The sequence below is a fragment of the Flavobacterium sp. NKUCC04_CG genome (assembly GCF_019345525.1).
GTDB lineage: Bacteria > Bacteroidota > Bacteroidia > Flavobacteriales > Flavobacteriaceae > Flavobacterium.
Window position 1 is genome coordinate 1 of record NZ_JAHKRA010000009.1, and the last position, 57307, is coordinate 57307.

General features: G+C 38.2%; 61 protein-coding genes and 6 tRNA genes (1 of these 67 cut by a window edge). 44 read left to right on the plus strand and 23 right to left on the minus strand.

The features are described from left to right. Positions 1 to 504: 504 nt before the first annotated feature. Complete coding sequence (locus tag KO524_RS08515) at positions 505 to 1185, minus strand: OmpW family protein (RefSeq protein ID WP_219292952.1); 681 nt, start codon at positions 1183 to 1185, stop codon at positions 505 to 507. Positions 1186 to 1383: 198 nt separating this feature from the next. After that, positions 1384 to 2643 (minus strand): NAD(P)-binding domain-containing protein, encoded by a 1260-nt coding sequence (locus KO524_RS08520; RefSeq protein WP_219292954.1) that lies wholly within the window; start codon positions 2641 to 2643, stop codon positions 1384 to 1386. 93 nt (positions 2644 to 2736) lie between these two features. On the opposite strand from KO524_RS08520, the gene KO524_RS08525 reads away from it, so the two are divergent. From KO524_RS08525 to rpsA, 3 genes are all read left to right on the plus strand, one after another. Beyond that, positions 2737 to 3693, plus strand: a complete 957-nt coding sequence (locus tag KO524_RS08525) for an AraC family transcriptional regulator (RefSeq protein ID WP_219292956.1) — start codon at positions 2737 to 2739, stop codon at positions 3691 to 3693. A gap of 330 nt (positions 3694 to 4023) precedes the next feature. Further along, the gene (locus KO524_RS08530; protein ID WP_219292958.1) at positions 4024 to 4599 is read left to right on the plus strand and encodes a hypothetical protein; all 576 of its coding nucleotides are present in this window, start codon (positions 4024 to 4026) and stop codon (positions 4597 to 4599) included. 279 nt (positions 4600 to 4878) lie between these two features. Beyond that, positions 4879 to 6642: a 30S ribosomal protein S1 gene (rpsA, locus tag KO524_RS08535; protein WP_219292960.1), complete on the plus strand. Its 1764-nt coding sequence runs from the start codon at positions 4879 to 4881 to the stop codon at positions 6640 to 6642. Positions 6643 to 7109: 467 nt separating this feature from the next. Here rpsA and KO524_RS08540 read toward each other — a convergent pair whose 3' ends face one another. The 3 genes from KO524_RS08540 to KO524_RS08550 all read right to left on the minus strand — a co-directional run bounded on the left by KO524_RS08540 (position 7110) and on the right by KO524_RS08550 (position 10556). After that, entirely contained in the window at positions 7110 to 8468 is a 1359-nt protein-coding gene (locus tag KO524_RS08540) for a DEAD/DEAH box helicase (RefSeq protein WP_219292962.1), read from the minus strand. Between the two features lie 63 nt (positions 8469 to 8531). After that, the gene (locus tag KO524_RS08545) at positions 8532 to 9293 is read right to left on the minus strand and encodes a C40 family peptidase (protein ID WP_219292964.1); all 762 of its coding nucleotides are present in this window, start codon (positions 9291 to 9293) and stop codon (positions 8532 to 8534) included. Between the two features lie 84 nt (positions 9294 to 9377). Next, complete coding sequence (locus KO524_RS08550) at positions 9378 to 10556, minus strand: acetyl-CoA C-acyltransferase (protein WP_219292966.1); 1179 nt, start codon at positions 10554 to 10556, stop codon at positions 9378 to 9380. Between the two features lie 289 nt (positions 10557 to 10845). Here KO524_RS08550 and KO524_RS08555 point away from each other — a divergent pair. The 6 genes from KO524_RS08555 to KO524_RS08580 all read left to right on the plus strand — a co-directional run bounded on the left by KO524_RS08555 (position 10846) and on the right by KO524_RS08580 (position 12130). Beyond that, positions 10846 to 10929: transfer RNA gene (locus KO524_RS08555), tRNA-Ser, on the plus strand. 6 nt (positions 10930 to 10935) lie between these two features. Next, positions 10936 to 11013 (plus strand) — tRNA-Pro (locus KO524_RS08560). Between the two features lie 20 nt (positions 11014 to 11033). Then, positions 11034 to 11107: transfer RNA gene (locus KO524_RS08565), tRNA-Arg, on the plus strand. Between the two features lie 164 nt (positions 11108 to 11271). Beyond that, positions 11272 to 11823, plus strand: coding sequence for a GNAT family N-acetyltransferase (locus KO524_RS08570; protein WP_219292968.1), 552 nt, complete (start codon positions 11272 to 11274; stop codon positions 11821 to 11823). A 142-nt stretch (positions 11824 to 11965) separates the two neighbouring features. Then, positions 11966 to 12049, plus strand: a tRNA-Ser gene (locus tag KO524_RS08575). A gap of 6 nt (positions 12050 to 12055) precedes the next feature. Further along, positions 12056 to 12130: transfer RNA gene (locus KO524_RS08580), tRNA-Pro, on the plus strand. Positions 12131 to 12604: 474 nt separating this feature from the next. Here KO524_RS08580 and KO524_RS08585 read toward each other — a convergent pair. Then, entirely contained in the window at positions 12605 to 13039 is a 435-nt protein-coding gene (locus KO524_RS08585; RefSeq protein WP_219292970.1) for a helix-turn-helix transcriptional regulator, read from the minus strand. A 240-nt stretch (positions 13040 to 13279) separates the two neighbouring features. Here KO524_RS08585 and KO524_RS15570 point away from each other — a divergent pair, with 240 nt between their 5' ends. Continuing rightward, complete coding sequence (locus KO524_RS15570; RefSeq protein WP_370629722.1) at positions 13280 to 13411, plus strand: hypothetical protein; 132 nt, start codon at positions 13280 to 13282, stop codon at positions 13409 to 13411. A gap of 54 nt (positions 13412 to 13465) precedes the next feature. Here KO524_RS15570 and KO524_RS08590 read toward each other — a convergent pair whose 3' ends face one another. From KO524_RS08590 to KO524_RS08600, 3 genes are all read right to left on the minus strand, one after another. Next, positions 13466 to 14347 (minus strand): ORF6N domain-containing protein, encoded by an 882-nt coding sequence (locus KO524_RS08590; protein WP_219292972.1) that lies wholly within the window; start codon positions 14345 to 14347, stop codon positions 13466 to 13468. A gap of 47 nt (positions 14348 to 14394) precedes the next feature. After that, on the minus strand, positions 14395 to 14697 hold the full coding sequence (locus KO524_RS08595) for a topoisomerase C-terminal repeat-containing protein (RefSeq protein WP_255555203.1): 303 nt from the start codon (positions 14695 to 14697) through the stop codon (positions 14395 to 14397). 160 nt (positions 14698 to 14857) lie between these two features. Next, positions 14858 to 15751, minus strand: a complete 894-nt coding sequence (locus KO524_RS08600; RefSeq protein ID WP_219292974.1) for an AraC family transcriptional regulator — start codon at positions 15749 to 15751, stop codon at positions 14858 to 14860. A gap of 217 nt (positions 15752 to 15968) precedes the next feature. On the opposite strand from KO524_RS08600, the gene KO524_RS08605 reads away from it, so the two are divergent. The 4 genes from KO524_RS08605 (at position 15969) to KO524_RS08620 (ending at position 18751) form a co-directional block, all read left to right on the plus strand. Continuing rightward, positions 15969 to 16811, plus strand: coding sequence for an MBL fold metallo-hydrolase (locus tag KO524_RS08605; RefSeq protein ID WP_219292976.1), 843 nt, complete (start codon positions 15969 to 15971; stop codon positions 16809 to 16811). A gap of 354 nt (positions 16812 to 17165) precedes the next feature. After that, positions 17166 to 17699, plus strand: a complete 534-nt coding sequence (locus tag KO524_RS08610) for a Crp/Fnr family transcriptional regulator (protein ID WP_219292978.1) — start codon at positions 17166 to 17168, stop codon at positions 17697 to 17699. 68 nt (positions 17700 to 17767) lie between these two features. Then, on the plus strand, positions 17768 to 18154 hold the full coding sequence (locus KO524_RS08615; RefSeq protein ID WP_219292980.1) for a hypothetical protein: 387 nt from the start codon (positions 17768 to 17770) through the stop codon (positions 18152 to 18154). A gap of 378 nt (positions 18155 to 18532) precedes the next feature. After that, positions 18533 to 18751: a hypothetical protein gene (locus KO524_RS08620; protein ID WP_219292982.1), complete on the plus strand. Its 219-nt coding sequence runs from the start codon at positions 18533 to 18535 to the stop codon at positions 18749 to 18751. A gap of 258 nt (positions 18752 to 19009) precedes the next feature. Here the strand turns inward: KO524_RS08620 and KO524_RS08625 are convergent, their stop codons facing one another. After that, positions 19010 to 19966: an NmrA/HSCARG family protein gene (locus KO524_RS08625; protein WP_219292984.1), complete on the minus strand. Its 957-nt coding sequence runs from the start codon at positions 19964 to 19966 to the stop codon at positions 19010 to 19012. A 111-nt stretch (positions 19967 to 20077) separates the two neighbouring features. Between KO524_RS08625 and KO524_RS08630 the strand changes: the two genes are divergently transcribed. From KO524_RS08630 to KO524_RS08660, 8 genes are all read left to right on the plus strand, one after another. Then, entirely contained in the window at positions 20078 to 20455 is a 378-nt protein-coding gene (locus tag KO524_RS08630; protein ID WP_219292986.1) for a helix-turn-helix domain-containing protein, read from the plus strand. Positions 20456 to 20643: 188 nt separating this feature from the next. Continuing rightward, a complete protein-coding gene (locus tag KO524_RS08635; protein WP_219292988.1) occupies positions 20644 to 20982 on the plus strand; it encodes a nuclear transport factor 2 family protein in 339 nt (112 codons plus the stop codon). A 288-nt stretch (positions 20983 to 21270) separates the two neighbouring features. Then, positions 21271 to 21987, plus strand: coding sequence for a hypothetical protein (locus KO524_RS08640; protein WP_219292990.1), 717 nt, complete (start codon positions 21271 to 21273; stop codon positions 21985 to 21987). Then, positions 21984 to 22862 carry a hypothetical protein gene (locus tag KO524_RS08645; RefSeq protein ID WP_219292992.1) on the plus strand — a complete coding sequence of 293 codons (879 nt, stop codon included), beginning with the start codon at positions 21984 to 21986 and terminating at the stop codon, positions 22860 to 22862. The genes KO524_RS08640 and KO524_RS08645 overlap by 4 nt, the downstream gene beginning before the upstream one ends. A gap of 201 nt (positions 22863 to 23063) precedes the next feature. Continuing rightward, positions 23064 to 23681, plus strand: coding sequence for a hypothetical protein (locus tag KO524_RS08650; protein ID WP_219292994.1), 618 nt, complete (start codon positions 23064 to 23066; stop codon positions 23679 to 23681). Between the two features lie 132 nt (positions 23682 to 23813). Then, complete coding sequence (locus KO524_RS15435) at positions 23814 to 24155, plus strand: alpha/beta hydrolase (protein ID WP_255555204.1); 342 nt, start codon at positions 23814 to 23816, stop codon at positions 24153 to 24155. A gap of 59 nt (positions 24156 to 24214) precedes the next feature. Beyond that, positions 24215 to 24487 carry a hypothetical protein gene (locus KO524_RS15440; protein WP_255555205.1) on the plus strand — a complete coding sequence of 91 codons (273 nt, stop codon included), beginning with the start codon at positions 24215 to 24217 and terminating at the stop codon, positions 24485 to 24487. Between the two features lie 127 nt (positions 24488 to 24614). Next, positions 24615 to 25055 (plus strand): hypothetical protein, encoded by a 441-nt coding sequence (locus tag KO524_RS08660; protein ID WP_219292996.1) that lies wholly within the window; start codon positions 24615 to 24617, stop codon positions 25053 to 25055. A gap of 229 nt (positions 25056 to 25284) precedes the next feature. Here KO524_RS08660 and KO524_RS08665 read toward each other — a convergent pair whose 3' ends face one another. Then, entirely contained in the window at positions 25285 to 25500 is a 216-nt protein-coding gene (locus KO524_RS08665) for a helix-turn-helix domain-containing protein (RefSeq protein ID WP_219292998.1), read from the minus strand. 94 nt (positions 25501 to 25594) lie between these two features. On the opposite strand from KO524_RS08665, the gene KO524_RS08670 reads away from it, so the two are divergent. Beyond that, complete coding sequence (locus KO524_RS08670) at positions 25595 to 25783, plus strand: SymE family type I addiction module toxin (protein ID WP_219293000.1); 189 nt, start codon at positions 25595 to 25597, stop codon at positions 25781 to 25783. A 7-nt stretch (positions 25784 to 25790) separates the two neighbouring features. Here the strand turns inward: KO524_RS08670 and KO524_RS08675 are convergent, their stop codons facing one another. Then, complete coding sequence (locus KO524_RS08675) at positions 25791 to 26180, minus strand: GNAT family N-acetyltransferase (RefSeq protein WP_370629723.1); 390 nt, start codon at positions 26178 to 26180, stop codon at positions 25791 to 25793. Positions 26181 to 26530: 350 nt separating this feature from the next. Here KO524_RS08675 and KO524_RS08680 point away from each other — a divergent pair, with 350 nt between their 5' ends. The 7 genes from KO524_RS08680 (at position 26531) to KO524_RS08710 (ending at position 33135) form a co-directional block, all read left to right on the plus strand. Continuing rightward, positions 26531 to 27115: an ankyrin repeat domain-containing protein gene (locus tag KO524_RS08680; protein WP_255555206.1), complete on the plus strand. Its 585-nt coding sequence runs from the start codon at positions 26531 to 26533 to the stop codon at positions 27113 to 27115. Between the two features lie 133 nt (positions 27116 to 27248). Next, the gene (locus tag KO524_RS08685; protein WP_219293006.1) at positions 27249 to 28133 is read left to right on the plus strand and encodes a hypothetical protein; all 885 of its coding nucleotides are present in this window, start codon (positions 27249 to 27251) and stop codon (positions 28131 to 28133) included. A gap of 344 nt (positions 28134 to 28477) precedes the next feature. Then, positions 28478 to 30061, plus strand: a complete 1584-nt coding sequence (locus tag KO524_RS08690) for a Na+/H+ antiporter (protein WP_219293008.1) — start codon at positions 28478 to 28480, stop codon at positions 30059 to 30061. Positions 30062 to 30249: 188 nt separating this feature from the next. After that, positions 30250 to 30924: a 3,4-dihydroxy-2-butanone-4-phosphate synthase gene (gene ribB, locus KO524_RS08695; RefSeq protein WP_219293010.1), complete on the plus strand. Its 675-nt coding sequence runs from the start codon at positions 30250 to 30252 to the stop codon at positions 30922 to 30924. Positions 30925 to 30936: 12 nt separating this feature from the next. Beyond that, positions 30937 to 31719, plus strand: coding sequence for a siderophore-interacting protein (locus KO524_RS08700; protein WP_219293012.1), 783 nt, complete (start codon positions 30937 to 30939; stop codon positions 31717 to 31719). Between the two features lie 74 nt (positions 31720 to 31793). Further along, a complete protein-coding gene (locus tag KO524_RS08705) occupies positions 31794 to 32363 on the plus strand; it encodes a Crp/Fnr family transcriptional regulator (protein WP_219293014.1) in 570 nt (189 codons plus the stop codon). A gap of 73 nt (positions 32364 to 32436) precedes the next feature. Then, positions 32437 to 33135 (plus strand): FAD-binding oxidoreductase, encoded by a 699-nt coding sequence (locus KO524_RS08710; protein WP_219293016.1) that lies wholly within the window; start codon positions 32437 to 32439, stop codon positions 33133 to 33135. A gap of 183 nt (positions 33136 to 33318) precedes the next feature. Here KO524_RS08710 and KO524_RS08715 read toward each other — a convergent pair whose 3' ends face one another. Beyond that, on the minus strand, positions 33319 to 33525 hold the full coding sequence (locus KO524_RS08715; RefSeq protein WP_219293018.1) for a helix-turn-helix transcriptional regulator: 207 nt from the start codon (positions 33523 to 33525) through the stop codon (positions 33319 to 33321). A gap of 255 nt (positions 33526 to 33780) precedes the next feature. On the opposite strand from KO524_RS08715, the gene KO524_RS08720 reads away from it, so the two are divergent. Both KO524_RS08720 and KO524_RS08725 read left to right on the plus strand, forming a co-directional pair. Next, the gene (locus tag KO524_RS08720) at positions 33781 to 34344 is read left to right on the plus strand and encodes an AraC family transcriptional regulator (RefSeq protein ID WP_219293020.1); all 564 of its coding nucleotides are present in this window, start codon (positions 33781 to 33783) and stop codon (positions 34342 to 34344) included. An 88-nt stretch (positions 34345 to 34432) separates the two neighbouring features. After that, a complete protein-coding gene (locus KO524_RS08725) occupies positions 34433 to 36850 on the plus strand; it encodes a heavy metal translocating P-type ATPase (protein ID WP_219293022.1) in 2418 nt (805 codons plus the stop codon). Between the two features lie 121 nt (positions 36851 to 36971). On the opposite strand, the gene KO524_RS08730 is transcribed toward KO524_RS08725, so the two are convergent. Continuing rightward, positions 36972 to 37544, minus strand: a complete 573-nt coding sequence (locus KO524_RS08730; RefSeq protein WP_219293024.1) for a transcriptional regulator — start codon at positions 37542 to 37544, stop codon at positions 36972 to 36974. After that, complete coding sequence (locus KO524_RS08735; protein ID WP_219293026.1) at positions 37541 to 37876, minus strand: type II toxin-antitoxin system HigB family toxin; 336 nt, start codon at positions 37874 to 37876, stop codon at positions 37541 to 37543. Before KO524_RS08735 ends, KO524_RS08730 begins: the two co-directional genes overlap by 4 nt. 401 nt (positions 37877 to 38277) lie before the next feature. Between KO524_RS08735 and KO524_RS08740 the strand changes: the two genes are divergently transcribed. The 9 genes from KO524_RS08740 (at position 38278) to KO524_RS08785 (ending at position 49374) form a co-directional block, all read left to right on the plus strand. After that, positions 38278 to 38529, plus strand: coding sequence for a heavy-metal-associated domain-containing protein (locus KO524_RS08740; protein WP_219293028.1), 252 nt, complete (start codon positions 38278 to 38280; stop codon positions 38527 to 38529). Further along, complete coding sequence (locus KO524_RS08745; RefSeq protein ID WP_219293030.1) at positions 38511 to 39599, plus strand: flavin reductase family protein; 1089 nt, start codon at positions 38511 to 38513, stop codon at positions 39597 to 39599. Before KO524_RS08740 ends, KO524_RS08745 begins: the two co-directional genes overlap by 19 nt. 288 nt (positions 39600 to 39887) lie before the next feature. After that, positions 39888 to 40448, plus strand: a complete 561-nt coding sequence (locus tag KO524_RS08750; protein WP_219293031.1) for an AraC family transcriptional regulator — start codon at positions 39888 to 39890, stop codon at positions 40446 to 40448. A gap of 396 nt (positions 40449 to 40844) precedes the next feature. After that, on the plus strand, positions 40845 to 41909 hold the full coding sequence (locus KO524_RS08755; protein WP_219293033.1) for an efflux RND transporter periplasmic adaptor subunit: 1065 nt from the start codon (positions 40845 to 40847) through the stop codon (positions 41907 to 41909). Between the two features lie 21 nt (positions 41910 to 41930). Further along, positions 41931 to 45023, plus strand: coding sequence for an efflux RND transporter permease subunit (locus KO524_RS08760; protein ID WP_219293035.1), 3093 nt, complete (start codon positions 41931 to 41933; stop codon positions 45021 to 45023). 102 nt (positions 45024 to 45125) lie between these two features. Further along, a complete protein-coding gene (locus tag KO524_RS08765) occupies positions 45126 to 46475 on the plus strand; it encodes a TolC family protein (RefSeq protein ID WP_219293037.1) in 1350 nt (449 codons plus the stop codon). Between the two features lie 24 nt (positions 46476 to 46499). Then, complete coding sequence (locus KO524_RS08770; RefSeq protein WP_255555207.1) at positions 46500 to 47927, plus strand: MFS transporter; 1428 nt, start codon at positions 46500 to 46502, stop codon at positions 47925 to 47927. Between the two features lie 185 nt (positions 47928 to 48112). Then, on the plus strand, positions 48113 to 48334 hold the full coding sequence (locus KO524_RS08775; protein WP_219293039.1) for a heavy-metal-associated domain-containing protein: 222 nt from the start codon (positions 48113 to 48115) through the stop codon (positions 48332 to 48334). Positions 48335 to 48423: 89 nt separating this feature from the next. After that, positions 48424 to 49374 (plus strand): heavy metal-binding domain-containing protein, encoded by a 951-nt coding sequence (locus tag KO524_RS08785; protein WP_255555208.1) that lies wholly within the window; start codon positions 48424 to 48426, stop codon positions 49372 to 49374. A 360-nt stretch (positions 49375 to 49734) separates the two neighbouring features. Here the strand turns inward: KO524_RS08785 and KO524_RS08790 are convergent, their stop codons facing one another. The 4 genes from KO524_RS08790 to KO524_RS08805 form a co-directional block, all read right to left on the minus strand. Further along, on the minus strand, positions 49735 to 51021 hold the full coding sequence (locus tag KO524_RS08790; RefSeq protein WP_219293041.1) for a type II toxin-antitoxin system HipA family toxin: 1287 nt from the start codon (positions 51019 to 51021) through the stop codon (positions 49735 to 49737). Beyond that, positions 51015 to 51359, minus strand: a complete 345-nt coding sequence (locus KO524_RS08795) for a helix-turn-helix domain-containing protein (protein WP_219293043.1) — start codon at positions 51357 to 51359, stop codon at positions 51015 to 51017. Before KO524_RS08795 ends, KO524_RS08790 begins: the two co-directional genes overlap by 7 nt. 291 nt (positions 51360 to 51650) lie before the next feature. Then, a complete protein-coding gene (locus KO524_RS08800; protein ID WP_219293045.1) occupies positions 51651 to 53078 on the minus strand; it encodes a sodium:alanine symporter family protein in 1428 nt (475 codons plus the stop codon). Positions 53079 to 53360: 282 nt separating this feature from the next. Beyond that, on the minus strand, positions 53361 to 53525 hold the full coding sequence (locus tag KO524_RS08805) for a hypothetical protein (RefSeq protein ID WP_219293047.1): 165 nt from the start codon (positions 53523 to 53525) through the stop codon (positions 53361 to 53363). An 18-nt stretch (positions 53526 to 53543) separates the two neighbouring features. On the opposite strand from KO524_RS08805, the gene KO524_RS08810 reads away from it, so the two are divergent. Further along, positions 53544 to 53939: a helix-turn-helix domain-containing protein gene (locus KO524_RS08810; protein WP_255555210.1), complete on the plus strand. Its 396-nt coding sequence runs from the start codon at positions 53544 to 53546 to the stop codon at positions 53937 to 53939. Positions 53940 to 54248: 309 nt separating this feature from the next. Further along, positions 54249 to 54322, plus strand: a tRNA-Arg gene (locus tag KO524_RS08815). 39 nt (positions 54323 to 54361) lie between these two features. On the opposite strand, the gene KO524_RS08820 is transcribed toward KO524_RS08815, so the two are convergent. From KO524_RS08820 to KO524_RS08830, 3 genes are all read right to left on the minus strand, one after another. Beyond that, complete coding sequence (locus KO524_RS08820; protein WP_219293049.1) at positions 54362 to 54994, minus strand: nitroreductase family protein; 633 nt, start codon at positions 54992 to 54994, stop codon at positions 54362 to 54364. A gap of 155 nt (positions 54995 to 55149) precedes the next feature. Continuing rightward, positions 55150 to 55572 carry an organic hydroperoxide resistance protein gene (locus KO524_RS08825; protein ID WP_219293051.1) on the minus strand — a complete coding sequence of 141 codons (423 nt, stop codon included), beginning with the start codon at positions 55570 to 55572 and terminating at the stop codon, positions 55150 to 55152. Next, positions 55569 to 55994, minus strand: a complete 426-nt coding sequence (locus tag KO524_RS08830; RefSeq protein WP_219293053.1) for a MarR family winged helix-turn-helix transcriptional regulator — start codon at positions 55992 to 55994, stop codon at positions 55569 to 55571. The genes KO524_RS08825 and KO524_RS08830 overlap by 4 nt, the downstream gene beginning before the upstream one ends. A 484-nt stretch (positions 55995 to 56478) precedes the next feature. Here KO524_RS08830 and KO524_RS08835 point away from each other — a divergent pair, with 484 nt between their 5' ends. Then, complete coding sequence (locus KO524_RS08835; RefSeq protein ID WP_219293233.1) at positions 56479 to 57048, plus strand: aminodeoxychorismate/anthranilate synthase component II; 570 nt, start codon at positions 56479 to 56481, stop codon at positions 57046 to 57048. Between the two features lie 180 nt (positions 57049 to 57228). Here KO524_RS08835 and lpdA read toward each other — a convergent pair whose 3' ends face one another. Then, on the minus strand, positions 57229 to 57307 hold the 3' end of the coding sequence (gene lpdA / locus KO524_RS08840; protein ID WP_219293055.1) for a dihydrolipoyl dehydrogenase. 1313 nt of this gene lie beyond the right edge of the window; only the last 79 of its 1392 coding nucleotides appear in the window; the start codon falls outside the window, past its right edge — the gene reads right to left on this strand; the stop codon is at positions 57229 to 57231.

Below are 57307 nucleotides of genomic sequence, written 5' to 3' on the forward strand. Positions count from 1 at the left end.
GCACATCGGCGTATCCGCTTTTATAATCATTTCACCCCTACGGGGTTTTCCATAACCAACATTTTATTGTCTAGCATTATTTCACCCCTACGGGGTTCTCTGCCTATAAGCACATAGGCGTATCCGCCCTTAGAATCATGTCACCCCTCCGGGGTTTTATTCTAAGGAATTATACATAAAAGCCTAGCGCAGCGCCACGGCACAAAATCCCTATCGTTCTGTCGCAGACGAAACCAAGGGGATTTTGCTAATACGTAAAACTGGATTTTTGTTACAATATTAATCTATCATTTTCGCAGAACCCCGTAGGGGTGACATGATTGTAGAACCCCGTAGGGGTGACATGATTGTAGACGAAACGAAAGAGATTTAATAAAAAAATAAAGGGATTTCGTTATGAAATCAATATAAGAAATGATTTTTAAATGGAAAACAGGTCATAAAAAAAGACTGTCTCGGGTATGAGACAGTCTCTTAAAAAAAAAATACATCTATTTAAAAAAATTAGAAACGCATGCCTATTCCAACGCCTAGAAGTAATGGGTCTATTTTTACATCAGCAGGAATGTCTAAGGGACCACCGGCTAAATTCGAGGCATCTACGGTTACATCGGTTTTAACAAAGATTTTCTTTGCATCTAAGTTGATAAAAAATCGATCATTCAAAGCAATATCTATCCCTAGCTGAAAGGCATAACCAACTTTGTTTTCATACGAAACATTGTTAATCATATCTCCAGATTTAACGTTGTGGAAAATGGTGTAATTGACACCGGCTCCAATATAGGGTTTAAAGGATTCGCCTGCATAGAAATGGTATTGTGCTAATAACGTTGGCGGTAAAAGCCATACGCTACCTAAATCAACATCGACGTCACTTGGTAATCCAACTGCAGTAAGGTTGGATGAAGTGGTATTGACATTGTGTTTTGTAGTTCCTAAAATAAGCTCAGCAGCTATGTTTTTAGTAAAGAAATAAGTAAAATCTAGTTCTGGTATAAAATAATTATGGATATCTACATCACCGCCAATAATTCCGATAGTGGCTGTTTCTTGCGGAACTACCCCAACACCACGTAGGCGGACCATCCATTTTTTATAGTCTCTAGAACCATCCTGTTCCTGTGCCATAACACTTCCCGTAAAGAGCGTTAAACTCAATAAGGTTAATATGATTTTTTTCATGTCTATTATTTTTATTTTATAATGTAAAATTAGTGGGTTATCTAACACCTAAAAATGATACTTATCATAGAAAAATAAAGAGTTTATGCTACTTTATATTGCTTTGTAATAAATGCTGTGTAAAGAAGCAGTTTGGGGCATAGTTGAAAAGGATGGATTGTTGTTGAAATATATTGTATCTACTGCTGGTAATTGGGCTTATCGATTTTCTATTATCGTATCGCAAATGGCTTGTGCATCCTCTGCAATACCAAATATAATTCCTGATTTACGTTTGCGTAGCCAGGGGAATCCCATAAAGTAGATTCCTTTTAGTGGTGTTATTCCATTTTTGTGAATGGGATTTTGATTTTTGTCGATTACGGGAAGTTGAATCCAGTCAAAATTGGATGTAAATCCTGTTGCCCAAATTATAGTATCAATGTTGGTTAGAGCTAGTCGGGCATAGGATATAGTTGAAGGCTGTTCGGTGTCTGGCAAATCTGCGTGATCGATTTCATCCGTTGGTAGGAAATCAATGCCATGAGTATTTACATAAGTATCAACTTGTTTTTTTAAATGTGCCGAAAATCGATCGGCAAAATCGATATTAGTTGCAGTGCTATCGTCAAAATACAGATATTCGTTATCCATTTTATAAAGTCGACCAACTAAAGTTGTACCGAGTTTTCGTAAACCTTGTAAGCTTATTGTATGTCCGTAGGGACCTGTTCCTGAAACTTGTGGCTGCGTTGGAGGTGTACTTCCTTGTTCTTGGAGGTCTTGTGAGCTATGATCCATGTGTCCCATTTGATTCATCCAATCCATCATGTCTCGTCCTAAATACCTTCTCGGAGAACGGCCAACTTTGGAAGTCGCTAAATAAACAGCGTGATTTTTACATAACTCCTCGGCTAATTGACAACCGGTTTGACCATTACCGACGATTAGAATGTTTTTAGAATTTAGTTGTGTTGGGTTTTTGTAGTCTAGGGAGTGGAGTTGCTGAATACTTTTTGGTAAATTTTGCGCCATTTCCGGGATTTTTGATGTGTTCATCAATCCTGAAGCAACGACAATTTGTTTGGAATACCATCTTTCTTCTTGAGTCGCGATTTTGGCTACTGTAAAATATAGGCCGTTTTGAGTATCTTGATCAAGGCGTACTATTTCGGTGTTTTCAACTACGGGCAACTGGTTAATCCGTACGTATTCGTTTAATTGATTTAAAAATTCAAGATGACTGATAAAGGCGTTTTTATCCAATTCCTTAGCTAGGTCTTCACCCGGGAGTAAATTCATCCAGTTGGGTGTATTCAATTTAAAAGAGTCCCAACGTTGGTGTTTCCACGAAGAACCGATAGTGTTTTTTTCAAAAACGATATGGTTAATCTTGTGCTGTGTTAGGAGGTAACTGATGGCTAAGCCCGCTTGCCCAGCTCCAATTACAATAACGTCGTATATATTTTTGTTTGGCATAATAGTATTTTAAGTAATTTTGAATAAAATTAGGAATTACTCGAACTGTGGATTAACGCATTTAGGGTTATTATAGACGAATTTGAGGAAAGCATGATGCGCGAAATACAGATACACCGGGACAGTTTACAAGAGAGCCATTATGTTGATTTCTCCGAAAAGGCATACGATCTAACCCTGGAGGGTGATGTGGCACAGGGCTTTCAATTTAAAGAGGTCTCGTTTCGATCTTTACAGCTCGTTGATTGTGATTATCGTATAGCTGAAGCGGAGCACATTGCTTTAGACTTGGAAAGTACTGTATTGGAAATGCATTTTCGATTAGGAGGAAATTCAACTGCCGTATGCGATAATGGATTGGAGGTTTATGTAAATGGACTTGAGCACAGTATATTATTTCATACTAAAGGTCAAAAGAAAATAAAAATGCAAAAAACGGAGAAATCAGGTAGTTTTCTCGAAATACGGGCTTCGGTAGCAGCTTTGGAGCCGATGTTTAGTCAAGGGAATGATTTTCAGCAACGTTTTTTCGATCATTTGATTCAGGGGCATCATTATTGGCCGGGTTATACTCTACCGATTACACCTGAGATGTTTACTGTAATTCATCAATTAAAAACCTGTCCTTATAAAGGTATGATGAAGAGTTTTTACTTAGAATCTAAATTTAAGGAGTTGATTATTTTACAAGCCGATGCATATGATGATAAGCCTGTAGCAACGAGTCTTAAGTCGGCAGATATAGAGAAATTATATGCGGTCAAAGCGTTTATAGATGTGAATGTTGGTAGTAACACAACCTTAGCATATTTATCTGAAAATATGCTTATATCTACTAAAAAATTAACTCAGGGTTTTAAGCAACTCTTCAATTGTAGTGTTTTTGAATACAAAACCGAAGTGATGATGCAGAGGGCTAAACACTTGCTTTTGGAAGAAAAACTGTATGTGTTTGAAGTATCGGATCGATTGGGGTATAAAAATCAGCAACATTTTACGGTGGCCTTTAAAAAGAGATTTGGCTATTTACCAAGTTTGTTGAAACAGTGATTTTTATACAGGCAACAGTACTTAGAGCTTAAAAATTGCCCTTCTTTAAAATTTTATAAATCACGCATGCTATAGCGGTGTTTTTTAAGAATCAATTCAAAGTGTTATCATGTAAAGCGGTATCCGCTTCTGGTAGAATATGTCTTTTGTGCCGAGATGCAATCACGATAACTAAAAATCGAAATATGCTCTAATATATATAAAACGAAGATATTGTTGCTTTATGTGATATATAATATATATGTGTCAATAAATATAATTAATTTGTGAATTTTGTATTGATGTGTGCCTTTTTTGGTTATCATTGCAAGCTTTAAAAAAGCATAATATATGAATAAAATTATACTTGCTACTGCGGCCTTACTGGGTGCGATACAGATGAATGGACAAGAGTTTTCTTTTGATTCTGTTTTAGATTATGAGATACCGTCACACGAAATTCGTGTGGGTACTGTCAAATTGGCTTTAGGCGGGATTTTTGAAGGAGGTTATGAATATGTTTATCAGCCCAGACATGGTTTTGGATTTAATGTATTGGTTAATATGGATCCCAAAGAAACGGATGATAGTTATTACGAGGACTTTGCTTTAAGCCCGTATTACCGATTTTACTTTTTAAAGACTAAAAGTTATTGGGGTAAGGGTTTGTTTGCGGAAGGATTTGCAAATTTTTATTCGGGTAGAGAGATGTTAAGAGATAGAGACCTGAATAACCCGATTATTGTACTAAATGAAAAGGAACACAGGTATTTTGAAACAGCATTGGGGTTGGCTGTTGGGCAAAAATGGGTATATCAATCGGGTTTTGTAATGGAACTTAAAATAGGAGTTGGAAATAGTTTATTGGGGAATTCTGATGAGAAGGCCAATTTCAAAGGAGATTTGAGTTTGGGTTACCGCTTTTAAATGCAAACACGGAACTTAAGTAGTTCATATAGTCCTTATTGTTAGCGTTGGCGGGTTTTACTATGATTGAGTTTTTAATACCCGAGCTGTCCATGCTGATAATCAGAAGTTTTACATAAGTTTTTTTTGCAATGTTAAAAATAAGTATTAATTTTGCACAGCTTTTAGGCCAGTTAAGTTTCCTAGGAGTATTTTAAAAAGAAACCAACATCTTCTGAAGTTTTATAGCTGGTATATAGAAACTTATAAAATTCGGGATACAAATTTTTATCAGCACAAATGTCTGAACAAACAAAAACACAAGACGAGTTCTTACAAGATTTTAACTGGGAAAGCTACGAACACGGTATTGATACTGTAGACGATACGCAACTTAAAGAATTCGAAAGCTTAGTAGACAAAACTTTCATCTCTACAGATGATGAAGAAGTTGTTGAAGGGGTAGTAGTAAGAATTACTGACAGAGACGCTATCGTTGACATCAACGCTAAGTCTGAAGGAGTTATTTCTTTAAACGAATTCCGTTACAATCCAAACTTAAAAGTTGGTGACAAAGTTGAAGTATTAATCGACGTAAGAGAAGATAAATACGGACAATTGGTTCTTTCACACAGAAAAGCACGTACTATCAAAGCATGGGATCGCGTTATTTCTGCACATGAAACAGGAGAAATTGTAAACGGTTTTGTGAAATGTAGAACAAAAGGAGGAATGATCGTTGATGTATTCGGTATTGAAGCTTTCTTACCAGGATCACAAATCGACGTGAAACCAATCCGTGACTACGATCAGTACGTAAACAAAACTATGGAATTCAAAGTGGTTAAAATTAACCATGAATTCAAAAACGTAGTTGTTTCTCATAAAGCGCTTATCGAAGCAGATATCGAGGTACAGAAAAAAGAAATCATCGGTCAATTACAAAAAGGTCAAGTATTAGAAGGTGTTGTTAAAAACATTACTTCTTACGGTGTATTCATCGATCTTGGAGGTGTTGACGGTTTAATCCACATTACAGATCTTTCTTGGTCAAGAATCAATCACCCATCTGAGGTATTGGAATTAGATCAAAAATTAAACGTTGTAATCTTGGATTTCGATGACGAAAAAACAAGAATCCAATTAGGTTTAAAACAATTATTCGCTCATCCTTGGGATGCTTTAGATGCTAAACTTGCTGTTGGTGATAAAGTAAAAGGTAAAGTAGTTGTTTTAGCTGACTACGGTGCATTCATCGAAGTTGCTGAAGGTGTTGAAGGTCTAATCCACGTTTCTGAAATGTCTTGGTCTACTCACTTGAGATCAGCACAAGATTTCGTAAAAGTTGGTGACGAAGTAGAAGCAGTTATCTTGACTTTGGATAGAGAAGAGCGTAAGATGTCATTAGGTATCAAACAATTGTCTCAAGATCCTTGGACTGATATTACTTCTAAATACCCAGTTGCATCTAAACATGTAGGTATCGTTCGTAACTTTACAAACTTTGGTGTATTCGTAGAACTAGAAGAAGGAATTGATGGATTAATTTACATCTCTGACCTTTCTTGGACTAAGAAAATCAAACACCCATCTGAATTTGTTAACGTAGGTGATAAATTAGATGTTGTTGTATTGGAATTAGACGTTGAAGGTCGTAAATTATCTTTAGGTCACAAACAAACTACAGCTAACCCATGGGACAAATATGAAGATGCTTTCGCAGTTGGAACTATCCATACAGGTGAAATCTCTGAAATCGTTGACAAAGGGGCTACAGTAGAATTTGGTGACGATATCGTTGCTTTTATTCCAACTCGTCATTTAGAGAAAGAAGATGGTAAAAAATTGAAAAAAGGAGAATCAGCTGACTTCAAAGTTATTGAGTTCAATAAAGAATTCAAAAGAGTTGTTGCTTCTCACACTGCAATTTTCCGTCAGGAAGAAGAGAAAAATGTTAAATCTGTAGAGGCGAATAACAATTCAAATGCTTCAGAAAAAACAACTCTTGGAGATATCGATGCTCTAGCAGAATTGAAAGAAAGAATGGAAAAAGGAGGAAACTAATCCTGGATTCAATCTATTATATTAAAAGCCCTAACGCGAGTTAGGGCTTTTTTTTGTGCTTTATTTTTTTGTGCGTTCCCTGCGGGCGGGCTTTCCGCACTCGCTTTTTTACTGCGCTCCGCTGCGTAAAAAGAGCTCAGACAAAGCTCCAATCCCTAACGCTTAAATATGTGGAGGTTGTACGAATGCTGTATAAATAATATGCAAAGACGATACAAATCAGGTTTGTTATGGTGTGCTAAAACAGTGAAAAATGGGCTGTCGATTACAAATAGAGGACAGATACCTTACAAAAGAGCTGCAAAAGATAATGGTGAAATGAAGGCAACTGTTTTCGCTGAGATTTAAGATATGATGGTTTTGGTTGTTTCAATATAGCAGTAAGGGGTATAAGTAAAAAAGAAGTATAAAAAAACCATCTCACAACTTGAGATGGTTTTTTTATATATTTGAAAAAGTGCTAAAAACTAACTTTTTTTCTTTTTGGCTGCTATAGCTCTTTTCTTCTCTACACCACGGTTGGTCGGTTTGGTTTTACGTGGGTTACGTTTTCCAGGACCACCGAGATTGACCTTTTTATTCTTGTCAGAACGCTCGTGGAAAGCAGCTCCTTTGCTCTCGTCTTTCTTATAGCGTTTTGGGGCACTTTTTTGAATTAAGTGTTTCTTTTCGAATTCCAATAAACGATCAGAAATTTCAACTCCTTCCGGTATATCTAGTGTTTTAATTTCGCGTTCCATCAACATTTCTGCAGCAAACTTAACATCTTCTTCCTTAGGGTCAATGATGCTGATTGCGATACCCGTTTTGTCTGCACGACCGGTACGTCCAATACGGTGCATATATTGCTCAGGGCTCTCTGTAAACTGTAAGTTGATAACGTGGCTGATGTCTGAGATGTCCAAACCTCTGGCCATGATATCTGTAGTTACCAATCCGCGTAATTCGTTGTTTTGGAAATCTCTCATAGCTGTTAAACGGAAGTTCTGAGATTTATTGGAGTGAATAACCGTAAATTCTTCCGGATAAAGCACTTCCAGTTTTTCCAATACATAATCGGCGATTCGTTTGTTGTTGATAAAAATCAAAACGCGATTAAAGGTTTCTTTATCTGCTAATAAATGAGCTAGTAAATTTAATTTGGTAGTAAAATTGGGAACCAAATACAATTGCTGTTCGATTTGCTCTAATGGAGTACCTGATGGAGCCAACGTGATCTCTTCAGGGTAATCAAAATAATCTTCGAGCATCTCATCCACTTCTTCCGTCATCGTGGCGGAAAACAGGATGTTTTGCCTTTTGGATTTCATCATCGAAAGTATAGAGGTAATTTGAAATCTAAAACCGAGGTTAAGAATTTCGTCAAACTCATCGATAACCAGTTTTTGCATGGCATCAAAACGCACTACACCGTCTAATGCTAAGTCCATAGTACGACCCGGTGTACCTACTAATACATCAACACCGGCGTAAACCGCTTTCTTTTGTGTATTGATATTAACACCTCCATAAATACCCAAAGTACGGATAGACATGTATTGGGTTAGTTTTTCGACCTCTGCAGCAACTTGTACTACTAATTCTCTGGTGGGAACAATTATGACCACTCTAGGAGTATCGGTCTTAGCAAATTTCCATTGTTTTAGGATAGGCAATAAATAGGCATAGGTTTTTCCAGTACCCGTTTGTGCAATTCCCATAACATCTCTTCCGGACAATATAGCTGAGAAAGATTTTTCCTGAATTGGGGTGGGGTGATTGATATTTAACTCACTTAAGGCTTTATCTAAAGCTTTAGGGAGATTAAAATGTTCGAAAGTGATCATAAAAATTCAATTTCGACAAAGATACGCTTTTTATTATTTTTAAATCGGCAGTGGGTAAGCCGATTAAATGATTTTTTTTATCACGCGTAGTTTGTGGGTGTGTCTGCCGCTGTCAACGTTGCAGATACCGAGGTGGTCTAGGCGGTCGATACGCACCTTTCCGTGAGCGTGAATGATGTAGTTGTTTTCCATAATAATCCCAACGTGAACTATCATGCCTTCTTCATTGTCAAAAAAGGCTAAGTCGCCGACTTCGCTTTCTTCAATAAAGCTCAAAGCTTCACCAATGGTTGCTTGTTGCGAAGCATCTCTTGGAATTTGGTAGCCGTTTATGGCATATACCATTTGTGTAAAACCCGAGCAATCGATACCAAAAGGAGTTTTACCACCCCATAAATAGGGTGCGTTTAAATACAAAAATGCTGTATTGAGCAAGTTGGTTTTGGCTGATTTTCCAGTTAGTGTGGTGCCTTCAAACGCAAATTGTTGGGTGTTGATTTGGGGATTATTTAAAAAAGTAAGGTTGCTTCCCAATGGAATTGGAATCAAAGCGTGATCAGGAGTAGTGATAAAATCAATTAAATCCCCACTGAGTACGGCATTTGTCTGAGATAAACTTTTAAATTCTGCTTCCGAGATAATTTGATATTGCTTGTTGTCAATCCATCCCTGATAGCGGTCAAAAGCCAATTCGATCAGTGACCATTTTGGCGTTTGCTCCAAAATGCTAAAGTGTTCTCCAAATAAAACCTGCGTCACCATTTCACTGGTATCAGCGGGATCTTTACGTAAAGGAACTATAGCGAGATTACAGATGGCAAACATGAGCTTGGGATTTATGATACAAAAGTAAAAGATGAGTTTTGATTTTACAATCAAAACCCATCTTTTTGTGGGGTTACAGTGTGTTTAGATTCTTTCGATAACCATTGCAGAAGCACCACCACCACCATTACAGATTGCGGCAGCTCCTATTTTTGCATTATTTTGTTCCAATACACTTAATAAAGTTACGATAATTCTAGCGCCTGAACAACCTAGAGGGTGACCTAAAGAAACCGCTCCACCGTTCACGTTAATTTTATCAGCATCTAAATTTAATATTTTAGCATTAGCCAAACCAACTACTGCAAAAGCCTCATTGAATTCGAAGAAGTCAACATCTCCTAATTCTAAATTCGCTTTTTTAAGTGCTTTTGGCAAAGCTTTAGCAGGAGCTGTAGTAAACCATTGTGGCTCTTGAGCAGCATCTGCGTATCCTTTGATATAAGCTAAAGGTTTTAATCCCAATTCCAAAGCTTTTTCTTCACTCATCAATACTACAGCTGCAGCACCATCATTGATAGTAGAAGCATTAGCAGCAGTCACGGTACCGTCTTTAGTAAACACGGCGTTAAGTGTAGGAATACGATCTAATTTAACATTGGTGTACTCCTCATCTTTAGTAACCATGATCGGGTCACCTTTTCTTTGTGGAACGGCAACTGGAACGATTTCACTATTGAATTTTCCAGCTTCCCAAGCTTGAGCAGATTTCGTGTATGAAGCAATGGCAAAAGCATCTTGCTCTTCACGAGAGATATTATATTCTGTAGCACATAAGTCAGCACAAACTCCCATAGCATTATTGTCATAAGCATCGGTAAGTCCATCTTTTTGCATACCATCTACCAAAGTAGTAGGTCCAAATTTCTGACCGTTTCTCATCGGTAAATAGTGAGGAATCATGCTCATGTTTTCCATACCACCAGCAACAACGATTTCAGCATCACCGCTCATAATAGCTTGAGCACCTTGCATAATCGCTTTCATACCAGAAGCACAAACTTTATTTACTGTAGTACAAGCAACTTCATTAGACAATCCTGCAAATATGGCTGCCTGGCGTGCTGGTGCTTGACCAACTCCTGCCTGTACAACGTTACCCATAATTACTTCATCAACAAGTTTTGGATCAAGGTTGATTTTTTCTAAGGCTCCTTTAATTGCAGTAGCACCTAACTTAGGGGCAGGAACTGTAGATAGGGCTCCCAAGAAACTTCCGATTGGAGTCCTTGCTGCTGAAACGATTACGATTTTTTTATTCATGATTGATAGTTTTTATTAGTTTGAATACGCGAATTTAATGAATATTCGGCAATTAAACGGTATTATTATCTTTCTAAAAGACTTTTTAAGCCCGCTTACCAACGACTTTTGAAGAATTCGATAATTAATATTTAAATTTTTAATTTTTTTATAATAACTAGGCGGCTGATAATTAGTGGTTTTGCTTTCGATGACGAAAATATTCGTGATTTTTGTCTCAAAACACTTGTGTGAATTGAAAAGTTGTAGTACGTTTGCAACCGCAAAGAGAGTAATTCTCTTTTGCAACGGAGAGGTGCCGGAGTGGTAACGGAGCAGATTGCTAATCTGTCGACGGGTGACTGTCGCCAGGGTTCGAGTCCCTGTCTCTCCGCAACTTCGGGGTGTAGCGTAGCTCGGTTATCGCGCCTGGTTTGGGACCAGGAGGTCGCAGGTTCGAATCCTGCCACCCCGACCAATAAAACCCAAAAAGATTATGGTCCAATAGCTCAGCTGGATAGAGCAACTGCCTTCTAAGCAGTAGGTCCCAGGTTCGAATCCTGGTTGGATCACAAAAAGCCTCAACGAAAGTTGAGGCTTTTTTGTTTTATAGCAGTAAATTTACCTTCTAATGAATTTCCCGACACTACTGCTAGAACGTCTAAACGTACAACACCCCAGCTTTTGGACAATTTCGTATCGTTAGGTTTAGCCGGAAGTCGATAAAATAAAAAAAATGATTTTAAAAACAGAACGATTGAAATTGCGGCTGTGGCGTGAGACCGATGCGGGAGCTTTATACGAATATGCCAAAGACGAGCGAATTGGTCCCATTGCAGGATGGCCGCCACATCGAAGTGTAGCGGAAAGTGCAGAAATAATCCGTACGGTATTTGCACATGAAGGGATCTTTGCGGTGACACTAGCAGAGGATGATAAGGCGATAGGTCTTGTTGGGTTGCTGCTTGGTTCCGATAGTAATTTTGACATAGCCGCTAACGAGGGAGAAGTTTCCTATTGGATTGGAGTGCCTTTTTGGGGAAGGGGACTGATACCGGAAGCGGTATGTGAAATTTTGCGTTATGGATTTGAGGACTTAAAGCTGCAGTCTATTTGGAGTGGTTGTTTTGATAATAATGCACAATCAAAAAAGGTACAGGAGAAATGCGGATTTAAGTATCAGTATACGCAGGAGAGTCAGTTGTCATTTTTGAATAATGAAAAACGAAGGGAATTGGTCAGTAGGATTACTCGTGAAGAATGGGTGTTGAAAACGGTGGTTAAATAGGCGGAATAAACCAGGAGTTGTTGTAATTGATTGGTTATGAATAGCTATGATTATTACTAAAAATTATCAAGTGTATAAGTTTGTAATTGATAAATTTTTTTCCTAGGTTTGCAATCGCAAAGGGGGTAATTCTCTAGAGCAAGGAGAGGTGCCGGAGTGGTAACGGAGCAGATTGCTAATCTGTCGACGGGTGACTGTCGCCAGGGTTCGAGTCCCTGTCTCTCCGCAACTTCGGGGTGTAGCGTAGCTCGGTTATCGCGCCTGGTTTGGGACCAGGAGGTCGCAGGTTCGAATCCTGCCACCCCGACAAAAAAGCTCTAACGAAAGTTAGGGCTTTTTTTATGCGCTAAAACGGCGTAAGCTTGCTTAAGCGCCGTTTTAGGGATTATAAACGAAAACAGTTAGCGCGCCCAGCGCTAAGTTGCTTTTTTGTCGAATTTTTCCTCTGGGATGCCGTAGCGCAGCGGTAGGAATCTAGACGTACAATTGTAATGCCATTGCTCTTAAACTCTTTGAATTTTCGTTTTTTTCTAACGGTCACAGCTACTGATTTATTTGGTCAGGTTGTTGGGAACACCGATAATTCCTCCCAATACTGTTGTGTTTCTAACCTAAGAGAAAGCGGGTGTTGAGAAACAAAGCGCTAATCTCCCACATATAAAAAAGCTAATTTTGTTTATACCGAGAAGTATATTCATCAATTAAACGCACAACTAAATATTGCATTACCAAATCAAACGATTTTGAATTGTGTTTGTATACAAGCTAAAGTTCTTTACTTCTATTTTATCAACTTTTCCAATCTCGCAAGCATGTCGTCTTTTTCTTTCAACATACGCTCATAGAGTGCGATTTTAGCATCATAAAGACTAACTATTTTATCAATTGGGTTGAATTCACAGTCTGTGTAGTTTGCATTATTATTTAGTGTGCCACTTCCAGAATTTGCTCCTTCGTAATTGTTTTGAATATTTACAATAGCTTGTTCCTCATCAAAGTTTTCAATAGCTTCGACAGGAATCTTAAGCAAGCTAGCTATTTGAGCAAGCATACTTTTTTCAACCGTTTCTTTTTGTTCCAGCAGCGACACTTTTTGTTGGTTCCAATCATCGCCAAGTTCAAAGGCTAAAGCGTCTTGTTTGATACCGAGCATTTCACGAAAACGCTTAATATTTCTGCCATGATGTGTTTTTTTGTGGGTATTGGTCTTATTCATGGTTTCAAAATTACTATATTCTTTGAACTAAAGATAATAAATTGCCTGTTAAAAACGAGTGATTCTATGTGAAATACAAGATTTATGTGTTTTTAACAAGAACCCAAATATGTTTATTTATAGTGTAACTTAAAATAAACGAAAATGAAAAACACAGAAATAAAGCAATTAAAAAACAAGAAAACTAATGATTTGTAAAAAATATGCAAAGCGAAAGGATAGTTACTTTAACGTATCCCCATCGTTGTTCTAAGTGGAAAATGGTTAAAAGAAAGCGGTTTTAAACCTGGTCATCAAATTGATGTGACCTATGTGGATCGTTACAGACTACTTATTAGTCTGGCGAGAGAACAACGCTTCAAAATTCGCTAAGAAGAAGTTTGTTTTCTTTAGGCTTTTGATTAATATTCTATATTTTAAATGGGGCTATAATCCGCACAATATTTTTAGCATCCTAGCCACCTCAAGATCCATTCTTGAAAAGGCAAACCATTTTTTGCCTAGATCTTTTAATGATGCTCCGATATGATAAAGCTCCGTACCGTCAATTATCATAAATCGGTCGTGAGCATCGGAGAAAACCTCAATCTCAATCGGAGGATATTGGCTGTTGTACCTTTGTAAATCCAGACTTAACTGATTGCTGATGCTCTTGGTATATATTGTTGCGGTCACTTTGTTAGTGCGCTTTCCTAATAAGGTAAGTACTGTATCATCTACATAATTATCAATAAGTATGATGGAGGTTTTTGCATTTCGGATGATATTGGATACAAAAGTATAAGCATCAAAAATCTGACCATCATAAAAAATACCTTTATCACTGTGTAGTTTATCTCTTTCCAATGCTTTAAAGATTGCTTCAAACTTTTTGTCTGACTCCAATTGCTTCAATTCCATTTTATCCAATCGTTGAAAAAGCGATGCATTACTAATAAGTATTTTACGCATGTCTACAAAAGCATTCATAATCTCAATGCTCACTTTTATAGCCACATCACTCCGAAGTACAGCAGAAATCATTGCAATACCTTGTTCAGTAAAAACATAGGGTAAATAACGTCTTCCGCCGTAGCTTAAACTTGAGGTTCCAATTTGGAACCTCAAGTTTTCAACTTCCTCTTTGCTCAGTTGAAAGCAGAAAGAAGTAGGAAACCTTTCAATATTTCTTTTTACTGCTTTGTTTAGGTTCTTTGTTTCCACTTGATATAAGGAAGCAAGGTCGCTGTCAAGCATCACTTGCTTGCCACGAATGGTATAGATTAAATTCTCTATTTCTTTTTGAGCTGTGATAGGTTTAGTAGTCATTGTTTTTTCAATATTCTGATTATATGTAGGTTGAACGATAAATATAATTATTTTTTCTTTTTATTTTCAAATTCAAATGAGGTTATACAATCTTCTTTCAATACGATATACGCATCGAATTTCTTTCCAGCCTTGCTTTTCATCCCTTTAATGAATGTAGTTTTTATTTTATTGATAAAGCTCTCAATATCAGCTATTCCGATATGTACGCCACACACATTGCTGAACTGTAACCAACTACAAAGTTCGTTGGGAGACTTCACAATTTGATTAAAAAAAATCAGTTGCTCGTTTTTGCATTTGGGCAAAGTTAGTTGTGGCGCATTTTCTTGAATTATTGCAGATTCCAATAGCTCATTGATAATCGTTGTATCAAATAATTCCTGTTTTTAAGGAAAGCCAAAGCGTCATTTTCGCTGTTTTCATTTTTTTTAATGCAACTGTATCAGTGATGTTACTTTTAAAACTTGTCCGAGTTCAATTATTTACGAGGAATACAAAGAATAGCTTTTAATCTAAATCGGAAGAATTTGGTTTGTATTTTAAGGGGATATTATTGATGCTGTGGATAAACTGAGTTGTTGTCTGATTTGTTTGTGTTTTAAAGAATCTCATCAGATGGTTTGATTCTGAAAAATGAAGTGTGTAGGCTATTTCGCTAATAGTTTTGTTGGAGTGTAGTAGTAAGTTTTGTATTTCAAAAAGAAGTCGTTGTTTTAGTAATTGAGTCGCTGTAGTATTGAACTGGGCTTTGACGGCTTTATTAAGCGAAATTCGGCTGATGCCAAGCATTTCTGTATAATCTGCAATCCGTTGCTTCTCCTTGATATGGATTTCCATTAGACTCTTAAAGAGAAAAGCAGAATTGTTTTCGGATTTATTTAAAGACAAGCTGTGTTGATTGGCGTATTGTCGATTTAAGGTTTGTAACAGATAGTACAACAAAGAGCGAATAATATGAACACTATCAGATTGAGTATCCAGCAGTTCCTTTTTAATCTCTGTCAACAGTCCGCAGTATTTTAATAATTCCTCCGTATTTATAGTCATTTTCAAAGGGTGAACTAACTGATAAAAATAGAGTAATCGGTACGTAAATAGTTTGTCTGCGAAAAAATCATTTAAAAATGCTTCTTGAAAAACCAAAGTAGTTACTTCAAGGTCATTTGATTCAAATTTCCATTTTCGTTTTTGGAAGGGTGAAATAAAGATAATAGAACCCGCGGTTAGTTGAATTTCTTTCTGGTTTAGAAGCAGTATACCGTTTGCTTTTTTAAAAACTAAAATCTCAAAATGATCGGTATCATAAATGCCTAAATGGGTATAATCAATATCTTCTTCTGTCAATACATTTAGCAGAAAATCAACACCGCATTCCGTTTTGTGAAATTTTATCGTTTTCATATTCCACCTTTTAGCCTATAAAAATAGCGAATTTTTTTTAAAAAGAGTTTGTATCGACAAGCTTTGCGTTAGTATATGGTTTATCAAAATGGTAGTATTCAATATCTTTTTGATACCTAAAATATAACGCCTTGTATGGACCTTTGTATAGAACTCATTAATCCCAAAGACTTAATATTTAAGTGTGGGATAGTATTAAAGAATAATATAGAAACTTATGAAAAGAAATCTTTTAGTAGGATTGATGCTGACCGCTAACTTAGCCATGGCACAAATTAATCTGGAAAAATCGGCAACCACAAGCGTTCAGTTGGTTAGAAATGCAACATTGTTGGTAGAGTATGGTGGCAAAAAGATTTTGGTAGACCCCATGTTATCTCCTAAAGGTGTTATGGAGTCTTGGGCTGGAATCGAGAAAAACCCTACAGTGGATTTAGTATTACCCATACATCAAATTGTCGAAGATCTTGACTTGGTTTTGGTGACCCATGTACATCCTGATCATTTTGATGATGCCGCGATTAAAGTTCTAGATAAATCTATAAAAGTGGTAAACCAGCCCGCAGATAAGACATTTTTTGAAAAGCATGGCTTTAGTAATGCAAGCGTTGTAGACGACAACATATTATGGCATGCTATAAGTATCACGCGTATAGATGCGCAGCACGGCTCTGGAGAGGTACTGGAAATGATGGGCAAGACATCGGGCTTTGTGTTAAAGGCAAAAAATCAACCGACGGTGTATATTGTTGGAGATGCAGTCTGGACAGATGAAGTTAAGAGCACTATCAAAAAATTTAATCCGGACTATATCATTGTTAATTCCGGAGGGGCGTTTATTCAAGGTTTCGACGCTACACCGATCATCATGGATGAAGCACAAACTATGGATTTGATAAGGCATAGTGGTAAGGCTAAGGTAATTGCTGTACATATGGAAGCCTTGGATCATTGTCGAACAACTAGAAAATCTTTAAAAGAGAAAGCTGCCGAATTCAATATCGGATCAGACAAATTGATAATTCCTCAGGATGGAGAAAAAATCATACTTTCTCTTTAAGCTATATTAATTCACTTAGTTAGAAAGATGCTGTTTAAATTTCTCAACGTGCAAGGGATCGTTGTAATCATAAATGACAGCTTTGATATATTTATATAGAGCATCTGTTTATCATTAATGTCGACAAATTTATGTACCGTATTGTTTTTAAGCGATAGATTGTTCCCCGATTTAAAACAGGAGTTATGGCGGTTTACAACAAGGTGAAAAATCTTTGCGTTTAGCTAGAAAAATCTTGTTACTACTGACGACAAGCTGAAAATTGATTTTTTTATTGCGGTTTTAATTATTTAGGTGATACTTTGTAACTTTGGAGTTCTAAAAACATTTATTACTTCACTCATTACAAAGCGTATGAAGGCAATTAATCATAGATTGTTTGATTTACTACAAAGTTATTTTAATGCAATATCCGTAAAATCAAAAACGAAGCTGATTGAAGAGGGGCAGCGGTCTAAGCAGTTTTATTTCTTAAAAAAGGGTGTTTTAAGAGGATGGACCTTACATGATGGCAAAGAAATTACATTTCAATTTTTGTATGAAGAACAGTTCTTCTGTAGTATTGAGAGCTTTTGGTATGACAAGCCCAGTCAATACACCTTGGAAACTCTCGAAGATGCGGATTTGCTTATCATTGATAAAGAGCGGTTACTCGAATTGCTAGAACGCGATTTGCCACTGCTACAAGCTTTTAATGAGTATATCATTCAACGGATGTTGGACTATCAGAAATTACTTATCGGCCGCATTAAAGATAATCCTGAAAAACGGTATCAGAAGTTAGTGACGACGGCTCCTGAGATTTTTCAACGAGTGCCACAACATTATATTGCTTCGTATTTGGGAATCACAACTGTTTCATTAAGTAGGATTCGAAATAGACGTTAATTAACAATTGTTATCGCAATTCTTGTTGCGGTGTTTCATCTTTGCTGTATCATTAAAATAGTTAAAAGATGGAAACTACAGTTAAAGAAATGTTGCACGATATTATTGAAAATCCGGTGTTTGACGAAAAAGTAATCGATTGTTATTTTGCGTATAATTATATACAAATCGTAGATCACACTCACTTAAACCTCAAGCAGTTTAAAAGCCATATTCAAAAATTAAAATCTTTAATAGCTAGGGTGGAAGTGGAAGTTTTGAACTGTGCCTCTAATGATAAATCCGTTTTTACCAAGCACTTGGTTCGTTCGATATTAAAAGATGGATCGAAACACACTCATAAGGTTTTTGCTGAATTTGTAATAAAGGATGGAAAGATTGTGAAATGTGAAGAACTGACTTTTTTAATAGAGGGTTCTGAAGCGGGGAAAGATTTGGGGTCTGTTGTTATGTAAAGCATGATGACATTGTAGTTATAGAACGGATTAAAAAAGCCTCTTATTTCTGTCAAAAAAAAACTGTTGAAGAAGAATTAAATTATTTAAAAAAATGACTTGGCTTGATAAAAAACAAGTCATTTTTTTACTCACTAAGTATTATAAAGGTGTTTTAAGGTTAGAATATTTAGCTTTATTTAACGGGATTCTACCTTCGTTGTTAATAATTAGTTTTCTTAAAATACCAGTTAGGAGTTATTTAGATTAGTAAAAGTTTTCAAAGTCAATTCCTTAAAATATTATCAGCGGAAATTAAAATTAAAATGAAGCATACCGCAGGGGGAGTGACTTGTTTTTCTTTTTCAAGTACTAGCTGATATTTAAATAAAAAAACAGATGCAAGATTTTAACAGAACAACGCCTGTTGGTGCTGTGGCTTATTTTAGACATTGTATAAAATATGGGAATGTGAACGGAGCATTGAGTTGTTTTCATTCGGAAGCGGTTTATTTAGATGGAAGGGAATTAAGAGGTTTGGACGAGATTAAAACAGCCATACAAGCGATTTGTGCCTTACAATTTCAAATTAGCGGAGCTACTCCCATATTACATTAATAGGTGATTTGGCGATGTAGATGGATCTCTGACCAATGAGCGGCACTACTCCTGACGGGTTGTCAATTGCGATTGATAGATTTTATATTGTAACTGCTGAAAGGTAGTAAGTGTACAGTTTGGGCACTTACTACCTTTTTGTTTAAAAGTATAATAGGTTTTATCAAGAGTATAGAACATTTTTTTACCCATTATTTATATATTGTTAAGGACATATTCGTACTACAATTCGACTGATATATAAGGGAATACATCCAATTAAAAAGTAATTTTTTGACCTTGCCAACCGCTTTGGTGAAGAAATTGTTCCCATGTAAGACTGTGTGGGTTGACTTTTCGGCTCCACTCTAAATCGCGTTCATTGCGAAAATAACCGTACTCAACGGCAAAAGTGGTCATTCCCAAAATTTCGCGTACTAAAATATCATTTGTTCTATATTCCGGAAAGTGATACAGCATTTCTTCTCGCGTACATGCAGCGCTATAGACTGCTTTTTTACCGGTAACTCGGACAAAAGTGTCTACCATTTCTTGAGGCGATATGAAATCTCCGATTACGGGTAGCGATTTACCGTTGTATTGATCGGGCTTGGATAGGATTTCCAGTACAGCTGGTCCTGTAGCGGTTAGGGGATCAACAAATGGTGCGCGAAAATCTTTTGGCAAATACATTGGAAATACAAGGGTATCGCCTTGAATACGGGGGGTATAGAACTCCAGTAGGTTTGTATAAAAAAAAGCCATATAAATAAATGTACTTTTGATGGGCAGTGTTCGAATGTATTCTTCGATTTTGGCTTTATCTGTAAAATGAGGAGCAAATTTTTTTCCTTGCGAAATTTGATCTACGTTTTCCAAACTGCTGAATATAATGTGTTTCACACCCGCTTCGACGGCCGCATCGGCCAATTGTTTACCCAGTTCTTGTTCGTGATCTTGAGGGGGAGCGATGTTGGGTGTCATCAGAAAAACGCTGTCTGATCCACGAAAGGCTTCAACGAAATCATTTTTGTATCCCAAAGTAAGCGGTATGTCTAACAGCGATACTCCTTGTTTAGATAATTTAAGTGCCTCAGGCGAATCGAGACGTCGGGTAATACCTCGTAGGCGATATCCGCCGTTCTGTAATAAAGTTTGTGCGACACTACGCCCTTGTTTTCCTAAGATTCCGACAATCGTGATAAGCGGTCTGTCGGTGGTTGAAATTGTTTCCATTTTTATTGTTTTAAAAAAAATTAATAACGATTGTTTTTATACTAACAAATGTATTTTTAGTAGCTTGCATTTACAATAACTATCTAAATGGATAGGTTAAAAATAGTTAGGATGAAAACAGAGTGTATAGGTGATGGTGTAAAACTAAAAGACAAAATTTATCCATGTACGGTAAGTCTTGCAATGGATTTGGTTGGAGGTAAGTGGAAGGCCGTAATTTTATATCATTTAAAAAATGGCGAAAAACGCTATACTGAACTTCGAAAAGAAATGCCGACCAGTACTGAAACGACCTTGAGTATACAGTTGAAACAATTAGAAAAAGACGGGCTGATAGCGAGGAAAGTATTTGGAGAAAAACCTCCGATTAAGGTGGTTTACAAGCTAACGGAGTTTGGAAAAAGCTGTATTCCGGTTTTAGAAGCCATTACAAATTGGGGAAATCAGGTCGTTTTGGAAAAGGGCGAATTTATAAGTGCCGATTTGTAAAAGTAAGCGTTAATTTCTAAAATCATCAAATCGAAAAAAGTTTTCGCCGCAACCTTGTGTTATAACAATTAAAATCTCCTATATTACTTATTCTGATTTTGGAACGTTCAAGACGCTACAGTTGCTTTTTATGCCATATTCTTACAATATTTAAATTTTAAGTTTAATTTCGGGCAAAATAAAAAAAGATGCAAGATTTCAACAGAACAACAGCGGTTGGTGCTGTAGCTTACTTTCGCAATTGTATAAAAATTGGTGATGTAAGTTCAGCGCTGAGTTGCTTTCATCCGGAAGCGGTTTATATTGATAGAGATGGACAGGAATTAAGGGGGTTGGACCAGATTAAAAAAGCCATGCAGGCTATTTGTGCCTTAAAGTTTGATATTAGCGGAGCTACGCCACACATCACAATGGTAGGTGATTTGGCGATGTGGATGGATCTTTGGCAGATGAGCGGTACTACTCCAGATGGGCGTCCGATTCAGATGACGGGACACACCGCTTGTATTATGAAAAAGACCAAGTAGGAAATTGGTTGTGGTTGGTGGATAATCCTTTTGGTTCTGCGGTTTTAAAAGATGGTATACTATAATGTTTTTATCGTTTTCACTATTTCAGAAATTACTATTTCAACATTAAATATAAAGCAGTCTTTTATATATTGTAGAATAAGTTTAGGTTTAGCAAAAACAATTCCCACAGACGACTTTTGAGAAAAATAGGTATCCTACTTTTGGAGTGAATAGAGAAAATTGTGTGATGTCTGGGAATGACAACAATAGGACTTCCAATGTAACTAAAATCAAAATTGAACCATGAGTATATTCACGTATCACCTCGTTAAAACTTCCTATTTATCTGCTTTAAAGGCAGTTTTATTTCCGCTTAGATCTGTAAATACTCCGGGGTTAATACATGCTGAAATCATGACCTCTATGGTGTTGGGCTCTGCAATCTTTGTACCCTCACGTTTATTGGGAAAAGAAATAGCGGTGTTCGCTCAGTGGGAGCGTGAGGAAGCACTTGAATACTTTCTGGAAAATCATCCTTTTGGCAGAATATTAGATAAAGGCTGGCATACCAGGCTAGTTTTTATGCGGCAATGGGGTAACATAAGCGGATTTAAAATTGATGAGGAGCCAATGGAAATGCATCTTTTGAATAGTCCAGTTGTTGCGATTACCCTTGCGCGCATGAAATTATGGGCACTCCCTAGATTCTTGTATTGGGGACGACCTGTAGAGAAGTTAGTTCGCGACCATCCTGAAACCTTATTGTCTTCAGCATCGATACGATTACCTCGAACAATCTCGACATTTTCAATTTGGACATCGCAAAAAGCTATGACCGATATGGTTCACGGACACAGTGCTGTTCCTCGACCAAAAAGGCATATCGATGCCATGAAAGAGAGAAATCGTAAAGATTTTCATTTCGAGTTTACTACTTTGCGTTTTAAACCCCTTGGCGAGTTTGGATCTTGGAATGGACAAAACAATATCATCCCTAATTTGACAAGCCCAGTACTATGAATTTAGCACATCCGATGCAGCAATTTCAGGATTGGTTTACACAACAATGGGTCATTTTGTGGGGAACAAAGGTTAACCCCATGGATTATCCGTGGTTAATCGCGCCCTTTGGAAATAAAAACGGTATCGGTGAAGATTTTATCCATCAATTAGCAGCAAAAGAAAACCTAATCGTTCAAAGGAATCTTCGATCGCAAGGTTTAATACAGTCCATAGATGAACTAAACCTTTCTGAAGGGGCATGGAATAAATTGTCTAAACAAGTCATTGATTTCTATGAAAACACTTCTGATTACCAGCTGCGTCTGACTGTAAAATGGAATCCCTTTTTTAAATTTCCAGGCATTTTGGTAAACAGACTTTTTAGTCATCGAATCAGCCAATTAAGCATTCCAATTCAGAACAATATACATGCGGAATCATTAAAAAGTGAAATTATTACACTTGTGAATCCAACGACCCAGAGTGTACAATATACCATTTGGCTTCGAATGGATCCGGTAACTAATCGGGTGATGTATTCGGGTATCTATGGTACTTGTGTTTTGCCTTCTGGTCAAAGTTGTATCAAGGCTGTTTTTCCATTGCCCTATGGTAATGCAACTGTGATTATGGAACCTAGTGTTGGTGATAGAGGCGAATTGATTTTAACTTCTTCAGGCAAAAAAATAGGTGATGCTGGTTTTTATTTTCAACTAAACGATTCCAAAGGAAATCATTGGACTCAGTTTATACGTTCTTTTCGTGATACGCTGGTTGTAATTGCAAGCGAGGAAGTAGTCACTGCAGAACAAACGCTCACCCTATGGAAATGCAAGGTGGTGCAGTTGGGTTATATGATTGAGAAAAAAAAGCAAACCGTATTAAATAAATAATTTTTATTATTGACAAGAATTGTTATACTTTTTCAATAAGAAATAAGATTTGACTAAATTGAAGACGATATAGCTGTTTTTAAAAGTTGAAAAGTAAGAGATTTTATAGATTAGAAAACAATTAAAAAAGTAGAAAGATTCTATTGCAAATGCATTCAAATTTATAAGGTATAGAAAAACGATTAATTATAAAATCATAGAATGAAATCTATAATATTGACATCTAATGTAATTTTAGCATCTATGGTGCTTTTGTCATGTGAAAGTGGTGCTGACAAAGCCCAGAGCCAATGCGAATCTATGTATCAAATAATAATTAATGAAAACGATAAACACATATCCTATTTATCGGAAAATATTAAGATTAAGATTGATGAAAATAGAAATAACCAAAATGTAATTATCTATAATAGTTTGACAAATGATTATTTAGATTACTTGTCTGAGATTGAAGCAGCAATTATTAAGGGAGGAACTGCAATTTTTTTTGATGAGTATGAGTATTCTAGTGTAGGTAAAGAATTTGAAGTTAAAGCTAAATTGTATAAAAGTGAAATAGAAAAGCTTTCGAGTTCGGTTAATTTCAAAAAGAGACTTAATTTGCTATTAAACACCAATAGTATTCAAATTCCAGATGATCCGATGATACTAGCTGAAAACAATGAAAATGGCAGAACTGTCGTTGGCAAAGTTTACGCTTTTTATTTAGATTATTATTTTAGAGGTTTTTCTAAATCTCAATCTTTAGCATTCATAAACAATAAAAAGCGAGCTATTTTAGAGTTGGAAAATGAATTTCTATTAAATTTCTGTAAATAAATGCACTGAGGTATAAGGTTGTAGTAAAAAGCTGCTTATCTGTACCTCATAATCAAGTTATATTAAATATCATTACTCCAAAAACAGGGACAACACGAACCGATTTCCCCGTGTTTTTAAAAATCAAAGCAAGTGAATAAAATTTATATTTTAAGCGGCTTAGGTGTCGATAGAAGAGTCTTTGATAGCATTGATTTTGGAGATCTTGACCCAGAATTTATCGATTGGATAGAACCGATTTATAGCGAATCATTGGCTGATTATGCTAAAAGAATCGTACAATTAATTCCAGATAAGAATCCTATTCTAATTGGTTTGTCCTTTGGCGGAATGGTTGCCATAGAAATTTCTAAAATCATCCAAACGGAGAAACTAATCTTAATCGCTTCTGCAAAAACCAAATACGAACTCCCTTTACTTTATCGAATTGCAGGAATTTTGAAATTGAACAAGTTAATTCCCACTTTTTTTTAAAACAGCAAAACTTTATAACGAATTGGTTTTTTGGAGTTACTACAACGAAAGACAGACAATTGTTAAGGACCATTTTACTAGAGACGAATCCTCGTTTTTTAAAGTGGGCAATTCATGAAATAGCCAATTGGAACAACGAGTTTGTGCCTAATAATTACATTCATATTCATGGAAATGCAGACAAAATAATTCCGATTAAAAATGTAAAACACGATTTTCTAATTGAAGGTGGAGGTCATTTTATGACCGTAAATAAAGCTAAGCAAATTGAAAAAATACTTCTTAATAATTTGCGTGAAATCCGTGAAAAGAAAACTGAGCGAAATTTTTAAAATAGTTGAAAAAAAAAGTCATAGACACTATTACTTCAATGTTGAATAATACGCTATATTGCAAATCTCAGGAGCATACATAACACTAGTGAAAAAGAGTATAATATGGAGATAAAAAGTATAGAATATGACTGTTGATTTTGTAAAACCAACAGTCATATTTTCAATTGTAGGATTTTTCATTCCTGGATTTACAGCTATAGCAATTTTAGCAGTTCAGATGTTTTTAAATGGTTTAGGCGTAGAATGTACTATTGCTTTTGAGCTGATTTGGATATTGTCAAGTATTGGTGCGTTATTGCTGCCTTTTCTGTTTTATAGATATTTAAAATGGTTGCCGCTTGAAAAATTAAAAACATTACCCATATTGCTGACGATTTTTAATGCATTAGAATATGTTCTAATTCAATCGAGTTTGATTCCAGTGTTTACAAATGCACAAAGTCTCTGCTATGGAAATGGAGGCCAAAATGGACTTGAATTGGTTTTTACGGCGTGGATAGGATTACCAATTTTAATTTTATTAAGCTTTTTATACAACCAAATTCTTAAAAACAGAATTTTTTAGTTGGCACGAGATTGTGCCGCGAAAACATCAGTTCGATAAAGAAATAGATATAAGGTTTTAAAGACAAGTTGTATATAAAATGAAAATACCGACAATACACGGATATATTGAAAGAAGAATTTTAATAAACTTCATCGCAGATTCCAAAGTTATTGAGCAAATTGTGCCGCTACCTTTTCGATCTAAAATTTAAAAAGGAAAAGACATGGTAGGAATCTGTTTAATCCGACTAAAAATCAACTAATTTAGATAACGAAATTTCCAAGGCATTGGCAACTTCCAACAAAGTATAAAGTGTTGGGTTGACTTTGCCATTTTCGAGCTTTTCGATTGCCTGACGGTCTTTGTTGCATGCTCGCGCTAAATCAGACTGAGTCCAACCACGCTGTTCTCGTAGTTTTACGATTTGCTTGCCCAATTCCAACTTTAGTTTTTCTCTTGTCATATATCAAATGTCATATTATTAGCTGACATTTTTGTCATATAAAAATACGACATTGTGATTTTTTAATTTATATTTGTCGTATAACTGTATGACAATGAGGGATTTTAGAAAACTTAAAATTTATACGAAATACCAATCAAGATCTAACGGGTTGACCTCGATACCAGAAATTAGACTGGAGGGAAAATGGCTGGAAAAGCTTGGTTTTAAACAAGGATTGATGGTTAATATCGAACAAAGACAAAATAAACTAATCATCACGATTGACAAAGAAAGTAAATAAGTCCTATTTAAAACAAGGTTTTATTCAAATAATGTGTCGCGTGTCCCTTTGGTCTATGCTCTAAAGTGGCGAGTAGTTTATAACCGTTTTTCTCGTAAAAGGGTTTGGCTTGCCAACTGGTGGTTTGTAACAGGGCCTTTTCACAGTGATTTTGTCGTGCAGAGTTTTCGGCTGTTTCTACCACTAGCTTACCGATTCCTTGATTCCGACAGGCTTCAGGCAACCATAATAACTCGATGTGTAACCTAATCCAATAAGAACTGGCTCTAATGCCTCCTTTCATTTCATCCGCATCGACTTTAGCGAATACAAAAAAGCGTACTTCCGCGTCATCCGGCTCAAGTTCTGGTGCTTGTTTTATTAAAATCAGTGATTCCTTGGCTGATAATTTTGGTATCGGCTTGCTGTCGAGTAGTGATTACTTCAATAATCATCCTTTTGTTATTAGTGTGATTTTTTCTTAAAGATACGGAAGCGCATCGCCGACACTTAAATTGAATTTGTATACTTTTAATAAAAATGAATACCATTGATACTAATGAGGCGATTATAAGATCGTTAGTATAACAGGTGTAACTAAAATACAAATGCTTATATTAGTCGTATTGCAAGGGTAACAATAGCGATAAAACATGCAACATAACAATGTAAAAAATTATGAAGAAACTACTTTATTTATTCGTGCTTATTTCGTCAATGACCTTGTGGAATTGCACAGCGACAACATCAACAAAAAAAAGTTCCAATATGACTGATAAAGAAATAGTAAAATCCGTACAAAACAATGAGGTCGAAACCGTAGCAAAAGCTTTACAAGCTGCTGCCAATGTTAATGCAGTCGACAGCAATCAACGCAGTTTATTGTTAATTGCGACCCATATTAGTTCTATTGAAATGGTAAAACTGCTGTTAAATCACGGAGCCGATGTCAATCAGCAAGCACTTAATTTAGACAGTGCATTTCTCTATGCTGGAGCCACTGGACAAACCGAATTGGTACAATTGTATTTGAACCACGGCGCACGTTTCGACGTGTTTAACCGTTATAACGGCACGGCCTTGATCCCCGCTTGTGAGCGCGGACATGTAGAAACCGTACGTTTGTTGGCCAATACTAAAGACTTTCCGATTGACCATATCAATCGCTTGCAATGGACTGGTTTGATGGAAGCAGTTGTTTTGGGAGATGGCAGTGCAAAATTTCAGCAAATCGTTCAAATTCTAAAAGATGCGGGTGCCGATTTAAATATTCCCGATCGAGATGGAATCACTGCTTTACAACATGCTAAAGATAAAGGGTACAAGGAAATAGAGCAAATTTTAAAATTTTAAAAATTGGGTATTATATTATATGTATAATTACGTATCTAGATGGTTATAATAGAAAAATTTAATACTATTTGTTTTAATTGTTTACTAATTGTTAGTGTTGTATTTTTGAAAAAAATACCTAAACGAATATCTTATGTTTAAAAAAATAGCCTTTTTTGTTTTAGCTGGTGGTATGTTGGCTTCTTGCTCTAACGATGATTCTACATGGAAAAATTCTGAAATTGTAAACCCAGAAGTAGGAAATCCGATCATAGAGGGGCAACTAAAATCACTAAAAGTTGTAAGTAATCTTGGTGAACAAAACATTTTAAGTATGGTTGTTTTTAAGTTGCAGGACAGTAGTGCTAGTGGAAACATAAAATTCCTTGCATTGGCTGATAAACTAAAAAGTAATCTAGATTCGCTTACTTGGGAGATTAAGGGAGGAGCCACAAAAATGCAACTATTGCAAAAGCAAGGTGATTCTTATAGTGTTAGACTTGAATGGGGACATCACTTTTATCTACCAGGAACTTATACCACCTATTTAAAAGCGTATAAAGATGGCTTAGTTGTCGCAAAAGATTCAACGAGTACTCGAGTTTATGTGGATGGCGATTTTTTAAATATACAGTGGAATAAGCCTGATGGAAATTTTAATACGAATACAGGATTTATCAATAATGGCAATGAGGATTATAGTTTTTCTCTTTTTACAAATAATCGCGATGGCATCCTTTCGTCTATATTAAATGTTCGATTTGATGATGAGGTATATGAAGGGAATTTGGATGACCTCGCAAATCGAGAATTGGAGGTGCTAACTAATTACATGACAACTTTGTATGGGGAGGCAAAATACCAACAAACGAACGAGTCCACTTTTATCGAGTATAATAAGTTGTTTAAGAGAACAGTACAACAAGACCAAGTTTTAAAAATATGGGTTGGAAAAACCTCTAATATAGTTCTTTTAAAGAAAGCCACTAGGGCAGAATACGGACATGGATATGAGATATATGCCGAACCTAAATCTTAATGTTTTACAATTATAGTTGTGTTTTTAGATATGTATTACCTAAAAAGGACGGCAGTTGTTTTAAATATTTCCAATGTATATATCTAGTCCGATTTTTACAGTGCGTAAAAAAATCGTAATGATTTTACAACACTAAAATACTGTATAAATCTCAATGTATTAAGATACGAAAAAAAGCCTATAACTTCAATGTTTTAGGCTTTTTTGCTTTTCCACTATAAAAAATCTTAGCAGTATTTGATTGGTCAAGATTACCACAATGTTGCTGATTTCTTTTTCTTTTTGATGTAGGTCAATGCTTCGATAATTGAGGGAATATAGTTTTGCAGAATAATTGTAACGTTATGGCAGAACTTGAAAAAATTATTTGGATATCTACTATTCTCATCATCCTGATATCGTTAAAAGACAAAATAAAATTAGCCTTACCGATTTTACTGGTTTTGGCTGGATTACTGTTGAGCTTTACCGCTTTGGTACCGTCGATTGAAATGAGCCCGGAATTGATCTTTTATGTCGTATTACCACCGATATTGTTTGATGCAGCTTGGAATACGTCCATACCCGAATTTAAAAAGGAATTTCCGAAAATTTCGATACTCGCTGTGGTCCTGGTGTTTTTAACCACCACCATAGTAGCGGTAGTGGTTCACAGTCTTATTCCTGGTTTCGGCTGGCCTATGGCATTTGTATTGGGAGCTATTGTTTCCCCTCCCGATGCTGTAGCAGCTACGAGTATTACCAAAAGTATAGCCTTACCCAAAAAAATGATTACCATCTTAGAAGGCGAGAGTTTACTCAACGACGCCTCGGCTTTGATAGCCTATAAATTTGCTGTAGTCGCTGTGCTCAGTGGTGGTTTTTCGTTTTGGAATGCCGGTTTTCAATTTGTTTTTATCAGCTTGGGTGGAATTGTTGCGGGTATTGTCATTGGATTTTTGTTTTTAAGAATCTACCGATTCTTTAACGGTAATAGCAATGTCGAAACCTTCGCTGTGGTTTTATTACCTTTTGCTACTTATAGTTTGGCAGAGCATTTAGGCTGTTCGGGCGTCTTAGCGGTAGTCGTAGTAGGGATGTATTTATCGTGGAATTCCTTTGTGGTTTTTACGACAAACAGTCGTATGCAAATGGGGTATTTTTGGGATGTGATCATCTTTGTAATCAACGGTTTGGTGTTTTTGGTTTTAGGTATGCAATTGCCGAAAATTATTTCAGACACTCCCCAAAACGAACTGCCGCTTTTAATTTTCTATGGTTTTTTAATTTTTATCATCTTGGTTTTGGTGCGTATGTGTGTACTGTTTGCCTTTCCCCTTTTAGGAGGTGCATTAAAAAATAAAAGTCAATCGGGGCTATCTCAGTCAAGTAAGGAGTACTTGATTATCTCTTGGGCCGGTATGCGCGGTGTGGTGTCGTTGGCAACGGGCTTAGCTTTGCCGTTAACGACCAGCGAGATGGTTCCATTGGCGCATCGAAACACGGTATTATTACTGTCTTTTGTTGTGATCGTTTTTACCTTGTTAATACAAGGCTTAACCTTGCCCAAATTGATTCAATGGATCAAACCCACTAAGGATTTTCATCGGGAGGAAGGGGCCTTAAATATTTTATTGTTATACAAATCCATTTCGTTTCTAAAAGAATTTAGCGCGGATGATCTTGAGACGCAGCAAGCCGTGATGACTATGCTAGACAAACTGCAAGCGAAAAATCACAACCTCCTAACGGAATCGGAATCCGTTAAAGGGATCAATTCGAAAAAGGCCTATTTAAATTTGGAATTGCAATTGGTCGAATGGCAGCGTACGGCATTGACTCAAAGTTATAAAAGCGGCACCTTTTCGTTGGAAACCATTAGGAAAAAAGAAATAGAGCTCGATTTCTGGAAGACAACCATTGAACACGAAAGTGGGCAATCGTATTAATTTAAAAAGGACGGTGTTTATTAGTACAAACAGTGCGATTATGGAAGTGGTCTATTTACGATTGGAACGCTATTCATAATATTTAAATAAAAACCTTTTTTGACCTAAGTCAAAGTTTAGTACAGGCATTACTCACAAATTTGTACGCGTTATCACAACGGTGATATTTAATTAAAACAGCTATAGAGATGAAAGATATGTTACAGACATTTGGTATCCATGCCAAGGAAAGAGTAGAACGGGCAATTAGTGAATTGCAAAAGGGAAAAGGAGTTTTATTAATCGACGATGAAGATCGAGAAAATGAAGGCGACTTGATTTTCTCTGCGGAAAAAATGAATTTGGACAACATGGTGCAAATGATTCGGTATTGCAGTGGGGTGGTTTGTTTGTGCATGCCACATCAAAAGGCTGATGCACTTGATTTGCCCTATATGGTTACGGAAAATTCCAGTTTATACCAAACCCCTTTTACCATTTCTATTGATGCACGAGTAGGGGCTACCACGGGACTTTCGGCTGCTGATCGACTCGCGGCTATCAAAGCGGCCAGTGCAGATGATGCCAAACCCACTGATCTGGTTCGACCGGGGCATATATACCCTTTACGAGCTCATAATGAAGGTGTGTTTGGCAGAATAGGTCATACGGAAGGCAGTGTTGATTTGATGCGTCTCGCGGGTTTAAAACCAATGTCTGTCTTATGCGAATTGATGAACGACGACGGTACCATGTCGCGATTACCTGAGATTACGGCCTTTGCACAACAGTGGAGTTTAACCGTTTTGACAATAGCCGATATTGTATCATATCGAAAACAATATCCCGAAAGTATCAAATCCTTAGAAGCAATAATCATTTAATGACAGGGAAACATGATTAAAACACCAATCAAAAAAATACGAACGGTATTCACCGTTAAAAACAAAACAGTATTGACACCACATTTTATACGTGTGGTGTTTGATATTCGAGAAGATCAAATGGAGCTTTTATCTTGCGTGTGTTCGGGATCCAACAACAAAATTTTTATACCCCCGCAGCATTGTAATATCATTTATTTTCCCGATCGAGCTAGGGAAATTGATACCGAATTGCTGGCAACGCTGCGTACTTATACCAACCGTAAAGTCGATTTACAAAAACGCGAATTGACCGTTGACTTTGTAGCACATGGCGACAACGGCCCCGCAGCGCGTTGGGCTATTAATGCGACAGCTGGTGATTGTTTGGGTATCGGGATAAAACAGAGTGACAAACCGCTTGTACCCGATGCTGAAGCCTATCTGTTAGTGGGCGATGCTACCGCTGTACCTGTAATCAGTGCCATATTGGAACAACTGCCTGAAGGTGTTGCGGTAAAAGTGTTTTTGGAAGTGGCCACTAGAGAAGATGAAATGCCATTGATTTCCGCAGCAACGACAGACATCACTTGGCTTCATAACCCACAACCGGAAAGAGGCAGTAGTTTGAGCGCTGTGGTAAAAGAATTGACTGATGTGCATCCGATTCCAAACCATTATGTCTTTATAGCGGCGGAACATACGACGGTAAAAACGTTAAAAGACTACTTTAGAGTACAGCTGGAATGGAATCCACGATTGATCTATACCGCGGCCTATTGGCGATCGGGAGCATCAGAAGGAACTGCTGTATAAGCTTGTAATACCCCTGTAAAACAGTAATAATGTGTTTTTTTAGTGGTAAATTTACGCAGAACTGATTTCTCAATATGGAAGCGCAACTAACGACCTATATAAAAGACAGAATAACGGTATCCGATGCCCAATTGGATACCATACTGTCTTATTTCAAACCGATGCAACTTAAGAAAAATGAGTTATTACTGACGCATGGTCAAGCGAGCCAACGCACGTTTTTTGTGATTCAAGGCTGTCTTCGAATTTTTTTTATCAATGAGGAAGGAATGGACTCTACCCGTTATTTTGCTTTTGAAAATCAGTTTGCCACGGCATTGGTCAGTTTTATTACGTCAGAAGCCTCGGAAGAATTTATTCAGGCCGTTGAAGAATCCGAAGTTTATTATATCACCCATACCGATTTTTACCATTTGCTTGATATCGTTCCCCAATGGGATAAGTTTTATAGAATGTATCTTGAGATGGCCTATGTCAACAATACCAAAAGGTTGATGTCGATGATGATTCAAGATGCCTTACAAAAATACCGTCAACTGTTAGATGAAAATCCGATTGTTGTACGTAGGTTGTCGAATAAAATGGTGGCTTCATACCTCAACATTTCACAAGAGACGCTGAGTCGTTTAAAATCTAAACTCTAACGTATTTTTTTTGACTCAAATCAATGTTTTGAAAGGTGAAAACCAGCAATTTTACCGTATCAAAATACAGATTATGAGCAGTCAAGAAAAAACTTTTGAGATTTATACTGGGGTGATACTTCAAAAGCGTCAAATAGCCCCTCACACTTACCACATCAAAATTCAAAGTGCGTATTTTTCGAGAATCAAATACCAAGCGGGTTTGGCGATGGAAGTGTTTTTGTCGAATCCGTATTACGATCCGGGTAGTGTTTCACGTACGTATTCTTTTTGGAATTTTGAACCCGTATATAACACGGTTGATTTGGCAATCAATACGTTCTCCAACGGCAAAGGATCCGACTGGATAAAATCGGTTCAGCTGGGCGATGTGGTCTTTTTTAAACCGCCATCTGTGCAAGTACCCCTGGACGAAACCGCCGATGAATACCTGTTGATTGGCGATGTCACCGCCCTATCTCATCTGTACGAAATTCATAGAGCCATAGCGGTCAGTAAACGCGTGAGTAGTTTGGTTTATTCCGCCGATTCCGCGGATTTTTTTGCCGATATCGACAACAGTTTCCCATTGACTAGCATAGTCGTAAATACTTTAAAACCCGAGTTAATCGCGCAACACTTACCACAGTGTTTTTCGCAGCAAACACCGCATGCTATCGCCTATGTATTTGGCGATTCTAAAACGACTTTCTTCCTAGAAAGCTATTTAAAGCAACATCCCTCTTTTAATTTACAAAAGATCTGTGTCCAAAGCTTTTGGGGTAAAGAATAAACACAACACAGTTAAGAACGTCTCCTGTTTGTGTTGTTCCATGATTATTAAGATACTGAAAAAATAGCTAAAATACAAGTGCTTAAGGTTTTTTTTGATTACAAGGAAGAGAAAGCTAATACAAAACAAAATGTGTTGTGATACAGCAAACGAATCATTTTTTTACGAGTTGCCTTATTTTTTCTATTTAGTACTTATCAATAACTCTCGTATATCAATATTTAAAAATTTTGCTATTTCATAAAGGGTTTCAACGCTCGGTTGTACTTCATTTGTACACCAACGCGAAACTGTAGATTCCGTTTTCCCCAAATGATAGGCAAGATCTTTACCGCTGCTATTATTTTCAGCAAGAACAGACTTTATTCTATTTAACTTTACTTTCGTCATACCACTATTTATAGACTTCTTATACAAATATCGTAAAAATATAAGTATATGTAAATAACCTTTTACTCGTGATAAATTTATTATTATGTATTTAATGTAAAGATTTCATAACTATGGGGAGAAAAAAATACTGAAGTTAAGAAAATGAGTTGTTGTGTTAACTTGTAAACAATAGACAGCACAACTTAAAAACTTCCCAATTTAATCGTAGTTTTGTCAACGGTATATTGCCTTTCACATTTAACCTCCATCATTATGAGTACCTTATTTATTAAAAACATGGTCTGTAATCGTTGTATCCTCGTTGTACAAAATGAAATGGACAAACTCGGACTATTGGTTAAGAACATGACTTTAGGTGAAGTTACCTTAGAAGATGAGTTAACTTCGGAGCAACGAACGGCTTTAGCATCGGTATTGGTACCTTTGGGTTTTGAAGTAATCGACGATAAAAAAAGCCGTCTGATCGAGCAAATAAAAAACGTGATTATCGATGTGGTACATTACCAAGACAACGATGTCAAAAGCAACCTCTCCGATATTTTAAGCGACAAGCTGCAGCACGATTATAACTACCTCTCCAACTTGTTTTCGGAGGTAGAAGGCGTTACCATCGAAAAGTATTTTATAGCCCAGAAGGTCGAAAAAATCAAAGAGCTTTTGGTCTATGATGAACTGTCTTTAAGTGAAATAGCTCATCGATTAAACTATTCAAGCGTAGCATATTTGAGTAATCAATTCAAAAAAGTAACCGGATTAACGCCTAGTCACTTTAAACAAATACGCGACGAAAAACGCAAACCCTTAGACAAGGTGTAAGTAAATCTTACAAAACCCTACCATAATAGTATAACAATTCCTACCGCTATAGTCGCCAAATTTGTACTGTAAATAAAGCAATACAATTATGGCGACAACAAACAACAAAGAAATAGTATACATTCCACTCGAAGATGTCGATAGCGAACACTGTGCCTTAATCGTCGAAAAGGGATTAGCACAAGTCAAAGGTGTTGACAGTCCAAAGGTAGAAATCAACAACCGCAGAGCAGCGCTTACCGTTGCCAACAACGAAACCATAGGTGCAGCTGTAAAGGCTATTAAAGACCTGGGGTATGGCGTACCTACAGTGAAAAATACTTTTCCGGTATTGGGCATGACTTGTGCCTCGTGTGCTGGAAGTGCGGAGAGTATTGTGACTTATGAAGCCGGAGTGGTCAATGCTTCAGTAAACTTTGCTACGGGCAACCTAACGGTGGAATACCTCCCGAACATTACCGATGCTTCCAAATTGCAAAAAGCCGTTCAGGCAGTGGGTTACGATCTACTTATTGTAGATGAAAACAAACAGCAAGAATCGTTGGAGGCGATACATGAAGAAAAATTTAGAAAGCTAAAGAGCAAAACAATATGGGCTGTGATTCTGTCCTTGCCTGTTGTAGTAATCGGTATGTTTTTTATGGACATGCCGTATGGCAATGAAATCATGTGGTTGTTTTCTACTCCGGTAGTACTGTGGTTGGGTAAAGACTTTTTTATCAATGCTTGGAAACAAACCAAAAACCGCTCGGCCAATATGGATACCTTGGTGGCATTGAGTACGGGAATCGCGTATTTATTTAGTGTGTTTAATATGTTGTTTGCCGATTTCTGGCACCAGCGCGGTTTGCACGCTCACGTTTATTTTGAAGCGGCTGCAGTAATCATTGCCTTTATTCTGTTGGGGAAATTGCTCGAAGAAAAAGCCAAGGGAAATACCTCTACGGCCATTAAAAAACTGATGGGATTACAGCCCAAAACCGTAATCGTGATTTTGGCTGACGGAACTGAAAAACAAATGCCGATTGAGGAAGTCAATGCAGGCGATGTTATTTTGGTGAAACCCGGAGAGAAAATTGCGGTAGACGGTATGGTCACTTCAGGCAATTCGTATGTAGATGAAAGTATGCTAAGTGGAGAACCCGTTCCGGTATTAAAAACACAAGGCGAAAAGGTATTTGCAGGTACGATTAATCAAAAGGGAAGTTTTCAGTTTGAGGCGGTTAAAGTGGGTAAAGAAACCATGTTGGCGCAGATTATCAAAATGGTACAAGATGCCCAAGGAAGTAAGGCACCGGTACAAAAGCTTGTAGATAAAATCGCAGGAATCTTCGTTCCCGTGGTGATAGGTATAGCGATTTTAACCTTTATCATTTGGTTGATTTTCGGAGGCGAAAATGCCGTGGTGCAGGGATTATTAGCGGCTGTAACCGTATTGGTTATCGCTTGTCCGTGTGCGTTGGGATTGGCTACACCAACTGCTATTATGGTGGGAGTAGGTAAAGGTGCCGAAAATGGAATCTTGATCAAAGATGCGGAGAGTTTGGAATTGGCGAAAAAAGTAACGGCTATCATATTGGATAAGACCGGAACCATCACCGAAGGAAGACCGCAGGTTACGGGAGTAAAATGGTTAAGCGATAACGATACCCGTAAAGACGTTTTATTGAGTATTGAAAAACAATCCGAACATCCGTTGGCAGAAGCGGTAGTAAAACATCTAGACGGTGTTGCTGCTACGGAATTAACGCAATTTGATAGTATTACGGGTAAAGGAGCCAAGGCAGATTACCAAAGCGTTACCTATTTTGTAGGAAATAAAAAGTTATTGGCAGAAAATAACATCAGCATAGATACTTCGTTGCAAACACAAGCCGATGATTGGGGAACCCAATCCAAAACCGTAATCTGGTTCTCAAACAGTCAGCAGGCTTTGGCGGTAATCGCTATTTCGGATCAAATCAAAGCCACCTCGGTTGAAGCGATAAAAGAAATGCAGGAGATGGGCATTGACTTGTATATGCTTACTGGAGACAATGAAGCTACGGCTAAAGCCATAGCAGAACAAACGGGCATACTGCATTACAAAGCTGAGGTGATGCCGCAGCACAAAGCCGATTTTGTAAAAGAACTGCAAAAACAAGGTAAAGTAGTGGCTATGGTAGGTGATGGTATTAACGACAGTACCGCATTGGCCACTGCCGATGTCAGTATAGCTATGGGCAAAGGAAGTGATATTGCGATGGATGTGGCTAAAATGACGATTATCTCGTCTGACTTAACCAAAATTCCACAAGCGATCCGCCTATCCAAACAAACGGTAGCGACAATAAAACAAAATCTATTTTGGGCGTTTATATACAACCTAATCGGTATTCCTCTGGCAGCGGGTATTCTATATCCAATAAATGGATTCTTACTAGACCCGATGATTGCTGGAGCAGCGATGGCTTTGAGTAGTGTGAGTGTGGTGAGTAACAGTTTACGCTTAAAGTGGAAAAAATAAATTTGATGCGTTTGTCAAACGGCGGTTTTCAGTTTTTGGAACCGCCGTTTTTTTTGTGGCTGGTACGTTCTTTTACACTAAAAAATTGATGCTTGACTAAGGATTTCCAGTGTAAAAAAGTTCAAACTTTTAAGACGAAATTGAAATCGTCAGTCGTTAATTTTAATTGGGGCTTATCGAGATTTTTTATTGCTTTTCTCACCTTAAGTTGATCGTCCTTAGATAAAAAAACCGGAATTAACACAGCCATGTCAATTTGGAATAGCTGATGAATAATAATCAAATCCTTAAGGGTGAAAGGCTTAATGCCGTTGATTAATTCAGACATATGTGTCTTGCTCTGATGACCTAAAAGACTGGCAAGGTTTTCTTGAGTCAAATCGAATGTTTGAAGTTTTTGTCTAATCAATTGTTTCCGATTTTGAATAAATTGCCGCTCTAGCTCTGCTTGCCGTTCAGCCTGATCACTTTCCAATAATTTTTTTTCATCGATTTGATCAACATCACTCCAAACAGCCTTTTCGTATAGGGCGATCAATGCTCTGAGTTTTGAACGCAAGGTTTTAAAATGGGCATCTTCTTTGGCTAGTAACCTTAGACTTCGATCGGCCATTAAAGCTCTTTCATAATCTAATTCATTCGAAATGGAACCGCTTAGGATTAGTCCTTCGACTTCTAAAGGTACTTTTTTCATAATATATATCCTTTGTTTCTAAGCCATTTTTCAATGGTTTTTTTATTGTTTTTAAAAATCATTTCATAGGCTTGGTGACTAGCTGCCCAAATTAATGTTGCTTCCCCAAAATCGTCAATTTCAATTAGAATTAATATTCGATAAAGCTGAATGTTGAAAAAGTAAAAACCATCCTGATGTACACAATCTGCATCATGTCGTAGTTCACTTATGTTTTGGATTGTAACATTAAAGGCCTCAATATCGGAAATCAATCGATCTATTTCATTACAAAGCTTTTTGTTGCCCCTATTTTTAATTTTAAGAATTATTTTCTTTCCTAATAGTCTCATAAGTATAACTAGTATAAAGACACTGAAAGTTCTGATATAAACCGAACTAAAAATAATTTTTCTCAAGAATACCTTGTTGAATGTATTTGGGTGATATTAGAATATTTAAGATTGTTAATATATTATTTTTAATTTAACTGCTTGTTTTGTAGTTTGTTAATTTTTTGACTTGTAAAATTCACTTATAGTTTTACTATTAATCGTTTACTTAAGACTGATGATATTAGGAGTCTAGAGCAAGTCTAATCTGTGTTCACGATACTTGCTATTCGTTATTTTTAAGATGTTGGTTTGTTAGTCAAATCAAAATCAAATTCAGTAAATATCACAAATCAAATCGGAAATAGCACAACATTTTGCAGCTGCTTGTAGCGGATCTTTGTAGTATAAAATTTAACAAGATGAAAAATATAAGCTTAAACATACCGGACATGCAAAGTGCGCATTGTCAAATGAGAGTTAAGAATGCGATCCAAGATATCGACGGCATCAGCATTGATAAAGTAGAACCGGGAACCGTATCTTTTACCGTTGCGAACGAACAATCGCAAGTACTCGCTATTCATGCGATTGAACAAGCGGGATATACGGTTAATCCGTCCGATAATCAGGATACGGCAAATGATGCACCCGCTTGTTGCACGACGAAGTAGTGATGAAAAAATACCGATGGGGCACCCATAAAATAGTACAAGAAACGCCAGACGCTGTCAGCATTTATTTTGATACCGCCCAGCAGCCCATTTCCTATTTGCCCGGTCAATACCTGAACCTTCGTTGTCTGATCGACGGAGAAATGGTGATCCGATCCTATTCTTTCAGTTCTCATCCGACAGAGGAATTTCCATCGATTACCATAAAGCGTGTTGAAGGAGGGAAAATGAGTACATATCTGCTAAGTCAGGCTTCTCAAATGGAATGGTGGGATGTTGATGCACCGTTTGGAACGTTTTGTATTGACGAGCAGGCATCTTCAAGACCGTTGGTTTTACTCGCTGGAGGTAGCGGCATATCGCCTTTGTTTTCGATGTTGAAAAGCAGCAGAGTCAGTACTGTAGTGCCTTTGTTGATTTATGCGAATAAATCACCCGAGGAAACCATTTTTTGGAATGATTTGGAAGCCCTGCAAACAACTGGACAAGCTCAGGCATATTATTCCTTTAGTAAGCCCGATTTTGCAACCTCAGACAACCGATATAAAATAGGTCGGTTTTCGGAAGCTGTGTTGTATGAATTGTTAGAACAACACCCCCTTCATGTAAACGGTGCTGATTTTTACATCTGCGGTCCAATGGGATTAATCGAATTATATCAGTCTGTATTGATGCGTTTTGGGGTTGATCCGGCAAAAATACACACCGAATTTTTTGATCCGCACCCCGAAGCACAAGCGGTTGTTTCCGATGATGGAATTGTCAAAGACGTGTTGGTACATTATATGGACGATACCTATTTTAACGATGAATTGCACAGCTATCAATGCACCTCACTGATTGAAGTACAAGGTGGACAGTCCCTCTTAGAGGCGATGCAGCACCACAGTATCAAAGTTCCAAGTTCGTGTAAAAATGGAACCTGCGGCGTGTGTTGGGCCGTTAAAACACAGGGTAGCGTACAAATGATCAACAACCACACCCTTACTGAAAGAGATATCGAAGAGGGCATAGTGCTGTTGTGTCAGAGTTATCCTTTGGATCAGGAAGTTACGATCAGCTTGGGCTGATTTATGATATTATAGTAGGAGTGCTGCTGTATTTGATCAGAAAAGTAAAGGTCGGCAGTTCTATAAGTACAAGGCGATTTCCAATATGGAGGTCGCCTTTGTTTTTTTACACTTGTTGATGGGTCAGATATACTTCCGACTTCTATAAAGCCATTCATCCATTTAGAAATTAACGAGATCAAACTCTTAAAATTTTACAAATCAAATCTGTAATTCTGTAAGTACTAAAGCGGCTATTAAGCTGAATTTTGAATGCATAAAGAGATCTTAAAACTCGAAACAACAAAAATGAAACTACTCATCAAAGGTATGGTCTGTGACAGATGTATTTATGTGTTAACAGAAGAATTCCCCAAACTCGGTTTGGCGGTGGTTGACATACGCCTAGGGGAAGTAGTGGTCAAGGGCCCCGCGGTAGATGAGCCTTTGATCAAGGCGATGTTGCAAAAAAATGGATTCGATTTGCTGTATAGCAAGGAAGAAAAAATTGTGGAGCGTATCAAAACCGTAGTAGAAAGCGGCATTCAAAGGCGCGTGGATACCGGAGAAGCCCAAAAATTCTCAACCTTAATTAGCAAGGAACTTCACCGGGATTACGATTCGTTGAGTGCGTTGTTTTCAACGGTAGAAGGTGCAACTTTAGAGAAATTTATCATAGCGCAGAAGATCGAAAAGGTCAAAGAGTTTTTGGTTTATACCGACCAATCGCTGTCCGATATTGCTTATGCATTGGGCTACAGCAGTCCTGCTTATTTGTCCAACCAATTAAAAAAGTACAGCGGTTTCACCTCATCCTACTACAAACAAATTCGAAGGGATAAGCTGGCCGTGATGAAAGATTTTTTATAAAGAAAAATGGTGTGATAAGGTCGTTATCACTACCCTAAATTTAAGTGATTTGTTCTGATGTAGAGACTTTTCACGTACACCAAAAAAAAGTGTCTAACAGCACTTTTTTTTGGTTGTACTCCAACGGTTTAAGCGATTAAAATAGCGATTTGTTTTAGGTAATCGTTCCACAGTGTCGCGAAAGCTTGGGTTTTAAAAAAAGATGGTTGTATGGGGTGAGTCTGCAAATAGAGCTGCTAAAGTATTGACCGTGGGGTAGTTTCCTAATTCGATGTGGCATTACTCAGCTGTAAATTCTATAACTCTTTGCGGTAATTCTATATAATACAAGACAACGGGGCTTGGTACTTTTGATCTTGAGTTTTAATCATTTGTTTCCTCATTAAATACCAGATCATGTTATACAAATCGACAATAAAGAAATTGGGAATTAGCATTCCGTTATGGAGCATCTTACTCGTTGCTTGTTCAAATAAAACCGAAGAACCTCAAGTAGAAACCTCAACTGCCGCCGTGGTGCAATTGCCGGTAGATGTGGTCGTAGCAAAAGAGCAACTGCTAAACCAGGAAGAAGCGGTGGTGGGTACATTAATGCCTTATCGAGAGGTAGCCATCGTCAGTGAGTTGCCTCAAAAAATCACACAAGTAGCTTTTAAAGATGGAAGTTATGTCACTCAAGGTGCGATGCTTTATAAGCTTCAGGATGCTGATATCCGCTCCCGTCTCAAGCAAATAGCAGCCGAGTTGGAACTGGCGCGTTTAACAAAAGACCGATTTGGTGTGTTGTTAAAAACGGAAACCGTCAGACCTCAAGAACATGACGAAGCAGTTATGCGCTTTCGATCGCTAGAAGCCCAGGAGGATTTGTTGCGGGTAGAGTTGGAAAAAACCGTCATCAGAGCTCCTTTTTCAGGAAAGATTGGCATTTCCAAAGTGCATTTGGGGGCCTATGTCTCTCCGGGTATGGAATTGGTGGTTTTGCAAGACCAAAGCAGTGTTAAAATTTTGTTTTCCATATCGGAAAAGTACGTGTCATTAGTTAAGGTTGGAGATAAAATAAGATTTAGTTCGGAGTTATCAGACCAACAACATACGGCGACGATTACGGCAACGGAACCGGGTTTGGATGCCCAAGGCAGGAGCTTACAAGTACAAGCCCTTACGGCAAATACCGACGGACAATTTCGGGCTGGTTTATCGGCTAAGGTCTATTTCGCAGTAACACCGCAAGATACCAAGGGAATTTTAGTTCCTACGGAAGCGTTGGCGCCAGGAGAAAAGGGGTATACCGTTTTTGTTATTAAAAATGGCGTAGCCAAACCCGTTGAGGTAAACCTTAGTAACCGCACCGAAACGGAGGCGATCATTACTTCCGGACTCGTTGCAGGCGACAGCATCATCGTATCCAATATGTTGCGTATTTCAGACGGTACCCCCGTAAAGGCAGTAGTGCCTAATTAATCAATTTCAATTTACAGTATTATGAGTATATCCGCTTTAAGTATAAAAAAACCGGTTTTAGCCGGCGTGTTTTCCCTCCTGATTGTGATTCTCGGAATCGTGGGTTGGAAGCAGTTGGGAATTCGAGAATTTCCATTAACCGAGCCTCCTGTGATTTCGGTAGTCACTTTTTATGCTGGTGCCAGTCCTGACGTGATCGCATCGAAGTTGACCAAACCGATGGAAGAATCCATCGCAGAGGCCAACGGTATTCGGACAATTTCATCAGAATCTCGCGAGCAGGTCAGTGTCATTTCTATAGAGTTTAACCGTGAGGTCAATATCGAAGATGCACTAAACGACGTTCGAGACAAGGTAGCCAAATCGAGAAAACAGCTTCCCACTGATGTTGATCCGCCCATTGTCCAAAAAGCTTCGTCGCCCGATAATCTCGTGGCTTTCCTCGAAGTGGAGAGCGATACAAAAGACATCAAAGAGGTCAGTCATCTGGCTTCTACCATCATTAAAGACCGCATACAATCCATACCCGGGATTAATAATGTCGCCATTGTAGGTGAACATAAATACGCGATGCGACTGCGGTTCGAGCCCGCCAAGTTGGCTGCCTTCCAATTGACTCCGGAAGACATTCGCCAAGCGCTAAATAGAGAAAACATCGATTTGCCCGCGGGAAGGATTGAGGGGGCCAATAATGAATTGAGTATCCGAACCATGGGGCGTTTGACGACTGCAGAAGATTTTGAGCAAATGATCATTAAACAAGTCGGTGCAACGGTGATTCGACTGCGGGATATCGGTTCGGCAGAGTTGGGCGAGGTCAATGAACGCACCGCCATTATCAACGGTACGGACAATCTCAATCGAGTGGGGATTGGAGTTGCCATTCAAATTCAACGCGGTGCCAATGCTATTGAAGTCGTTGATGAGTTTTACAGACGACTCGATCAATTGCGCAAAGATATTCCGTCGGAATACCGCCTGATTGTTGGTTTTGACTTTACGCAATCGGTGCGCGACTCTATTGCCGAGGTAGAAGAAACCTTATTTATTGCTTTCGGTTTGGTGGTGTTAATCATCTTTCTGTTTTTGAGAGACTGGCGCTCCACTATCATTCCCGTCATAGCGATTCCGGTTTCCATACTCTCAGCCTTTTTTATCATGTATATCGCCGGTTTTTCGATCAATATATTGACCCTTTTGGGATTGGTGTTATCTATCGGACTGGTCGTCGATGATGCCATAGTCGTACTCGAAAACATCTATAAAAAAATTGAAGAAGGTATGACGCCGATACAAGCGGCGTTTAAGGGATCTAAAGAGATTTATTTTGCCGTGATGTCAACGACCATCACCTTGGCTGCGGTATTCTTACCCATTGTTTTTATGGGAGGTATCAGCGGACAGCTCTTTAAAGAGTTTGCTGTAGTGGTTTCGGGATCGGTATTGGTTTCAGCTTTTGTAGCCCTGACTTTAACACCGATGTTAAGTGCTTATTTCTTGAAGAAAAAAGAGACGCCGAGTTGGTTTTACCGCGTTACTGAACCGTTCTTCGTTCGATTAAACAATGGATATGCACATCTATTACAAGCATTTATGAAGGTTAGATGGCTTTCGTGGGTCTTTCTAGGAGCTATGGCAGTGCTGATCTATTTTATCGGCAAACAACTGCCTTCCGAGTTGGCTCCGGTCGAAGATCGTTCCAATATGAGTTTGATCGCAATTGCGCCGGAAGGGGTTTCTTTTGACTATATGAAAAAACACATGACCGAGGTAGGAGAATATGTCAATAATTCAACAGAGGGATTATACCAAACCTACTCGATGGTGGCCATTTCGTTTATTCCAGCTCCGGCTCCGGTAAATGTGGCAGTACAAAGTATTTATTTAAAAAACCCCAAAGACCGAAAATCGAGCATACAGGACTTGTACAATCAATACGGAGCTGCTTCAGCAGACTTTAGAGGATTTCTACTCTTTCCATATCTACCGCCAACCATTGGAAGTCGTTATGGTGGAGGGATGCCGATACAATTTGTATTGCAATCGCAAAATTTGGACAGTTTAACAGCTGTACTTCCTAAATTTTTGACGGCAGCGCGACAAAGTAAAAAACTGATGTTTATCGATGCGGATTTAAAAATCAATAAACCCGAATTAAAAATCAATATCGACCGACAAAAGGCGGCGCTGATGGGGGTATCTATGGAAGAAGTCGCGCATACCTTACAGCTGTCGTTTTCGGGACAGCGATACGGCTATTACCTGCGCAACGACCGCCAATATGAAGTAATCGGACAATTGGAACGGCAGCATCGTAACGATAACAGCGATTTAAATGCCATTTACGTACGCTCCTTAAGTGGTGCTATGATTCCACTGACCAATCTAATTACCATGGAAGAAGCCGTGAGTCCTGCGGCCATTTACCGCTACGACCAATATACTTCGGCTACCGTTTCGGCCGCTATGGCGCCAGGCGTAAGTTTGGCAGAGGGTATTGAGGAAATTGAACTGATTAAAAAACAAGTATTGGGCGAGCATTTTAAAAGTTCGTTGGCTGGACAATCTCGAGATTATGTGGAGAGTCAGGGCAATATTGCATTTACTCTAGTATTGGCTTTGTTGCTGATTTATATGATCTTGGCCGCTCAATTTGGAAGTTTGCGCGATCCGTTGACCATCATGCTAACTGTGCCTATGGCCGTTGCTGGGGCATTGGTGAGTTTGTATTGGTTTGACCAGAGTTTAAATGTGTTCAGTCAGATTGGAATCATTACGCTCGTTGGACTGATCACTAAAAACGGAATTTTGATTGTCGAATTTGCCAATCACTTAAAGCAAACAGGACTCTCGAAATCCGAAGCTGTTGTACAGGCTGCAGTACAGCGTTTTCGACCGATTTTAATGACTTCGTTAGCTATGATATTTGGTGCCTTGCCGATTGCCCTTACGGCAAATAGCAGACAATCACTGGGAATTGTAATAGCGGGTGGCTTGGTGTTTTCGGGTATACTAACCCTGTTTATTATACCGGCTGTCTATTCGTATTTAGCCAGTACAAAATCTAAAAAAGAGGTCGAAGAAGAACCGGAAGAACTGGCGCTACCGCAGTAGAAATCGGATATTAAATCACACAGCCTTGGGCACTTAGTAGCACTATCTACAAAAGGAGCTATCCGTGTTCCAAGGCTTTGTAATCATAAAAAATAAGTATAGATGCAAACAAAATTCACATATATAATAACCGCGTTGCTCTGGATGAGTACCGTAACGGTTTTGCATGCCCAAACGGCATCACTAAGCATGAAGGAAGCTTTGGATCGAGCAAAAAATGGTAATAAAACCATACAGCTTCAAGTTCTGGAAGAGCGTCTAGCACAAGAGCAGGTTCGAGAATCCAAAAGTCATTTACTACCACAGATAGGGGCGAATATGGGGTATTCCTATTATTTTGACCGTCAGCAAATCTTTTTACCGGGCTTTTTTGCAGGTACAACCAATCCGGTAGAAGATGTGGCGGTTGGAGGAAGAAACACCTTCAACGGTGTGGTCAGTTTACAACAACCCATCCTCGCATTAGGCGCACAACAACTTACCAAAGCATCTAAAATCAATGAGAAATTAGAACGCGAAAAAACCGCCGATCTGCAAAGTCGGGTAGCATTGCAAGTTTCCACCCGGTATTTAGAGATGCTTATGATGAATCGCCAACTTGAATTACTCGAACAAAGTGTTGAGCGCAACAAAAGTGCCTTAAAAGATGCCCGGGCTTTATTTGCTCAGGGACGCAATTTAAAAACGGATACATTGCGCAGTGCGATAGCCGTTTCGCAAATGAATTCGTCCGTTTCTTACTTAAAAAATAACATAGAAGTGGCGGCTATGGATTTAAAAAGACTGATCGGATGGGAAGTGTCTGAGGAGTTTCAACTGAGCGATTCGCTGGAAATTGATCCCGGTATTCGTTATAGTGCTTATTACAAGCTAGAAGAAACCGGGCAATTGGCCGAAGAACATAGAAAGGACGTCAGTATTCAAAAACTCAGTATAGACTTACAACAGCGAAAAATTAAAGTGGCTCAGTCTGCCTGGTGGCCTCAACTGTCCTTGATTGGACAATATCAATTGCAGGCACAAGCCGATGATTTAAAACTGGCTTCCTATGTTTGGCCCAACACCTCTTTTGTCGGATTGCAACTCAATATACCTATTTTTAATGGTAACCGTACGCATTCACAAATTCGCCAAGCCAGCATAAAAGCCGAACAAGAAGAAATACGCCTTAGCGATTTAAAAGACGCCGTAAAAACTGAATTGGCCACTTTGGTGAGTCAGTGGAAAGAAGGCATCACTCAGTTAGATATTCAAACCACTACGGTTAATTCAGCCGAAGTAAACCACCAGATGATCGAGGCTCGTTTTAAAAATGGGCTGAGTTCCCGCTTGGAATTGACAGATGCCGAATTGGCCTTAACACAAACTAAAATTAATTACCTCGCTACGGTCTACCGTTTGCGTTTGCTTGATGTGCAACTGCAAGCCGCTATGGGACTCCTAAATCTATAACTCCTAAAAATCGAAAATTAAAATATGAATACAACTAGTAAACCTTCTATAGAAAATACTGCAATACATCATAAACGCTGGATGACGTTGTCTTTATTGTGTGTCGCTCAGTTTATAGTTATCATGGATACCTCCATAATTGGAGTAGCACTGCCTGCGATACAAGTTGATTTGGGATATTCTCAAGTGGGACTACAGTGGATTTTTAACGCCTATGTTATCCTTTTCGGGGGCTTTTTACTGCTGGGGGGACGTTTGTCTGACCTATTTGGTGCGCGAAAAGTTTTTATGTGGGGTTTTTTCGTACTGACTGTGGCTTCGCTTTTGGCAGGAGTAGCTTGGTCTGAGGCAGCTTTGAATACGGGCCGTGCCCTACAAGGTTTGGGCTCAGCTTTGATTGCACCCGCAGCCCTGACTTCGGTCTTGGCTACTTTTAAAGATCCCAAAGAACTCAATAAAGCTTTGGGTTTCTGGGGAGCTTCGGCAGCGGCAGGGGGTTCGGCAGGAGTCTTCCTCGGAGGAGCAATCACCGAGTGGCTTTCTTGGCATTGGACTTTTCTGATCAATATACCCTTGGGTATATTGGTACTGATTTTTAGTAAAAAACTGCTTTTTAAAGGAACCACTCAAAAGGGAAAGGTAGATATTTTGGGAGCGATTTTAGCTACTTTGGCGTTGATTATTGCGGTTTATGCAATTGTATCTGCAGAAGGGGCTGGCTGGCAATCGGTGCAAACCATTGGTTTATTAGTCCTTGCTGTGGTCTTGGCGCTTGTTTTTCTCTTTGTTCAAAAACAAAAGAGCGATCCTTTGGTTCCATTGTCCATCTTTAAAAGACCTAATCTACTATCGGGAAATATCGTTATGGCTTTGCTAGCAGCTGCTTGGATTCCCCTGTGGTTTTTCCTAAATATCTATTTACAGCAAACACTAAATTACTCAGCTTTTAACAGTGGTTTAGCCCTATTGCCCATGACGATTGCCATCATGTTTTTGATGGTGGGAATGACAGGAAAACTGGTCGCTAAATTCGGGTTTAAAACCAACTTAATTGCCGGTTTGTTGGCTTTGACAATTTCTTTATTGTTGTTTAGTACCATTCCTTCCGACGGTACTTTTTTAATACACGTATTACCGGCATCTCTATTGGGAGCTTTGGGAATGTCGCTGGCTTATATACCGGGTACGATTGCTTCGATGTCGGGTGCAAAACCCGAGGAAACCGGACTTGCATCGGGCTTGGTCAATACCAGTTATCAAGTAGGCTCTGCCTTGGGATTGGCAATTATAGTGGCGATCGCATCGGCTAAAACAACTGCAACTGTTGCGAGTGGTGCGGCACAAGGAGTCGCACTGAATACCGGTTTTCAAACTGCATTTTTCGCCGCTGCCGTTATAGCAGCAGTGGCTGTAATTATTGCCGCTGTCAGCATTAAAAAGTTAAAACCCTAAAGCGATCACAGAGCGATGAAGATGGTAATTAGTGAAACAACGGCTAATTTTCAGTAGTTGGGTCGCTGTGACTGTTGGTATTGAATACAGTAAATCTTACAAATCAAAGCCAAAATTACATAAGATAAAGAATAGCATATCGTCGCACCTTTGTAAGGTAGTTAAACATTAAAAAATCAAAAAAAATGGAAGATAAAAAATTTCAATTCAAGACCAATATCAATTGCAGCAGCTGCGTATCTAAAGTAACACCTTTTCTAAATGAGGCAGCAGGCGAAAACCAATGGGAAGTAGATACTACAAACAGATTTAAGGTGTTAACGGTAGTTTCAAAAGGAATTACGGAACAACAGATTGTGGACTCGGTTGAAAAAGCCGGTTTTAAAATTGAAGCCGTAAGCGAATAAAAAGGAATGATATCGCTGTATTTTCAAGCGATATCATTTATCTTTAAATAAAAAAAGCGCCATTAAATACCATTTTAAAAAAGAGAATTATGAAAAATGTAAAAAACACCTTGTTGGGCTTAACGGTGGCAGTTACCACTTTAACAGCTTGTAACAAGACAGCTAACAAAGATAACACTCCTGAAATGACAACAGAACAACACGCCAATCACGATCAAGTATATGCTTGTCCTATGCATCCTGAAGTAACCGGAGCAAAAGGAGATAAATGCAGTAAATGCGGTATGGAATTACAGGCTGTAAACAAGCAAGCTGCTGCTGAGATAGCGGTAAAGATTTCAACCACGCCAGCAGTTATCGAAGCGGGAAAAAGCACCAACCTTGCTATTGCAGTAACGGATGGCCTAAAGCCGATTTCGTTAGAAGAGGCTCACGAAATGAAGATGCATTTGTTGTTGGTTAGTGAAGATTTGAGTTGGTTTGACCATATTCATCCTCAAGAGCAAAAAGACGGGACTTATACCATATCCGAAACGTTTCCCAACGGTGGTAACTATTTGATATTTACGGACTATAAGCCTGTTGGATTAGCCGGAGCTGTTGATATGCAAAAGGTTGAAGTAACAGGGGCACCCGTAGTATCAAAGATGGATTATAAGCCCAAATTAGTTGCTGAGGTGGACGGTTATAAAATGACCTTGCTCAACGGAGCAGATTTTAAAACGAACGGCAGTCAAGATTTACAGTTTTCGGTAGAAAAGAACGGTAAAAAATTAGTGGAATCTGATTTTGAAAACTATTTAGGCGCGAAGGCTCACATTGTGATGATCGGTAAGGAAGATAAAGATTTCCTTCACATACATCCTATATCGGACAAGCGTTTCCCAATTTATGCGCAAACCACTATTAAAAAAGCCGGTACGTATAGAATGTGGGCACAGTTTCAAATTAATGGAAAACTGCATACTGCAGACTTTACGGTAAACGTAGGAGAAGGTGCAACAGCAACATCAGATGCTCACAGCGGTCACCAACATTAATCGGTTCTACTAAATTTATAAAGTTAATTGTTTAAAAAACGATCAGTAGCTTGTCTGCTGCTCGTTTTTTTGTTAAAATAGTTTTTGCGTTGTGGCTGTTTAATCAAGCGATGCTGTTGGGCGTATATTATACCCATAGAGCGTATTATTAGTTGCTATACAAGAATTTATAAGGATTTTTTTATCGATACCGTCGCCTTTCCAACTGTTGTCCTTGGAATACCTTTATTTTGCTATTCTCTAGTTGTCCTTTAGTTGGTTGGCAGGGTTTATTACTCCTACAGTATTATAGGTCTATTTTATTTCATATGGAGATTATTATAAGCATGATCTATCAATGCCTAAGATTTATTTGCTGTTTTACAAGTTTCGCAACAGCGTAGAATCAATGGCTTTGGCGAGTTTTTCATCGACCTGATATTGTTTGGCATAAGCGGGCCATTGCTGTACTATTTCCAAGACTTCTTCTATGATAATTTGCGGTTGGCGGATAGAGTTTTGCTGCGCAATAGTGAGTAGGTCCGAGCGTAAAAAATCTTTTCTCTTACCGTTGATGCTGAGGTTGTGTTGGTTTACCCATTCGCTATCGGGACGGTAGGCATGGCAAATATCGTAGGCAGGTGCTAAGTGCCATTTGCCGTTCGGTAGCATTAAAAAAGCAAAATTTTTGGTATGATCATCGCAGTTTCTTGCCAGTACATTAAACACCAGTCGGCGAAACATTTGTTCGGCTTCGGCATAGGAAAGTTTTAATAACCGCATACTTTGAAATAATTGTTCGTAACTATAACTTGCAACTTGATTAAAATCGTAGTGTTGTAAGGCACAAAAAGTCTGTACGTGCAGTTTTTGGTTGCCTTTTAAACGATCAAAGCGCTTGGTCATAAAATGTGCCCGTCCTTCTTCTTCAATCAAGCGGCATTCCGTCATGTCAATACCGGCATCGGTAGCCATTTTGTAATAGGCCATTTCTACACGACCGTATCCATAGGTTGTGCCGAATTGTGTGTCATTGACCCCATCGAATTTTATCAGCCAATGTTCAAAATCATCATCTTGAAGGGTTTGCCCAGATTTGATTATTCCTGTGGTTTCATTGTAGGCAATGATAGCTTTCGGGCGTGCACCACCCGCTGAGGTTCCCATTTTTAGTACGTCTAACAAAACGTCTTGCATTTCGTAATCGGTGTGGGCTTCAAAGCGTTCTTTACTGTCGAGTAGGTGCATCGTGGTTTCTATAAGACTAGAAAGTTCTATGGTTTTTGATGCAGTTTTTGTGGATAGGGTGGTGGGCTCAAATTCCAAAGCTCCCATTCCTCTATTACCGATAAAACAGAGCAATTCAACGGGGTTTAAGGAATTTTCGGGACGCCCATTTCGGGCCAACCAGCTGTTGATTAATTCATTCCCATATCGGTCTGGCAAAGAATCGGCCAATAAACCAGCTAAGCCTTTAAAGGTTGCGGTATGTCGGAGCTCTGGAAAGGCGTATACCTCGGATGATAAGGGCATCTTTATCGGTGCAAGCTGTAAGCCAGCTGAACTGAATTTTTTGTCGTATTCAAAAAAACCGAGATCCTGTTGTGAATCCCAGGCTACGGCACCAATTCTTTTTCCCCATAGTTTTACAAATGCAGTGGTTACCATAATACGGGGTCGTTATCGCTTTGATTCGTTTTTTTAGTTGCTCTTAATCGTTCTCTTTCTGCTTCTTTTGCCAGTGTGATGGGACTGATTTTTGGAACTGCCGTGAAGTGTTCCAGTACATAAAGCGCGTCGAGTGTACGTAGTATTTTTATGAGATTGAATACGGTGATGTTCTCTCCGCGTTCTGCTAGGCTTAACGTGGATCTACTCATAGCGGCTTGTTCGGCAAGCTGGTCTTGAGTGAGATTTTGACTGATTCGTCTCGTTTTAATGAAAGTACCGATCTTTCTTAAAAGTGCTGCATCACTATAGTTTACTTGGTATGATAAGTCATTCATTACTTGCTATTTTATAGTTAATGATTCTTTTGTCATTCAAATTTATATATTTTTTTCGGTTTTAAAAAATTTTTAACACGAATGATATGTCATTCATTAAGCTTTATTTTAGTTATTAATGAATTGTTTTTCATTCATGTTTTGATTATTCTTAAGGCTGTGATGAAAATAGGTTTTAGCAAAATACACAGCCAATTCTAGTTATTTATTACTTATATGCTCTAGGAATCACGACTGTTATCTAGCTTCTTTTAAATGAGAAGTGTGGTATTATTTTCGAATAAATAAAATCTATTTTTTATTCCAAAATTGCATATTGGGAAAGTTGTATTTACTGTTGTCAAACACCGGATCTTTCCCTGCTTTGAGTTGTTCGTTATAATCTTTAAAGAGCACCACCACTTTTTTGTGCAATAGCAAAATAGCGATGAGGTTGAGCCAAGCCATTAAACCTACACCGATATCCCCCAGTACCCAGGCGGTTTTTGCCGTGGTCATACACCCGATAAAGGTGGAGAACAATATTATGATGCGTAAGCTCCAGATCAATAGTTTGCTTTTGTTGTTGCGCATGACAAAGCTGATGTTGCTTTCGGCTATATAGTAATATGCCATTATGGTTGTAAAGGCAAAGAAAGTTAGGGCAATGGCAACAAATCCGCTACCGAGTAGGGGAAAGTGCTGTGAAACGGCAAATTGGGTGAATTCGGGTCCCATTTCTACCTGAGGTAGATTTTCAACGAGAAAACCTCCTTTGGGATTCACCACGTTATACTGTCCGGTGAATAAAATCATTAAGGCAGTAGCTGTACAGACGAATAGGGTATCTACATAAACGGAAAATCCTTGAACGAGTCCTTGCTTTACGGGATGAGAAACCTCTGCTGCTGCTGCTGCATGCGGAGCGGTTCCTTGCCCGGCTTCGTTGCTGTAAATACCGCGTTTTACTCCCCATGAAATGGCCAAACCAACGATACCTCCAAAAGTGGCATCGAGGCTAAAAGCGGAACTAAAGATCAGTGAAAAAACCGCGGGAACTTGATGGATGTTAATCGCAATAATAATCAGCGACATCAATATATAAGATCCAGCCATAAAGGGTACCACGTATTCAGCTACGCGACTGATTCTCTTTACACCTCCTATGATGATGATTCCCAAAAGTACAGCCAATCCGATTCCCGTATAATACAAGGGGATGTCAAAAGCGGATTTTACCGCAACCGAGATGCTGTTGCTCTGTACACTTGGCAGTAAAAAACCGGTACTGATAATGGTTACTATGGCAAAAGCCCAAGCAAAAGCTTTGTTGTTGAGTCCTCGCAAAATATAAAAGGCAGGACCTCCTCGATATTGTCCGTCTTTTTCCACTTTATACATTTGTCCTAAAGTAGCTTCAACGATGGCCGAGGCACTGCCTAAAAAAGCAATCGCCCACATCCAAAACACAGCTCCAGGTCCACCCATAGCTATTGCAGTCGCTACTCCCGCTATATTTCCTGTGCCGACTCTGCCCGAAATGGCCAGTGAAAAGGCTTGAAAAGACGTGATTCCCTTGTCGGAAGCACTATTTTTAAAAAGCAATAAAACCATTTGCCTGAGGTAAGTGATCTGGGGCATTTTAAAGCGAATACTGAAGTAAACACCCGTTAATAAACATAGAAACACCAAAACATCACTCCAAACAACATTGTAAATCTTTTCTATTAGCAGTTCCATTTCTATGAGTTTAAATGTTAATGAATTGCTAAAGTATAGAAAACAAATGAGAAATGTATTGTGGCTGGCTGTTTATTTTATCAAGTAATTAGGGTGAAATAGGAGAAAATGCATGACAAACAACAAAAGAAAAACCATATTTATTTTTGTCTGCTGTATCGAAGATTCTTGATTGAGTAAAGAGTATAACCACCTGCTAATCGAATGATCTTGACACAGGCGGTTTTTTGAATAAAAGGGCAAATCTGTAAAAGAACTGGATAAGTGTAGGTACATCGGTTTTTAGGTATGAGACAGCAAGGGAATCATCAGCTGTTGTTGTTCAAATACTGCTGCGAGATTTTCGGATACAAACAAAGTGAGGTCTTCATCTTTATAGCGCTCAAAAGAGGTTTTTAATCCCAATGGTGTAAAACCAATTTTGATAATTCTTATTCTAAATTTCATCCTCAAATCATCAAGTATTTGTTGTTTTCATTAATTGGTCAGATCAATGTTTTTTACCAACAGCAAGAAGCGTTGTTGTATCCCTCATCGCGAAAAGATATCGCTGTGTTTCAGTTTTACAACTTGGTGCATCAATATTATATGACAGAGAGATCAGTACAGTTTTATGCCGATTTATTAAAACTGACGCCTAAATACTTAACCACTTTAATCCGCCTGCGCACAGGAATTTCTGCTTCCAAAGTCATCTCGGAGATGGTAATCATTAAAGCCAAATCGTATTTAATGGTTAGCGGTTTGCCGGTTTATGAAATTGCTCATCAATTGCACTTTGCAGATGCCACCACTTTTTGCAGATACTTTCGAAAACATACCGCTTTGAGCCCTCTTACGTATAGAGAACAAAACAGTTAGTTAGCATAGGAGAGTTTTCTTTTATGTTTGACCTAATTGGTGTTGTAATCTACTGATGAATCTGTAACATATTTCATACTACTGCTTAGTATGGCGGCAGTTTCTGCTGTAAAAAGTTAAAAAGACAAGTGTATTAATGTAATATTTTCTTTTTTAAAAAAACCATTAAAATAATTGCGTAGTAGAATAAAAGGAAATACCTTTGCACCGTTGAAATTTCGAACTTTTTAGTCGATTTCCCTTGTGAAAACAGCTTTAAAATTAGAATTCAGATTGTATTAAAAGGCAATAACAACATATCCTAAGTGAGGTCCAATAGCTCAGCTGGATAGAGCAACTGCCTTCTAAGCAGTAGGTCCCAGGTTCGAATCCTGGTTGGATCACTTAAGAAAAAGCCACTCAATGAGTGGCTTTTTTGTTTATTAGAATTCCATGACAAACTCTTCTTTGGGAGTTCTCACTTTTTTCATATGCTTGATCCAGTCATTCTCAGCGTCGGCATATCCGATATACATCAGAGAAACACTTTTTAATCCATGTTTTTTAAGATCGAGTATCTCGTCTACCAGCTCGTTGTTAAAACCTTCTACTGGTGTGCTGTCAATTTTTAGTTCAGCCGCCTGAGCTAAGGCTAGTCCCAAGGCTATATAGGTTTGTCTGGCTGTATGAGCAAAATTGAGCTCCGCCGGTTGCTCTAGATAGATGCTTTTTAACTTGTCGGTATAACTGCCAAAACGACCTCGCGGCAAGCCGCGCTCATCGGTGGTAAAGTCATAGACCTTGTCGATTCTTTCTGCGGTATATCTGTCCCAAGCAGCGAAAATGATTACATGAGAAGCATCTCTCATACACTCTGGGTTTAAAGCTCCTTCAGCGAGTTTTTCTTTGATAGCTTGATCTTTGACTACTATAACCTTGAAGGGCTGTAGTCCTGAAGAAGTAGGTGCTAAACGAGCTGCTTCGACTATTTTATCAATGTTTTCTTGACTTACTTTTTTTGTTGGATCATACGCTTTTACCGCATGTCTCCATTTTAAATCTTCTATTAATGACATTTTATTCTATTTTTAAATTTATTGCAAACCCTTTGGTTAAAAAAGGCAGCAGTACTGATTTGTGATTGTTTCTTTGCCAGCAGTTGACCGGGCAAACAGTTGCCCTAAAACCACGGCGATGCTAGCGATTAGGAGCTAGTATGTTTATTAACTATTTATTGATTTGAAACGCTGAGTTTAACTTCCATGTTTCCACGTGTGGCATTGGAATAAGGACATACTTTATGTGCTTGTTCTATCAATGATTGCGCTTCCTCTATTGTTACTCCTGGGATATTTGCATGTAATTCCGCAGCAAGACCGAATCCACCGTCTCCTAATTGACCGATGCTTACCGATGCTTTTACGCTGGTTTCCCCTGTTTTTATCTTGGTTTGTTTAATTACCAAGTTTAATGCACTGTCAAAACAGGCAGCATAGCCTGCGGCAAATAACATTTCGGGATTGGTGAAATCATCGTTTGTACCTCCTAATGCTTTTGGCATACGTACATCAAGTGCTAAAATTCCATTTTCACTTTTTACTTGACCATTTCTACCTCCAGTAGCAGTGGCTCCTATTGTATACAATGTTTTCATAGTTGTTTATTTAAAATTCTAGTGATTATATCTTTTAATTCTACAAGTTCATTTTCTGTTATTTTCATCGAATCCATCAAACGATGCGGTATTTCTTTAGCTCGATCATTTAGTAATTTTCCCTTTTCTGTTAAAGATAGTTTGACGACGCGTTCGTCTTGGTCACTGCGTTTGCGCACAACCATATCTTTTTGTTCCATCCGTTTTAAAAGTGGAGTCAAGGTTCCACTATCGAGAACTAGTTTTTCTCCGATCTGACCTACCGTTTGCTCTTCGTTTTCCCAAAGTACCATCAATACCAAATATTGCGAATAGGTGAGGTCAAGCTCATCTAATAAAGGCCGATAGTGATTGATGATCACTTTCGCCAAGGTGTAGACCGGAAAACACACCTGATTTTTGAGATTTAGTTGATCTACCATCTTGTTTTGTGTAATTATACAACAAAGGTACATAAATTAGATTGCGCGCAATATAGTTTTGCAAAACATTAATGTTTTTTTAGCTAATTTTTGCAGTTTAGAGGAAATAGTTATGGAGTCAATGAGTGCTTTTACTGATTTTCTTTCAAAGAGGAAAATGCTTACAAAAGCTATTTTTATGTAAAAGAAATCAAATTACGTCTGTAAAATCTCTGTAAAACACTGTTTTTTTTAAAAGGAAGGGAGGGTATTAGTAAACACGAGGAAGGCTTAGCACTTTTACGAGAATACGTTACAGTATGTGGTTTTACATAGGGCAGTTGTAATAAAAATCGTAAATAACGAGAAATATTTAAAAAATGATGTGGGAACGATACTTTGGAAAAACAGTATCTTTGAGGTCATGTTTGAGTTCGAAATCGCGTTTGATTTTTAAGGACTTTTATTTAATGATGGAGTCTCTGTAGTATCTATACAAAAAATAATAATGAAAATAGTAGTCATTGATAATTACGATAGTTTTACGTTTAACCTGGTGCATTATCTTCAAGATTTAGAAGAACAAGTAGTGGTATATAGAAACGATGAGTTTGCTGTCGAAGATTTGGAGTATTTTGATAAAATAGTACTTTCACCCGGTCCGGGTATTCCATCGGAAGCGGGATTGTTAAAACAAGTAATTGCAAAATATGCCACGACCAAAAGCATTTTGGGCGTGTGTTTGGGACAACAGGCCATAGCCGAGGTTTTTGGAGGTAGCTTGGTCAATCTCAACAAACCGTTTCACGGTATTGCTACAGCGATCAGGGTTACAGTACCCGACGAAGTATTGTTTAAATCGCTTCCCGATCAATTTGAAGTAGGTCGTTACCATTCGTGGGCAGTGGATATCAATTCCTTACCGGATTGTTTAGAAGTGACTGCTGTGGACGAGCAAGGTATCATCATGGCTCTTAGGCACAAGGATTATGATGTGCGTGCCGTGCAGTTTCATCCAGAAAGTATTTTGACCCCGATGGGTAAGCAAATGCTGGCGAATTGGTTGGGTAAATAAGTCAATGCGTTGCTTGCCATTTGCCGATTCGAAAGCAAATCCTGATTCCTGAATGAGTTCGTATTTAGCAGAATTAGATCTTGCATTGCGGATAGATGATTCCATAAATCCGGAATTTTATAAACAAAAAGAGCTGTTTCAAATAAATGAAACAGCTCTTTTATATTTATATAAGAAAGATTATAGGTGAATCACTTCGCCATAAGCATCAGCAACAGCTTCCATAACCGCTTCACTCATAGTAGGGTGAGGGTGAACT

Excerpts from the sequence above, each read along its gene's own strand:
- KO524_RS08515 (WP_219292952.1), bottom strand. The coding sequence starts at position 1,185 with ATGAAAAAAATCATATTAACCTTATTGAGTTTAACGCTCTTTACGGGA.
- KO524_RS08520 (WP_219292954.1), bottom strand. The coding sequence starts at position 2,643 with ATGCCAAACAAAAATATATACGACGTTATTGTAATTGGAGCTGGGCAA.
- KO524_RS08525 (WP_219292956.1), top strand. The coding sequence starts at position 2,737 with ATGATGCGCGAAATACAGATACACCGGGACAGTTTACAAGAGAGCCAT.
- KO524_RS08530 (WP_219292958.1), top strand. The coding sequence starts at position 4,024 with ATGAATAAAATTATACTTGCTACTGCGGCCTTACTGGGTGCGATACAG.
- rpsA (WP_219292960.1), top strand. The coding sequence starts at position 4,879 with ATGTCTGAACAAACAAAAACACAAGACGAGTTCTTACAAGATTTTAAC.
- KO524_RS08540 (WP_219292962.1), bottom strand. The coding sequence starts at position 8,468 with ATGATCACTTTCGAACATTTTAATCTCCCTAAAGCTTTAGATAAAGCC.
- KO524_RS08545 (WP_219292964.1), bottom strand. The coding sequence starts at position 9,293 with ATGTTTGCCATCTGTAATCTCGCTATAGTTCCTTTACGTAAAGATCCC.
- KO524_RS08550 (WP_219292966.1), bottom strand. The coding sequence starts at position 10,556 with ATGAATAAAAAAATCGTAATCGTTTCAGCAGCAAGGACTCCAATCGGA.
- KO524_RS08570 (WP_219292968.1), top strand. The coding sequence starts at position 11,272 with ATGATTTTAAAAACAGAACGATTGAAATTGCGGCTGTGGCGTGAGACC.
- KO524_RS08585 (WP_219292970.1), bottom strand. The coding sequence starts at position 13,039 with ATGAATAAGACCAATACCCACAAAAAAACACATCATGGCAGAAATATT.
- KO524_RS08590 (WP_219292972.1), bottom strand. The coding sequence starts at position 14,347 with ATGACTACTAAACCTATCACAGCTCAAAAAGAAATAGAGAATTTAATC.
- KO524_RS08600 (WP_219292974.1), bottom strand. The coding sequence starts at position 15,751 with ATGAAAACGATAAAATTTCACAAAACGGAATGCGGTGTTGATTTTCTG.
- KO524_RS08605 (WP_219292976.1), top strand. The coding sequence starts at position 15,969 with ATGAAAAGAAATCTTTTAGTAGGATTGATGCTGACCGCTAACTTAGCC.
- KO524_RS08610 (WP_219292978.1), top strand. The coding sequence starts at position 17,166 with ATGAAGGCAATTAATCATAGATTGTTTGATTTACTACAAAGTTATTTT.
- KO524_RS08615 (WP_219292980.1), top strand. The coding sequence starts at position 17,768 with ATGGAAACTACAGTTAAAGAAATGTTGCACGATATTATTGAAAATCCG.
- KO524_RS08620 (WP_219292982.1), top strand. The coding sequence starts at position 18,533 with ATGCAAGATTTTAACAGAACAACGCCTGTTGGTGCTGTGGCTTATTTT.
- KO524_RS08625 (WP_219292984.1), bottom strand. The coding sequence starts at position 19,966 with ATGGAAACAATTTCAACCACCGACAGACCGCTTATCACGATTGTCGGA.
- KO524_RS08630 (WP_219292986.1), top strand. The coding sequence starts at position 20,078 with ATGAAAACAGAGTGTATAGGTGATGGTGTAAAACTAAAAGACAAAATT.
- KO524_RS08635 (WP_219292988.1), top strand. The coding sequence starts at position 20,644 with ATGCAAGATTTCAACAGAACAACAGCGGTTGGTGCTGTAGCTTACTTT.
- KO524_RS08640 (WP_219292990.1), top strand. The coding sequence starts at position 21,271 with ATGAGTATATTCACGTATCACCTCGTTAAAACTTCCTATTTATCTGCT.
- KO524_RS08645 (WP_219292992.1), top strand. The coding sequence starts at position 21,984 with ATGAATTTAGCACATCCGATGCAGCAATTTCAGGATTGGTTTACACAA.
- KO524_RS08650 (WP_219292994.1), top strand. The coding sequence starts at position 23,064 with ATGAAATCTATAATATTGACATCTAATGTAATTTTAGCATCTATGGTG.
- KO524_RS08660 (WP_219292996.1), top strand. The coding sequence starts at position 24,615 with ATGACTGTTGATTTTGTAAAACCAACAGTCATATTTTCAATTGTAGGA.
- KO524_RS08665 (WP_219292998.1), bottom strand. The coding sequence starts at position 25,500 with ATGACAAGAGAAAAACTAAAGTTGGAATTGGGCAAGCAAATCGTAAAA.
- KO524_RS08670 (WP_219293000.1), top strand. The coding sequence starts at position 25,595 with ATGAGGGATTTTAGAAAACTTAAAATTTATACGAAATACCAATCAAGA.
- KO524_RS08680 (WP_255555206.1), top strand. The coding sequence starts at position 26,531 with ATGACTGATAAAGAAATAGTAAAATCCGTACAAAACAATGAGGTCGAA.
- KO524_RS08685 (WP_219293006.1), top strand. The coding sequence starts at position 27,249 with ATGTTTAAAAAAATAGCCTTTTTTGTTTTAGCTGGTGGTATGTTGGCT.
- KO524_RS08690 (WP_219293008.1), top strand. The coding sequence starts at position 28,478 with ATGGCAGAACTTGAAAAAATTATTTGGATATCTACTATTCTCATCATC.
- ribB (WP_219293010.1), top strand. The coding sequence starts at position 30,250 with ATGAAAGATATGTTACAGACATTTGGTATCCATGCCAAGGAAAGAGTA.
- KO524_RS08700 (WP_219293012.1), top strand. The coding sequence starts at position 30,937 with ATGATTAAAACACCAATCAAAAAAATACGAACGGTATTCACCGTTAAA.
- KO524_RS08705 (WP_219293014.1), top strand. The coding sequence starts at position 31,794 with ATGGAAGCGCAACTAACGACCTATATAAAAGACAGAATAACGGTATCC.
- KO524_RS08710 (WP_219293016.1), top strand. The coding sequence starts at position 32,437 with ATGAGCAGTCAAGAAAAAACTTTTGAGATTTATACTGGGGTGATACTT.
- KO524_RS08715 (WP_219293018.1), bottom strand. The coding sequence starts at position 33,525 with ATGACGAAAGTAAAGTTAAATAGAATAAAGTCTGTTCTTGCTGAAAAT.
- KO524_RS08720 (WP_219293020.1), top strand. The coding sequence starts at position 33,781 with ATGAGTACCTTATTTATTAAAAACATGGTCTGTAATCGTTGTATCCTC.
- KO524_RS08725 (WP_219293022.1), top strand. The coding sequence starts at position 34,433 with ATGGCGACAACAAACAACAAAGAAATAGTATACATTCCACTCGAAGAT.
- KO524_RS08730 (WP_219293024.1), bottom strand. The coding sequence starts at position 37,544 with ATGAAAAAAGTACCTTTAGAAGTCGAAGGACTAATCCTAAGCGGTTCC.
- KO524_RS08735 (WP_219293026.1), bottom strand. The coding sequence starts at position 37,876 with ATGAGACTATTAGGAAAGAAAATAATTCTTAAAATTAAAAATAGGGGC.
- KO524_RS08740 (WP_219293028.1), top strand. The coding sequence starts at position 38,278 with ATGAAAAATATAAGCTTAAACATACCGGACATGCAAAGTGCGCATTGT.
- KO524_RS08750 (WP_219293031.1), top strand. The coding sequence starts at position 39,888 with ATGAAACTACTCATCAAAGGTATGGTCTGTGACAGATGTATTTATGTG.
- KO524_RS08755 (WP_219293033.1), top strand. The coding sequence starts at position 40,845 with ATGTTATACAAATCGACAATAAAGAAATTGGGAATTAGCATTCCGTTA.
- KO524_RS08760 (WP_219293035.1), top strand. The coding sequence starts at position 41,931 with ATGAGTATATCCGCTTTAAGTATAAAAAAACCGGTTTTAGCCGGCGTG.
- KO524_RS08765 (WP_219293037.1), top strand. The coding sequence starts at position 45,126 with ATGCAAACAAAATTCACATATATAATAACCGCGTTGCTCTGGATGAGT.
- KO524_RS08770 (WP_255555207.1), top strand. The coding sequence starts at position 46,500 with ATGAATACAACTAGTAAACCTTCTATAGAAAATACTGCAATACATCAT.
- KO524_RS08775 (WP_219293039.1), top strand. The coding sequence starts at position 48,113 with ATGGAAGATAAAAAATTTCAATTCAAGACCAATATCAATTGCAGCAGC.
- KO524_RS08785 (WP_255555208.1), top strand. The coding sequence starts at position 48,424 with ATGAAAAATGTAAAAAACACCTTGTTGGGCTTAACGGTGGCAGTTACC.
- KO524_RS08790 (WP_219293041.1), bottom strand. The coding sequence starts at position 51,021 with ATGGTAACCACTGCATTTGTAAAACTATGGGGAAAAAGAATTGGTGCC.
- KO524_RS08795 (WP_219293043.1), bottom strand. The coding sequence starts at position 51,359 with ATGAATGACTTATCATACCAAGTAAACTATAGTGATGCAGCACTTTTA.
- KO524_RS08800 (WP_219293045.1), bottom strand. The coding sequence starts at position 53,078 with ATGGAACTGCTAATAGAAAAGATTTACAATGTTGTTTGGAGTGATGTT.
- KO524_RS08805 (WP_219293047.1), bottom strand. The coding sequence starts at position 53,525 with ATGAAATTTAGAATAAGAATTATCAAAATTGGTTTTACACCATTGGGA.
- KO524_RS08820 (WP_219293049.1), bottom strand. The coding sequence starts at position 54,994 with ATGTCATTAATAGAAGATTTAAAATGGAGACATGCGGTAAAAGCGTAT.
- KO524_RS08825 (WP_219293051.1), bottom strand. The coding sequence starts at position 55,572 with ATGAAAACATTGTATACAATAGGAGCCACTGCTACTGGAGGTAGAAAT.
- KO524_RS08830 (WP_219293053.1), bottom strand. The coding sequence starts at position 55,994 with ATGGTAGATCAACTAAATCTCAAAAATCAGGTGTGTTTTCCGGTCTAC.